Genomic DNA, 54,299 nt, shown 5'->3' on the forward strand with positions numbered 1-54,299 from the left:
GATCATCGTGTTCATCACCGCGCGCTACCTGGTGAGCGTGCTCGGCAAGGCGCAGCGTCGAGCTGCCGGAGCGGAGTCATAGGCCATGGCATTCACATTGCGCAGAAGCGAACTCCTCCCGGGACAGCGGCGGATCGGCATCGGGCCCATCGCCGCCGATATCGGGCTGATCGGCTGGTTCATCTTCTCCCTGTTCCCGATCGTGTGGATGGTGATCCTGGCGCTCAAGAACGCCCAAGAGCAGACCACCACGTACTTCCAGTTCAGTCCCACGTGGTCGAACTTCGCGACAGTGGTTTCCGACAAAGGCACCCAGATGACCAGCGTCGACTTCAAGACCTCGTTGCTGACGAGCCTGATCAACTGCGGCGGAGCAGTGATCGTCTCGCTGCTGATCGGCATCCCCGCCGCGTACGCCGCGGGCCGGTGGAAGTACAAGGGCAGCAACGACCTGATGTTCCAGATGCTGTCCTTCCGGTTCGCCCCGGAGCTGATGGTGATCGTGCCGCTGTTCGTGATCTACAACCAAATCGGACTGTTCGACACCAAAGTCGGAATGATATGGGTCCTGCAGCTGGTCACGATGCCGCTGGTGGTCTGGATCCTGCGCTCGTACTTCGAAGACCTGCCCGAAGACCTCGAGCAGGCCGCGCTGCTCGACGGCTACACCCGCAGAAAGGCTTTCGTCATGGTCGCGCTGCCCATCGTCCGACCCGGTATCGCCGCCGCGGCCCTGCTCGCGTTCATCTTCGCCTGGAACAACTACGTGTTCCCGCTGATCCTGGCCGACACCAACGCAGGCACGGTCACCGTCGCGATCACCAAGTTCCTCGGCGGTGGCGGCCAGGCGTACTACAACCTGACCGCCGCGGCGGCGATCATTGCCGCCTTGCCTCCGCTGATTCTGGCGCTGACCATTCAGCGGTATCTGGTGCGGGGCCTTTCCTTCGGGGCGGTGAAAGCCTGATGGCGACGGTATCCCTTGCCAACCTGCGCAAGACATTCGGCAAAGTGACGGCGGTCGACGATCTGTCCATCGACATCGCCGACGGTGAGTTCTTCGTCATCCTCGGTCCCAGCGGCGCGGGTAAGACCACCACCCTGAAGTCGGTGGCCGGGCTGGTGGACATCGACGCCGGATCGGTGCACATCGGCGGTGTCGACATGACACTCGTCGAGCCGTACCACCGCAACGTCGCGATGGCGTTCGAGAGTTACGCGCTGTATCCGCAGAAGACGGTCAGCGAGAACCTGGCGTCGCCGTTGAAGTCCGGAAGGACCGGTAAGTACACGGAGGTTCAGCGCACCGAACGCATCAAGCAGGTGACCACCACGTTGGGAATCAACCACCTGCTCAACCGTTTTCCCCGCGAGTTGTCGAACGGGCAGCGGCAGCGGGTGGCGCTGGGCAGGGTGCTGGTGCGCCCTGCTGACATCTACCTGCTCGACGAACCGCTGAGCCACCTGGACGCCAAGCTGCGTGCCGCGATGCGCGCCGAACTCAAACAGCTCAGCGCCATGTCGAACACCACGACCATCTATGTGACACACGACTACCAGGAGGCCTTGGCGCTCGGTGACCGCATCGCGGTGCTCCGCGAAGGACGGCTCGTCCAGCTGGGCACCCCGGACGAGATCTGGCGGCGCCCCGCTGACACATTCGTGGCGCGCTCGCTCGGCCAGCCCGAGATCAACATCCTCGACGGTGTGGTCGACGACGGCCGTATCCGCCTCGGGGACGGATCGCTCGACGTACCGATTCCCGCAGGTGCGCCGTGCGATCGCGGCGACCGCGTACGAGTCGGATTGCGGCCCTGCGACCTCCACGTGGGGTCCGGAGCGGGCTCGGCGCACCTTGCGGGAACAGTGATGCTCGCAGAGCGACTCGGTCGCAACGTCGAGCTGACCGTGAAAGCCGGCGACGAACAGGTCATCGTGCTGGCCTCCGGTCGCGAGGGCGTCGACGAAGGCAGTGACATCACCATGACCGTTGCCGATTCCGACGTACACGTCTTCACGGCGGGCGCCGGCGACACCGCGAGGCTCGGCGCGAGCGACAAGACCATGGAGGCGGCACAGTGAGTGTGACGACAGATGCTCCGCGCACACCCGCGTCGGCCGATGGGACGGCGCAGAGCCTGACCCTTGCCGACCTGGTCAAGATCTACGCGTCGAGCGGTCGTGAGCGGGTGACGGCCGTCAAGGGCATCGACCTTGCGATCGAACCCGGGGAGTTGGTCGCGCTGCTCGGCCCGTCCGGCTGCGGCAAAACCACCACATTGCGGATGATCGCCGGACTCGAGACGGTGACAAGCGGTTCCATCAAGATCGGGGACCGCGAGATCTCGCAGCTGCCTGCGTCCAAGCGCGGTATCGGCGTCGGCTTCGAGAGCTACGCGCTGTACCCGCCGATGTCCGTCCGCGACAACCTGCTGTACGGACTGAAGGCCCGCAAGGTCAAGGGTGCCGAGCAGATGGTCGCCTCGATCTGCGACCGCCTCGAGATGAACGACCTGCTCGAGCTGCGGCCCGCCGGGTTGTCCAGCGGACAGAAGCAACGCGTCGCGCTGGCCCGCGCGCTGGTCCGCAACCCACCGGTACTGCTGCTCGACGAGCCGCTGAGCCACCTCGACGCCTCCGCGCGCCAACGGGTGCGACGCGAACTGAAGGTGCTGCAACGCGAGTTCGGCTACACGACGATCGTCGTCACCCATGATCAGGTCGAAGCGCTGTCGCTGGCCGACCGACTCGCGGTGATGGATGCCGGAGTCGTGCAACAGTTCGGCACGCCCGACGAGGTGTTCGACGATCCGGCCAACCTCTTCGTCGCAGGATTCGTCGGCGAACCGCAGATCAACGTCCTGCGCGGTGTCGCCAGGGTTTCCGATGGCCGGACCCGCATCGAGATCGGCTCCAACGCAGGCCATCTGGACAGCACCGTGACGTCGCTGGCCGACGGCACCCGGGTCACCGTAGGGATCCGCCCGCAGGACTGCGGCCTGAGTACCGCCGCCGGTGACGGTATCTCCACAACAGTGGCGTACTTCGAGCATCTGCTCGAGTTCGGGCTCGCGACAACTACAGTCGCAGGCATGGAGGAGGGCATCGTCGTCCAGACTCCGGCCCAGGAGAGCTATGAGCCCGAACAGAAGGTCGTGGTGACGGCCCCGCCCGAGCGCGTCTACCTGTTCGACGCCGAAACAGGGGAGCGGTTGCGTTGACCAAACTCTTCAACGATCCGGCTCAGTTCACCGAGGACATGCTGGTCGGATTCCTCGATGCCAACTCTCGCTACGTCGCGGGCGTTCCCGGTGGTGTGGTGCGCGCGCACCAGACGGCGCCCGGCAAGGTCGCCGTCGTCATCGGGGGCGGCTCGGGGCACTACCCGGCATTCTGCGGAACCGTCGGCCCCGGGTTCGCGGATGGCGCCGTCGTCGGAAACATCTTCACATCGCCCTCCGCCGAAGAGGCGGCCTCGGTCGCCCGCGCGGCACACGGCGACGCCGGCGTCCTGCTGACGACGGGCAACTACGCAGGCGACGTGATGAACTTCGGTCTGGCCGTCACCCAGCTGCGCAGCGAGGGCATCGATGCGCAGTACTTCGCGGTGACCGACGACATCGCCAGCGCCCCGAAGGGCGAAGAGACGAAACGCCGTGGCATCGCAGGCGATTTCACCGTCTTCAAATGTGCCAGTGCCGCCGCAGAGGACGGCCTCGACCTGGCCGGCGTGGTCCGGGTCGCCGAAGCCGCCAATGCTGCCACCCGAACGCTGGGCGTCGCATTCGACGGGTGCACACTTCCCGGCGCCGACGAACCGCTCTTCACGGTGCCACACGGGAAGATGGGTGTCGGCCTCGGCATCCACGGGGAGCCTGGTGTGTCCGACGAGACGATGCCGACGGCAGCGAGTCTGGCGGCGACACTCGTCGACGGGGTCTCAGGCGACAAGCCGCAAACCGAGAGCACGCGCATTGCGGTGATACTCAACGGACTCGGGCGCACCAAGTACGAAGAGCTCTTCGTGGTCTGGGGGACGGCGGCAAGGCTGCTCCGTGAACGCGGATACGAAATCATCGAGCCCGAAGTAGGCGAGCTCGTGACGAGCCTCGACATGTCGGGCTGCTCGTTGACCGTGATGTGGCTCGATGACGAACTCGAAAAGTACTGGCGGGCACCTGCAGACACGCCGGCCTACCGCAAGGGCGCGACGGCCGCATCATCGGAAGGTACCCGTCGCACCGATGCCGCCGCGGAGGCCGCCGCGCCACGAATCGCCGTCGCCGAACTGGCCGACGAGGACGGTCGTCGGGGCGGAGCGCTGGTCGCACGCGCGCTCGAGGCGATGGCCGGGATGCTCGCGGAGGTCGAGGACGAGCTGGGCCGCATCGACGCCGTTGCGGGCGATGGCGACCACGGACGCGGCATGGTGAAGGGCTCCGCGGCCGCCCGCGACGCTGCAGCTGATGCAGTCACCGAGGGCGCCGGAACGGGATCGGTGCTCGCCGCCGCGGGCAAGGAGTGGGCCGCCAAGGCCGGCGGCACGTCCGGCGTGTTGTGGGGGGCGATGCTCGCGGCGATCGGCGCCAGGCTCGGCGACACCGGAAACCCCGACGCAGGCACCATCGCGGCGAGTATGCGCGATGGCTTCGACGCACTCATCCAGCTCGGCGGTGCGTCGCCGGGTGACAAGACGATGCTGGACGCGCTGTTGCCGTTCATCGACGAGCTGCAGAAGCGGATCGACGAGGGCGAGCAGTGGCAGCAGGCCTGGCGGGCCGCAGCCGACGTCGCCACCGATGCCGCGAAGGCGACCGCCGAGCTGCGACCCAAGGTGGGGCGGGCCCGTCCGCTGGCCGAGCGCAGCATCGGCACACCGGATGCCGGTGCCACCTCCCTTGCCATGTGCGCACACTCGGTTGCCGACCGTTTCACGTTGACGACGAAAGGCGAATGACTGATGGGCGAAGGACTGCGGGTTGTCGTCGGCTCCGATGACGCCGGCTACGAATACAAGGAAGCCTTGAAAGGGGACCTTCGCAGCGACTCCCGGGTGGCCGAGGTGACCGATATCGGCGTCGGAACCGACGAAAACACCGCCTACCCGCATGTGGCGGTCGCGGCGGCGAGGTTGGTCGCCGAGGGCAAGGCCGACCGTGCATTGTTGGTGTGTGGTACCGGACTTGGCGTCGCGATCAGCGCGAACAAAGTGCCCGGCATCCGGGCCGTCACGGCCCACGACAGCTTTTCCGTCGAACGGTCGGTGTTGTCGAACGACGCGCAGGTGCTGTGCTTCGGGCAACGGGTCATCGGGCTGGAACTGGCCCGCAGGCTCGCGAGGGAATGGTTGAGCTACGAATTCGACCCCGAGAGCAAGTCGGCTGACAAGGTCGAAGCCATCCGCAGCTACGAAGCCGCCACCGACTAGCGGCCAATCGTCACCTAACGTCCACGGACACGTCACGCCGCGGATGCCGTCTGGCTGAACGGCTCGGCGACGGTGCTGGCTATGAGCACCGCTTCAGTACTCATACCCGCCGAAGAGACCCAACGCGCGTCGACACCGCGCTACACCCTGCTGCTTTCCACCGACCCCACGCTGATCGACGCCGCTCAGCGCCTTCGCCACGACGTGTTCACCACCGAACCGGGTTTCGCGCTCGCTGGCGCGAGCGACGGCAGGGACGCCGACCGGTTCGACGAGTTCTGCGATCACCTACTGGTCCGCGAGGACAACACCGGCGAGCTGGTCGGCTGCTACCGGATGCTTCCGCCTCCGGGAGCCATCGCGGCAGGCGGGCTGTACACCGCGACCGAATTCGACGTCACAGGGCTGGACGCGCTGCGGCCGTCGCTGGTCGAGATGGGCCGCGCCGTGGTCCGCGACGACCACCGCAACGGCGGCGTGGTGCTGCTCATGTGGGCGGGCATCCTGGCCTACCTCGACCGGAGCGGCTACGACTACGTCACGGGTTGCGTCTCGGTACCCGTCGAGGACTCCGACATCGCGGGCCGCCAGATCCGCGGTGTCAGGGATTTCGTGCTTCGTAGGCACGCCGCCCCATCGGAGTACACCGTGCACCCCTACCGGCCGGTGACGATCGAGGGCGAGGGCCTGGACGCGATCGAACCGCCGGCACGGGTGACCGTCCCGCCGCTCATGCGCGGCTATCTGCGCCTGGGTGCCCAGGTGTGCGGTGAACCCGCCCACGACCTCGACTTCGGTGTCGGCGACTTTCCCGCGCTGCTCGACAAACGCAGGGCAGACACGAGATACCTGACGCGGTTGCGGTCGGTCGCCGCGGCGAGCGACATGGCCGACAGGATCGCATCGTGACCGCCGACGAGCGGGTCGGCAGCGCGAGGGAGACCAGCCCATGGGTGCCGCGCGCGACGTGCGACGCCAGCTGCGTGGCAGCGGGCGGCGCGCCTGGCGGCAGTCCGGTCGCGGTGGCGGCACGGGTCGCGGTTCGGGCCACCCTCGCGGTCATTCTGCTCTCGGCCGTGCCGCTGCTGGCGATTCCGATGCCTGGGCGGTCACACGTCCAGCGCGGCTACTGCCGCATGATGCTGCGCGCGCTCGGCGTGCGGATCACCGTGTCCGGCGGACCCATTCGCAACCTGCGCGGCGTGCTCGTCGTCAGCGGCCATGTGTCGTGGGTCGACATCTTCTCGATCGGCGCCGTGATGCCCGGTTCGTTCGTCGCCAAGGCCGAGATGATCAACTGGCCGGGCCTCGGTATCGCCGCCCGCTTGATGAAGGTCATCCCGATCGAACGGGCAAGCCTGCGGCGGTTACCCGACGTCGTGAAGACGGTGGCGGCCCGACTGAGCGCAGGCCAGACCGTGGTCGCGTTTCCCGAGGGCACCACCTGGTGCGGCCTGGCCTACGGGCCGTTCAGGCCCGCGATGTTCCAGGCCGCCGTCGACGCGGGCAGGCCGGTTCAGCCACTGCGCCTGGACTATCACCACCGTGACGGCACGCCGTCCACCGTCGCCGCCTACGTGGGCGACGACACCCTGATGGCGTCGATCCGTCGCCTTGTCACCGCCCGGCGCACCATCGTTGGTGTGCATGTCGAGTCTCTGCAGCTACCGGGAACCGACCGGCGTGACCTGGCCGCGCGCTGTGAAGCGGCAGTGCGCGGCGACACCGGGCGACGGGCGAACGGGCACGCGCTGGTCGCCTGACCAGGGGTTCAGGGCGGTCGTCGTGCGGCGGCTAGCATGGAACGGTTATGACCACCGAAGCTGTGGCCGATGCTCTTCGCGCAAGCGACTCATCGCCGGTCTACCTGGATCACGCCGCCACCACCCCGATGCATCCCGCCGCCATCGAGGCGATGACGGCCGTGCTGGCAACGGTCGGCAACGCCTCGTCGCTGCACGGCACCGGGCGCGCGGCGCGGCGCCGCATGGAGGAGTCGCGCGAGACCCTGGCCAACCTGCTCGGCGCGCGCCCGTCGGAGGTCGTGTTCACCGCGGGCGGCACCGAGAGCGACAACCTGGCGATCAAGGGAATCTACTGGGCGCGGCGCGACGCCGAACCGCGCCGTCGCCGGATCATCACCACCGCGGTCGAACACCATGCGGTGCTCGACTCGGTCGAATGGCTGGCCGAACACGAAGGTGCCGAGGTGACCTGGCTGACGACCGCGTCCGACGGATCGGTCACGCCCGGCGCACTCCGCGCTGCCCTCCAGGAGCACGACGATGTGGCTCTGGTGTCGGTCATGTGGGCCAACAACGAGGTCGGCACCATCATGCCGTTGCCGGAACTGGCCTCGGTGGCCGCAGAATTCGACGTCCCGATGCACAGCGACGCGGTGCAGGCGGTGGGCCAGATACCGGTCGACTTCACGGCGAGCGGGCTGTCGGCGATGAGCATCGCGGCACACAAATTCGGTGGCCCGACCGGTGTCGGCGCGCTGCTGCTGCGACGTGACACTGCATGCGTGCCACTTCTGCACGGTGGCGGGCAGGAACGCGACGTACGTTCGGGCACACCGGATGTCGCGGGCGCGGTGGCGATGGCGAAGGCCGCCGAGGTGGCGATCGATGGCATGGAGTCCACCAGTGCCAGGGTGCAGGCGCTGCGCGACCGCCTGGTCGACGGCGTGCTGTCGAGCATCGACGATGTTGTGCTCAACGGCGCGACTGGCGCCCGACGGCTGCCTGGCAACGCGCACTTCACATTCCGCGGCTGCGAGGGCGATTCACTACTGATGCTGATGGACGCCAAAGGGATCGAGTGCTCAACGGGTTCGGCGTGCACGGCCGGTGTCGCGCAGCCCTCGCATGTGCTCATCGCGATGGGGGCCGACCCGGCAAGCGCCCGCGGATCATTGCGGCTTTCGCTGGGCCACACCAGCGCCGAGGCCGACATCGAGGCCGCACTCGATGTGCTGCCCGGGGCGGTGGACCGTGCCCGGCAGGCTGCGCTGGCCAGTTCGGGAGTTGTCGAATAGTGCGGGTTCTTGTCGCGATGAGCGGGGGCGTGGACTCGTCTGTGGCCGCCGCCCGCATGGTCGACGCGGGCCACGACGTGGTCGGCGTGCACCTGGCGCTGTCGGCGGCACCGGGAACATTGCGGACGGGCTCGCGGGGATGCTGTTCGAAGGAAGACGCAGGCGATGCGCGCCGGGTCGCCGACATCCTCGACATTCCCTTCTATGTATGGGATTTCGCCGACAGATTCAAAGAGGACGTCATCGACGACTTCGTGTCGTCCTATGCGCGCGGCGAGACTCCGAACCCGTGCGTGCGGTGCAACGAGCGGATCAAGTTCTCCGCGCTGTCGGCCCGCGCGCTCGCGCTCGGGTTCGACGCCGTCGCGACCGGCCACTACGCGCGGTTGTCGGACGGCCGGCTGCGGCGCGCAGTCGACAGCGACAAGGACCAGTCGTATGTGCTCGGTGTGCTGACCGCGCAGCAGCTACGCCACGCATTGTTCCCCATCGGTGACACACCCAAGCCGCAGATTCGCGACGAGGCGGCACGTCGCGGTCTGGCCGTCGCCGAGAAGCCCGACAGCCACGACATCTGCTTCATCCCGTCCGGCGACACCAGGGCGTTTCTCGGAAGCCGAATCGGCGTGCGCCGCGGTGCCGTGGTGGACGCGGGCGGAACGGTGCTCGCCGAACACGACGGCGTGCACGGATTCACCATCGGCCAGCGCAAGGGTCTCGGTATCGCGGGGCCAGGCCCCGACGGTCGTCCCCGTTATGTGACGGCCATCGACGCCGACACCGCGACGGTGCACGTCGGCGCAGCCACCGACCTCGAGGTGTCGTCGCTGACCGGGAAGAACCCTGTGTTCACCTCCGGGTCCGCGCCGCGCGGTCCTGTGGAGTGTTCGGTGCAGGTGCGGGCGCACGGCGGTATCGCCGACGCCGTCGCCGAGGTGCGCGGCGGTGACCTGGTCGTCGATCTGCGTGCGCCGCTCGTCGGTGTCGCCGCCGGCCAGACGATGGTGCTCTACCGGCTCGATGCCGAGGGCGACGAAGTGATCGGCAGTGCCACGATCACGCGCAGCGCCTAGTTGGGCACCTTGCCCATGATGTTCGTCATGATGATGCCCGGTATCGACTCGGGAAACGAGCAGAAGGAAACCTCGGCCAGCACCACGTTCTTGATCCGGTAGTCGCGACCGCACGTACCCGTGGATCGCATCCTTAACGTGTCGGCGTCGGCTGTCCACTCACCGATGAATGTCGAGCCGAGTTCGGTTGAGCCGCAGTCGTATACCCGGCCGATCAGATCGGCGAACGCGTGCCGTGCGACCTCCGGATCGCGGTATGCCGCAGCGCCTTCGGAGATGAGCCCGCCGTCGGGCGGATTCTGGAAGGTCGTCTTGTGAAACTCCTCGACCTCCGGCCCGAACGTCTGCGTCTCGGCGAAGTACCACTGGCACTCCTTGGGCGTGCCGTTCATCAGGTCGCTGACGTCGACGGGGATCTTGCCGTCCATACTCGGCACGATTGTCAGGCTTTCGCCCGCACCCGTGATCGCCCGCATCTGAGACTGGTCGAGCATCACCGACTCGACGTCCACCGGTGAATGCGATTCGTCGTCGATGCCGGGAGCGGCCCGCGTCGCCGAGCCCTGAATGGTTTGCGCGCAGCCCACGGCGAGGATGGCGACGGCACCGAGCGCCGCAAGTCGGGCTGCCGCAGAGGACATGGAGTCGGCTCCTTCCTGTTTCGCAGACTAACGCGTGTGGCTCGTGTGGCGAATAGTGTTGGCTAAGTGACGGAAGATCGTGATCTCGCCCTCCCCGAATCCCCCTTCGCGGCGGGCACCGGTATCGGATCCTGGCCCGGGACGTCGGCCCGGGAGGCAGCCGAGATCGTGGTCGGTGAGTTGCATCGGCTTCCGCACCTGGTGGAATTGCCCGCCCGCGGCCTCGGCGCCGACCTGATCGGCCGGGCCGGTGCGCTACTCGTCGACATCACCATCGACACCGTGCCCCGCGGCTACCGCATCGCCGCGGGGCGCAGTGCCGTGTCCCGGCGCGCGGTCAGCCTGCTCGCCGAGGACATCGACGCGCTCGAGGAGGCATGGGAGAAGGCCGGCCTGCGTGGGGCCGAGCGAACCGTCAAGGTGGAGGCGCCGGGTCCGATCACCCTCGCCGCGCAGCTGGAACTCGGCGGGGGTCACCGGGCGATCACCGATCCTGGAGCCCTTCGCGACCTGGCGCGGTCGCTGGCCGAAGGCGTGGCAGCACACCGCGCGGAGGTCGCACGCCGACTGGAATGCCAGGTTGTCGTCCAGTTCGACGAGCCGTTGCTGCCCGCTGCGCTGGCGGGCAGGCTCACCGGTGTGTCCAGCCTGTCGCCGGTACACCCCGTCGATGAACCCGTGGCGGCAGCGCTGATCGACGAATGTGCGTCGGTGGTCGGCGGCGAGGTGGCGCTGCACTGCTGTGCCGGCGGGCTGCCGTGGCCGATGCTTCAACGCAGTGGTGTGCGGGCTGTGTCGTTCGACCTGTCGACCCTCACGGCTGGCGATCTCGACGGCGTCGGCGAGTTCGTCGAATCGGGCCGCACGGTTCTGCTCGGCCTGGTGCCCGCCATAGCGCCGGAGAGCCCACCGTCGGCCGAGGAGGTGGCCGGGTGGGTGGTGGACTTCACCGATCGACTCGGCTTCCCCCGTGCGGTGCTGCCGGAACGGATCGGGGTGACGCCGGTGTGCGGGGTGGCTGGTGCGACCCCGCAGTGGGCCCGTACCGCGATCGAACTCGCACAGAACGCGGCCGACGCCATCGCGGACGACCCCGGCGCGATCTTGAAATAATGTTTGCCCGGCAAAGGTTTATGTAACAATACAAGGGCGGACCCTGGGTTCGGCAAACCCAGTTGGTCAGGAAAGGGATCGTGGCGCACTCGACTGTTCGCTTCGCGGCGGGAGCCGGCGTGGTCGCGGCGTCTCTGTTGATCCTCGGTCCGAACCCGGCGCATGCCGTCGCCGACAAGCACGGTCCGGGCTCGCAGTTCGATAACGACTCCCGCAAGAACGTCTCGAGCGGCAAGGGCGGCAACGTAATCGGCGGCTTTGACATCGCCGGTCAGGACGCGAAGCCAGATCTCGATCCACCGCTGATGAATCTCGGCACCGGCGGAGGTGATCTTCAGGATGTAACGGTCGTGAACAGCTTCCCTGCGCAGGATCAGACCGCCATGCGATCGGCGGCCGTGGCCGAGGCGCCCGCAGGCGACAACATAACGGCCGCCGCGCCCCAGTCCGGCGGCGGCTATTCGGGCAGGCCGGCGACGTCGTTCCAGGCACCGCGGGTCACCATCGGCAACGGTCGGACGCCCGGAACGAATGTCCCGCATCCAACACCAGGACCCGAGGCGACCCTCCTGCGCGACACCCTGGTTTCGCCCGCGGCGGTGCCGCCCATGCCCGCCGTGCCCGCGGCGATCGAGATCAACATTCCGCCGTTGCCGCCACCGCTGCCTCCGGTGGAACGCATCCGGGCCGCCGACCTGGTCCCCGCGCAGTTCGGCACCTCGACAACCGACACCGTCACCGACCCGCTCGCCGGGCTTGCCGGTTTGATCTTGATCCCCGCCATCGGAGCCGTACTCGGCTACCGGCAGGCGAGGGCCGCCCAGTCGCTGCGGGACTCACTCCGTACGTGAGTCCCGGCGCAGATCCTTGCGCAAAATCTTGCCCGCAGTCGACTTCGGAATCGCGTCGATGAACGCCACCTGACGAACCTTCTTGTACGGCGCAACCTCGGCGGCCACGAACTCCATCACCTCGGCCTCGGTCAGCTCGGCTCCGGACTGCTTGACCACGAACGCCTTTGGCACCTCTTCACCCGATTCGGTGTCGCGCACTCCGATGACAGCGGCGTCGGCGATCCCGGGATGGGTCAGCAGCAGCGCCTCCAGTTCGGCGGGTGGCACCTGATAACCCTTGTACTTGATGAGTTCCTTGAGCCGGTCGACGATGTAGACGCAGCCGGAGGAATCGACGCGCGCCATGTCGCCGGTGCGCAGCCAACCGTCCTCGTCGATGGTTTCGGCGGTTGCCTCCTCGTTGCCGAGATAACCGGCCATCACGTTCGGACCCTTGAACCACAGTTCGCCGGTCTCACTGAGACCCTTTGCGGGGATGTCGATCTCGTCGCCCGAGTCGGGGTCGACCAGCTTGGAGAACGAGTTCGCCGCGGTCCAGCCGGCAGCGCCGATGGGTGCGACGGACCCGACGAGGCGCTTACCGCCGTCCAGCGGAGTGCAGTGGCTGACCGGGCTGAGCTCGGTCATGCCGTAGCCCTGCACCACGCGACAACCGATGCGGTCGGCGACGGCGTGGCCGAGATCCTCGTCCAGCGGCGCGGCTCCGGACAGCACCGCACGCAGCGACGACACGTCGTAGTTGTTCACCAGCGGATGCTTGGCAAGCGCAACCGCAACCGGCGGCGCGATGTAGGCGACCGTGACCTTGTGGTTCGCGATGTTGGCGAGGAACTCTTCGAGGTCGAAGCTCGGCATCATCACCAGGCGCGCCCGCGCGTGCAGAACGGCGTTGAGCAACACCGTCATTCCGTAGATGTGGAAGAACGGCATGATCGCGATCACGACGTCGTCGGCGGCGACGTCCTGCACCGGCCGGGTCTGTGCGACGTTGGCGACCAGGTTGCGGTGTGTGAGCATCACGCCCTTGGGATTGCCTGTCGTGCCCGAGCTGTAGGGCAGCACAGCCAGGTGGGTCGCGGGGTCGAAGCTGACCTCCGGCGCAGTGGCACCCGCGGCGAGAAGGTCGGCGGCGCTGGGGTGGCCGTCGGCGCCGTCGAGCACCACCAGCTGGTCGTCGGACATGCCCAACGCGGCGGCCGCCTGCTTGGCCTGGGGGAGCAGCGCGCTGACGGCGATGAGCATTTTGGCCTTCGAGTCCGTCAGCTGCTTGACGATGTCCTTGGCGGTGAACAACACGTTGATCGTGGTGGCCGTCGCACCGGCGCGCAGGATGCCGTGGAACGCGACCGCGAACGCTGTGCTGTTGGGTGCCAACAATCCGACGACGTCGCCGACACCGATGCCTCGATCGGCCAAAGCACCGGCGAAAGAATCTATTTTGCCGACCGCATCGCGATAACTGGTTTGCTCGCCCGTCTTCGCATCCACCAGCGCGATGCGGTCGGCGTCGGCGTCGTCGATGTTGCCGAACAGATACTCATAGACGCTGGCCGCCGGAATCTCGACGTCGGGAAATGGGCTCGCGAAGCTCATGGCCTCGATAAAACCATGTCGGCACGCGCGGGGTCAGGCTTCGTCGAGTCGGCGGACGACCTTCTTCGGCGCGACCATTCGGAACGACGCGTCGATCAGCTCGCGGACCTCGTCCCAGTCGACCTTCTCGGTCGCGCTGAAATCCAGCCCGAGCCAGCCAGCCGGGCCGAGGTAGGCGGGGTAGAAGAACCGGTTATCCGCCTCGAGTGCCTTGCGGTCGCTTTCGTCGACCTTGACCACGATGGAGCGCGCGTATTGGAGGTAGTCGCCGCCCTTCGTTTCGGGTTTGACGCTGCCGCCGTACATGGCGAACATCTTCGACACGAAGAACGCCGGTCTGCCGTGGGAGACCTTCTCGAACGCGTCGGGAAAGCCCAAGGCGATCGTGCGCACCTGCGCGAGCAGCGGGTCGTCATCTGCGAACATGATCGGGTGCGGCATGTGTTTCTCCTATGTCAAGCCGCTGCCGGTTGGCAAGGCTGAGTTCGGTTGTTGTGGTCGGTGTGTAGACGGTGGAAGACCACTCGGGCGAGGCGGCGTTTGAGGCAGCGTAGGGCCTCGGGTGTGTTATCGCCGGCGGTGATGCGGTGTCGGTAGTAGGCATGTCCCACACCGTGGAGGCGGATTTGAGTCACCGCAATACGGTGCAGGGCGGCGTTGAGTTGCCGGTTGCCCGAGCGGGTCATCCGAACACGCCCGTTGGTGTTGCCTGACCACACCGGTATCGGCGCCACACCGGCGTGACGGGCGAAGGCGGCCTCGCTTTTGAATCGGGTCACCCCCGCGGATTCTCCGATGAGCTTGGCCGCGGTCAATTCCCCGCACCCAGGCAGGGCCAACAACACCGGCGCGATGGGACGCACGCGTTCGCCGATGCGTTTGGTCAGCGTGGATGGCCTCACTGAGGCGGGTGACGTCAGCGAGCTCGTCGCGGGCCAGTTCAGCGACCAGGCCCGGTACTGTCACCAGCCAGTCTCCGAGCAGCCGACGGTGCTTGGCCAGATCCAACGAAGCGGGCTTGGGGGCGCGCTGGGGATCAAGCTCATGGACCCGCCAGCGTAACCGGTTGATCATCGCTGTGCGTTGTGCCACAAGGACTTCGCGACGATCAACCAACAACTTCAATTCACGCGACACCTCATCGTGAGACGCGATCGGCAAGTCAGGTTCGCGCAGAAAGCCCCGCGCCACCGCCAACGCATCGATGGGATCAGACTTTCCCCGGGTGCGGGCCGAGGCCCGGGTCTGGGCCATCAACTTCGGCGGCACCCGCACGACTTGTTGGCCTGCACTGAGCAGATCGCGTTCCAGCCGGGCCGACAGGTGCCGGCAATCCTCAACCGCCCATACCACTTCGGCTCCGAAGCGTTCCCGGGCCCACATCACCGCCTCGGCATGGCCTGCCGTGATGGCTTTGACGGTTTTCTCGCCGAGCTTGCGACCCACGTCGTCGACGGCGACGAAGGTATGGGTGTGCTTGTGTACATCGGCTCCAACAACAACCATGGTGGTTGCCTCCATTCACTGTGAGGTGACGGTTGGGCCGGTCGGCGGACAAACCTCAGTGGGGGCGGTGCCACGCTCCTATCAAGTCACGCCGGCCGGTCCTTCACACCTGATGCCGACAAAACGCATGCACGCCAACCCCGCGGGCGGCACCCAAGCTACGAGCCAGACACCAGGTGGTTAGGGACCAACCACCGCACCAAGCGGCACCTCACCCTCACACTGACGCCAAGCTACCCGTTGCGCGACATCTGTTCGTCCCGCAATTCGGTGTCCATCTCCCACGGGGACTGCGGCAACACCTTTCCGGTTTCCAGTAGCGACTTGAGATTGGAGAGCACGGCGGGCCAGCCTGTGGAAACGGCGCGGTAGTCCGAAGGATCGTCAAGCCCCTCGTGGGTCACGGTGACGCGGACGATGTCTCGATGCGGCTCGACGTCGAACGTCACGACGGTCGGCTGACCCGTCTGGTCGGTGCCGCCGAAGGTGATGACGAGGCGACGCGGCGGTGTCGCTTCAAGCACTTCGCCCGCGACGTCGACCACACCCGATCCGTCGGTGCGGACGTGCTCCCACCGTGACCCCTTCTGCCAGTCCGACACATTGCTGTGTCCCCAGTACGCGGCGGTCAGCTCGGCGCTGGTCAACGCTTCCCACACCTTCTCCGGGGTGCTGTGGATGTATGTGACGTATACGAACGTCGGCTTGTTGGTTGTCCCAGTCATGTGTGTCTCCTCTGCTTGGAGCTTCACTTCGTGCAAGGCGTGAAGCCGGTAACTTTCGAACGGTTGAATCCAACGGTCGGTAATCTCATGCAGCGGAACGGGATTCAGGTAGTGCAACTTGAGCCGTCCACGCCGCACGCTGCTGATCAGGTTGGCCGACTCGAGCACCGCGAGGTGTTGGCTCACCGACTGGCGTGCCATTTCGAGGTACTCGCACAGCTGGCCGAGCGTCTGGCCGTTGTCCTGGCGCAGCCGATCCAGCAGGAGCCGGCGGCCGGGATCCGCCAGTGCTCGAAAGACCTGATCCATCTGATCGTCCGACACAAGATCATTATGCAGGTATTTACCTGCCTATAGTCAAACGCCCAGGTTGAGCCTCTGGTCTGCGCGACTTTCGTGTCGCAGCCCTCCGATAGCCTGCGAGGGTGAGTCCGAAGGCAACCGATGCGCGCAAGGCACTGGCCGAGCAGTCCGAAGACGCCCCCGACGCCGATCTGCGCCGCCGATGGCAGGAACTCGCCGACGAGGTGCGCGACCACCAGTTCCGCTATTACGTCAGGGACTCGCCGATCGTCTCCGACGCTGAGTTCGACAAGCTGTTGCGCGAACTGCAGGCGCTCGAGGACGACCACCCCGAACTGCGCACACCCGATTCGCCGACGCAGCTGGTCGGCGGTGCGGGCTTCGCGACCGAATTCACCTCCGCCGACCACCTCGAGCGGATGCTGAGCCTGGACAACGTCTTCACCCCCGAGGAACTGGCGGCGTGGGCGGCGCGCACCAAGGGTGAGATCGGAGACGACGCCCATTACCTGTGCGAGCTGAAGATCGACGGTGTCGCGCTCGCGTTGGTGTACCGCAACGGAAAGCTCGAGCGCGCAGCGACCCGAGGCGACGGCCGTACCGGTGAGGACGTCACGCTCAACGCCCGCACGATCGAAGACATACCCGAGAAGCTTACCGCTGCAAAGAAATTCCCCGTGCCGCGAGTGCTCGAGGTGCGCGGCGAGGTGTTCTTCAGGGTCGCCGACTTCGAGGATCTCAATGCCGGTCTGGTTGCCGAGGGCAAGCCGCCGTTCGCCAACCCGCGCAACAGTGCCGCCGGGTCCCTGCGGCAGAAGAATCCGGCGGTCACCGCCCGCCGTAAGCTCCGGATGATCTGCCACGGCCTCGGTCGTACCGAGGGCTTCACCCCGAAGACGCTGCACGACGCGTATCTGGCACTCAAGGCGTGGGGCCTGCCCGTGTCGGATCACACCACCAGGGTCAAGGGCATCGACGCGGCCACCGAGCGAATCGCTTACTGGGGCGAACACCGCCATGACGTCGAACACGAAATCGACGGTCTGGTGGTCAAAGTCGACGAGGTGTCACTGCAACGACGGCTGGGCGCGACGTCGCGGGCGCCGCGATGGGCCATCGCCTACAAGTACCCGCCCGAGGAGGCGACCACCAAGCTGCTCGACATCAAGGTCAACGTGGGGCGCACCGGCAGGGTCACACCGTTCGCCTTCATGGAACCCGTCAAGGTCGCCGGGTCGACGGTCAGCCAGGCCACCTTGCACAACGCGTCAGAGGTGAGGCGCAAAGGGGTGCTCATCGGCGACACGGTGGTCATCCGCAAGGCGGGCGACGTGATTCCGGAAGTGCTGGGGCCCGTCGTCGACCTGCGGGACGGCTCTGAACGCGAATTCGTCATGCCCACAGCATGTCCCGAGTGTGGAACGACGCTTGCCCCGACCAAGGAGGGCGACGCCGACATCCGCTGCCCCAACACCCGGTCGTGCCCGGCACAGCTGCGAGAGCGGGTGTTCCACGTCGCCGGGCGCGGCGCGTTCGACATCGAGGGCCTGGGCTACGAAGCCGCCGTCGCGCTTCTCACGGCCGGTGTCATCACCGACGAAGGTGACCTGTTCACTCTCGGCAGCCCGGATCTGTTGCGCACGGAACTCTTCACGACCAAGGACGGCAGCCTGTCGGCCAACGGCAAGCGCCTGCTGGTGAACCTGCACGAAGCCAAGGCGCAGCCGTTGTGGCGGGTGCTCGTCGCGTTGTCGATCCGGCACGTCGGCCCGACGGCCGCCCGCGCACTGGCAACCGAGTACGGCAGCCTCGACGCCGTCATGGCGGCCTCCGAAGAGGAGTTGTCGGTGGTCGAGGGCGTCGGTCCGACCATCGCGGCCGCGGTCACCGAGTGGTTCAGCGTCGACTGGCACCGGGCCATCATCGACAAATGGAAGGCCGCAGGCGTGCGGATGGCCGACGAACGCGACGCGAGCATCGAACGCACGCTAGAGGGCATGTCGATCGTGGTGACCGGCTCGCTGACGGCGTTCTCCCGCGACGACGCCAAGGAGGCGATCGTCGCGCGCGGGGGAAAGGCGGCGGCTTCGGTGTCGAAGAAGACGGCGTACGTGGTGGCCGGTGACGCGCCCGGCTCGAAGTACGACAAGGCCGTCGAGCTCGGCGTGCCGATCCTCGACGAGGACGGCTTCGTCCGGCTACTGGACAGCGGGCCAGACTCGGTCTGAGCGGGTGCCGGAGTTTGCCGCCGTCGTCTGCTGGGAATGCGACCGCAGAGTCGAGACGAAGGAGTGGACACGATGGCCATCTGCGCGACGTGCGGCAACGACTACGACAAGGCCTTCACGGTGACCTGGCCGGACGGCCGCAGCGAGAACTTCGACAGCGTCGAGTGCGCGGCCGTACAGCTGGCGCCCGAATGCGCGCACTGCGGGTGTCGCATCCTCGGGCACGGCATCGAAACCGAGGAAGCCATCTTCTGTTGCGCACACTGCGCCAGGAAAGACAGCAACGCCGACGTGAACGACCGCTGGCCGGTGCCCGCGGGCGCTTAGCCTAGAGGCTCAGCGCAGGATCGTCGCGACGATCCCGGCGAGGTAGCCAAGGCGAGCGACCTCCGACGGTCGGAACTCCGGGCCGCCGGGCCTGCCGAGAACAACGGCGGTACGCGCATCGCCCAACGGCGCAGCGGCCAGCGTGGTGTTCATGTCCCGCCACACCTGCGGCATCCAATCAGCCTCGCCGTCAAGCGCTTTCGCGGTGTCCAGCGGCAGCCAGGGCACCTCCTTGATGTGAGTTTCCGGCGCGCCATGGCTGCCCACCATGCGGTCGATGCCCGATTCGGTCAGCTTCACCACGGTGCACCAACCGACACGCAGCACCCGCGGGGCTTCGTCGGCCAGCGCCTGGAGCTTGGCCGGCTTGCCCGGCGCGGCGGCGATGTGGTCGACCAACTCCAGTTCGCGATGCGCCTCCAACAGACCGGTGTGCGGCCGGATGCTGTCCACCCGCACCCCTCTGAGGTTCTCCGCAGCGGTGATCAACATGTCGGGCATCGCACCCGGCGGCAGATCGACGATCAGATCGTCGATCGCGTAGCCCGTGCCGCGCTCGACCACGTCGAGGGACAGGATGTCGGCGCCTACCGAGCCCAGCGCGACCGCCAAGGAGCCGAGGCTGCCCGGCCTGTCTTCCAGCTGGACCCGCAGCATGAACGAAGGCACGCGGAACACTGTTTCACAGGGCAGCGGGGTCGGCATGCCGGTGCGACGACCGCTTCCGGGAGGAGCCGACAGGCCGGGGTGACGCCTGACTAGGCTTGGGAGTCGTGCAGATCTCCCGAGACGAGGTAGCCCACCTCGCCCGCCTGGCTCGACTCGCCCTGACCGACGACGAGCTGGAAGGTTTCGCGGGCCAACTCGGCGCCATCCTCGAGCACGTCGGTCAGATCCAGGCCGTCGACGTGACCGACGTCGAGGCCACCGACAACCCGTTGACGTCGGTCAACGTCACCCGGCCCGACGTCGTCGAGCCGGGGTTGTCCCAGGAGCAGGCGCTGTCGCAGGCGCCGAAGTCGGCCGAAGGCCGCTTTGCGGTCCCGCGGATTCTGGGGGAGGCATGAGCACAGACGACGACGTAACCAGGCTGGACGCTGCGACGCTCGGCGCCAAGATCGTCGCCAAGGAGCTGTCGTCGGTCGAGGTCACCAGGGCATGCCTGGACCGGATCGCCGAAACCGACGGCCAATATCGAGCGTTCCTGCACGTCGCCGGGGAGAACGCGCTGGCCGCGGCCGCCGACGTCGACGCCGCCGTTGCGGCCGGCGATGCGCTGCCGTCACCGCTTGCCGGTGTCCCGCTGGCGCTCAAAGACGTCTTCACCGCCACGGACATGCCGACCACCTGCGGCTCGAAGATCCTCGAGGGGTGGACATCGCCCTACGACTCGACGGTCGTGACCAGGGTGCGCGCCGCGGGCATCCCGATCCTGGGCAAGACGAACATGGACGAGTTCGCGATGGGCTCGTCCACCGAGAACTCGGCGTTCGGGCCGACGCGCAACCCCTGGGACGTCGACCGGGTTCCCGGAGGGTCCGGCGGCGGCAGTGCCGCGGCGTTGGCCGCATTCCAGGCGCCACTGGCGATCGGGTCGGATACCGGCGGCTCGATCCGGCAACCCGCCGCGCTGACTGCAACGGTCGGCGTCAAACCCACCTACGGCACGGTGTCGCGCTACGGCCTGATCGCATGTGCGTCATCTCTGGATCAGGGCGGTCCGTGCGCCCGCACAGTGCTCGACACCGCACTGCTGCACCAGGTGATCGCCGGTCACGACGCGAGGGACTCGACCTCGATCGACGCCGAGGTGCCCGACATCGTCGCCGCGGCGAAGGCGGGCGCCGGCGGCGACCTGCGCGGCGTCAAGGTGGGCGTGGTTCGTCAGCTGCGCGGCGACGGCTACCAGGAGGGCGTGCTGGCGTCGTTCAACGCCGCGGTCGACACGCTCACCGAGTTGGGCGCCGAGGTCTCCGAGGTGGACTGTCCGCACTTCGACTTCTCGCTGCCCGCCTACTACCTGATCCTGCCGTCTGAGGTGTCGTCGAACCTGGCCCGGTTCGACGGGATGCGGTACGGCCTGCGGGTCGGCGACGACGGAACACACGGCGCCGAGGAGGTGATGGCGTTGACCCGCGCGGCCGGTTTCGGTCCGGAAGTCAAGCGCCGCATCATGATTGGCACCTACGCACTGTCGGCGGGCTATTACGACGCCTACTACAACCAGGCGCAGAAGGTGCGCACGCTGATCGCCCGCGATCTCGACGAGGCTTACCGCAAGGTCGACGTGCTGGTCTCGCCTGCGACCCCGACGACAGCCTTCCCGCTGGGGGAGAAGGTCGACGATCCGCTCGCGATGTACCTGTTCGACCTCTGCACGCTGCCGTTGAACCTGGCCGGGCACTGCGGGATGTCGGTGCCATCGGGCCTGTCGCCAGACGACAATCTGCCGGTCGGGCTGCAGATCATGGCTCCCGCGCTCGCCGACGACCGGCTCTACCGCGTCGGCGCCGCATACGAGGCCGCGCGCGGGCCACTGCCAACGGCCGTGTGAAGCGGCCGGTTACCGGGCAAGATAGGCACCATGCGTATCGGAATCCTGACCGGCGGCGGCGATTGTCCTGGCCTGAACGCGGTGATACGGGCGGTGGTCCGCACCTGCGACGTGCGGTACGGCTCCTCGGTGGTGGGCTTCCTCGACGGTTGGCGGGGCCTGCTCGAGGACCGTCGCATCCAGCTTCGCAACGACGACCGCAACGACCGGCTGCTCGCCAAGGGCGGCACGATGCTCGGCACGGCGCGGGTGCACCCCGACAAGCTGAGGGCGGGCCTCGAGCAGATCCAGCAGACGCTGGACGACAACGGGATCGACGTGCTGATCCCGATCGGCGGCGAGGGCACCCTGACGGCGGCACACTGGCTCTCCGAGGAAAACGTTCCCGTCGTCGGTGTGCCCAAGACCATCGACAACGACATCGACTGCACCGATGTCACGTTCGGCCACGACACCGCGTTGGGTGTCGCCAGTGAGGCCATCGATCGGCTGCACAGCACGGCCGAGTCACATCAGCGGGTGATGCTCGTCGAGGTGATGGGGCGGCACGCAGGCTGGATCGCGCTGAATGCGGGCCTGGCTTCCGGCGCCCACATGACGCTGATTCCCGAGCAGCCGTTCGACGTCGAGGAAGTGTGCAGGCTGATCAAGCAGCGCTTCGTGCGCGGCGACGCGCATTTCATCTGTGTGGTCGCCGAGGGTGCCAAACCGGCCGAGGGCTCGATGAAGTTGCGCGAAGGCGGTATTGACGAGTTCGGGCATGAGAAGTTCACCGGCGTCGCCCAGCAGCTGGCCTACGAGGTCGAGAAGCGGATCAACAAAGAGGTGCGTGTCACCGTTCTGGGGCACGTGCAGCGCGGCGGCACACCGACCCCGTATGACCGTGTGCTCGCCACCCGCTTCGGTGTCAACGCCGCCGACGCCGCCCACGCGGGCGAATACGGCACGATGGTGTCGCTGCGCGGACAGGAGATCGGCCGCGTCCCGCTCGCCGATGCCGTCCGCCAGCTGAAACTGGTGCCGCAGAGCCGGTACGACGACGCCGCGGAATTCTTCGGCTGACCTGTCCCTAGGATCGAATCCATGACCGCTACCTCAACGGCCGACCTGGTCGACTACGACGACGTCGTCGCACGTTTCGACCCGGTCCTCGGCCTCGAGGTGCACGTCGAGCTGTCGACGGCGACCAAGATGTTCTGCGGCTGCGCCAACCGTTTCGGTGCTGAGCCCAACACCCAGGTGTGTCCGGTGTGCCTGGGCCTGCCCGGCTCGCTGCCGGTGCTCAACCAGGTCGCCGTCGAGTCGGCGATGCGCATCGGGCTCGCGCTGAACTGCGAGATTGTGTCGTGGTGCCGGTTCGCCAGGAAAAACTACTTCTACCCCGACATGCCGAAGAACTACCAGATATCGCAGTATGACGAGCCGATCGCGATCAACGGTTATCTCGACGTTCCTCTCGATGACGGCACCACCTGGCGGGTTGCCATCGAGCGCGCGCACATGGAGGAGGACACCGGCAAGCTCACCCATCTCGGCAGTGATACCGGCCGGATCGAGGGTGCGACCACATCGCTCATCGACTACAACCGGGCCGGGGTGCCGCTGATCGAGATCGTCACCAAGCCCATCGAGGGCACCGGTGAACGCGCACCCGAGATCGCCCGCGCCTATGTCACCGCACTGCGGGACATGTTGCGCGCGTTGGGCGTTTCCGATGTACGGATGGACCAGGGTTCGATGCGGTGCGACTCGAACGTGTCTCTCAAGCCGAAAGGTGCCACCGAATTCGGCACCCGCACGGAGACCAAGAACGTGAACTCGCTGAAGAGCGTGGAGGTCGCCGTCCGCTACGAGATGCGCAGGCAGGCAGCCGTGCTGGACTCCGGCGCCAAGGTTCACCAGGAGACCAGGCACTTCCACGAGGACGGCTACACATCACCGGGCCGCAGCAAGGAGACCGCGGAGGACTATCGCTACTTTCCCGAACCGGACCTGGAGCCGATCGCACCCGATGCCGACTTCGTCGAGAAGTTGCGGGAGAGCATTCCGGAGTATCCCTGGTTGCAGCGCAATCGCATTCAGCAGGAATGGGGCATCTCCGACGAGGTGATGCGTGACTTGGTGAACGCGGGCGCCATCGACCTGGTGGCCGCGACCGTCGAACAGGGTGCATCCAGCGAGGCGGCCAGGGCCTGGTGGGGAAACTTCCTCGTGCAGAAGGCGAACGAGGCGGGCATCGAGCTCGACGGGCTGAACATCACGCCCGCGCAGGTGGCCGCGGTTGTCGTGCTCGTCGACAAGGGCAAGCTGTCCAACAAGCTGGCCCGCGGGGTCATCGAGGGCGTACTCGCAGGCGAGGGCGAGCCCGACGAGGTGATGAAGGCGCGCGGCCTGGAGCTGGTCCGTGACGACTCGCTGATCCAGTCGGCAGTAGACGACGCGTTGGCTGCCAATCCCGATGTGGCAGAGAAGATTCGCGGCGGCAAGATCCAGGCCGCGGGTGCCATCGTCGGTGCCGTGATGAAGGCGACGAAGGGTCAGGCCGACGCGGCGCGCGTGCGCGAGCTGGTGCTGGCAGCCTGCACCTAGTGGCAGCGGTCGACGCTGAACTCATTGCGGCGGTGGAGCGCTCGCCTGCGGCAACCGATGCACACGATCGCTTCGGCTGGGTGGCGATATTCACCGAAGATGCGCGCGTCGAGGACCCGTACGGATCGCAACCCCACGTAGGGCACGAGGAGATCGGCCGGTTCTACGACACGTTCATCGCTCCGCGCCAGGTCATCTTTCATCGTGATGTCGACGTGACGGTCGGCGCCGCGGTGGTGCGCGACCTGAAGCTGGAAATCGTGATGGCTCCCGACGTTGTGCTGCACGTGCCGATGCATCTGCGTTATGACCTCCGGGAGTCCGACGGGGATTGGGCCGTTGCGCGATTGCGCGCACACTGGGAGCTGCCGGCGATGATGATCCCATTGCTGGCGCACGGGGTGAAGTCGCTGCCGCCGTCCCTGCGGCTGGTCCGCGAACTGCTTCGCAACCAGGGGATCGATGGCAGCGTCGGGTATCTGAAGGGTTTTCGGCGGCCCGGCAGGCGTGCCAGGCAACAGGTCGCGACGCTTCTCGACGCTGCTGTCGCGGGTGACCAGCTCTCCGCGAGGCGGGCGCTGTCCGACGGTGCCCTCGTGAGCCTCGGTGAAGACGCGCCATTCGCGCTCGGCCAGTTCGTCGACAGCGTTCGAGGCGGGCGGTGGTCCAAGATGATCGCCACGGGCGACACTGTCAGCGCATCGGTCCACACTCCGTCCGGACGCGGTGTGGCCTTTTGTGAAATCGCCCGCGCGACAAAGAAAGTCATTCGTATCCGCTATTTCGGTGCCGCCTGACCCCCGTCGGCCCGCAGCGACAGGGCCACCCTGCGACGTGGATGCGCCGGCAGGTGCCAGGTGGCTAGGTGTTGTCGGCGTTGCTGCGCGGGAAGCCGCCGCCCGACGGGAACACCGGGAACACGACGTCGTCGAGTTTCTCCGGGTCGCCTGTCGTCTTGTTGACCGTCGCCCCCCACACGTTTCCGTCCGGTGAGGTCTGCAGGGCCCAGGCGTGGCCGTGCACGTCCTGGCGGACCACCTCCGGTTCGCCGGTCACCGAGCCGGTGTCGGGCGCCAGCCGCACCGCCACCGTCTGCTTGGTGTTGATGAGGTTGACCAGCACCGTGCCGTCCAGCGCTGCGCAGCCCGCCACGCCGGGCTTATCGGGCCAGGTCCATACGGTGGAGACCTTCGAGTCCTTGGTGATGCGCTGCAGCCGGTCGGCAGTCGGCGTGCGATCGGTGATGTAGAGCGAGCCGTCCGACGGATCGACGCACAGGCCCCCGCCCGACCCCAACCCGCTCAGCGCCGTGGTCTGTGGCGCCTGGTTGACCGTGGTGGGCTGCTCGATCCGGAGCACCTTTCCCGCCGGTGAGGCCGGGTCGGCCGCCAAAGCGGGGTCGCCGGCGTCGCCGGTGAGAACGGCCAGAGTGGTGGGGCTGGTGAACTGGAGAGCGCCCATATTGCCGGTCGCACCCTTGGGGATGCCGGTGAATATCGGCTTGGGGATGTCGTCGTCGGCGATGCGAACCACGCGGTTGTCGGTGGGCGTGCTGATGTAGGCGTACATCAGCCGGTCCTGCGAATACGTCGGCGACAGCACGATGTCCATCAGCCCGCCGTCACCGCTGCCGTCGACCGGAATCGTGGTCTTGAGCTTCGGTTCCGCCTTGACAGAGACCTCTTTGACGGCGCCGGTCACGCGCTCGGCGACCAGCGCCGACTGGCTGTCGGGCAGCATGATCAGCCCGCTGGTGCTTTCCAGGCAGCCCTGCATGACCCCGGGCGCCGGGCACTCCTTGGGGAACGGCTTCGGCGGCAGCGGAGGGGGTGGCGGCGGCGTCGAACTGGGCCCCGCCTGCGCCTCGGGCTTCGTGGTGAACGGCTGCGACTGGGCGCTGTCGAATCGCGCGCACCCCGACACCGCGAGCAACGTCGCACACGACAACGCGACGACGCATCGCAGCGGCCCGCGCAGTCTCATGCTCGTCAGGTTACGGATTGTTCCGCGGAACGCGCCACGCCGGTGCTGTCGTGCGGGCCCTGACGACCCGCGAACACGGGGCGCGAAGCGCCGCGCCAATCCGCGATTCACCGATCATCAGCACTTACCCTGAGCTGGTGACCAGTAATCCCAATTGGCAGCGGCCCGACGACCTGGGCCGACCCGCGTCGGCAAGCCTGGTCGACCCCGAGGACGACCTACCCTCCTCGAATTACGCCGGTGATTTCGAAACCACCGCCATTCCGAACTACAAGACCGGCTCCCAGCCCGGGTACGGCCTGATCGGCGAGCCGGAGCCGTTGCCGTACGCGCAGGCAGGCGACAGCCACCCCATGGGGACCTACGCCCAACCCGCCGACATCACCCCGGGCTACGACGACCCCCAGTCAGACGGCAGGCGCGGCACCCAGGATCTCGGTCTGATGCTGCTCCGCTGGGCCGTCGGCGCGTTGATGGTCGGCCATGGGCTGCAGAAGGCCTTCGGCTGGTGGGGCGGACCCGGGCTGAACGGCTTCGAGGACTCGCTGACCTCGATGGGCTTCAAGTACGCCGACATGCTGACCTATATCGCGACCGGCGCCCAGATTCTGGCTGGTGTGCTCCTGATCCTGGGTCTCTTCACGCCGCTGGCCGCCGCGGGCGCGCTGGCATACCTGCTCAACGGCCTGCTGGTGGAAGCGACCGCGGCCCACCAAGAGGCCCGGCTGTCGGATTTCCTGACCGACGGACACGAGTACAAGGTGATTCTGGTCGCCGCGGTCGTCGCGATCATCCTCGCCGGTCCGGGCCGGTACGGGCTCGACGCGGGCCGAGGCTGGGCTCGTCGACCGTTCGTCGGTTCCTTCGCCGCGCTGCTGATCGGTATCGGGGGCGGCATCGCGCTGTGGGTGTTCCTCAACGGAGCCAACCCGCTGGGCTGAGATGCTCAGTCGTACGGATTGGGCACTCGGCCCGCGCTGACCTCGGTCAGCTGCGGCAACGTCGCGAAGGTCACCGCGGGAAGTCGCAGCTCGCCGCCCTCCTTGAGTTGAGCCCGCGCCCAGGAACCCTTGTCGAAGCGAAGGCCCTCGATGTCCTGCCAGCGCACGGTTCGGTTGCCGAGCAGGCCGCGCGCGGTCACGGTGTCGCCGTCGGCGACGGTGCGCAGACGCACGATCATGGCCGACAGAAGCACGGGAATGATCAGCAGCGGAGCGGCCCATGTCGCGCCCATCACCACCGCCAGCATGCCCAGCAGCAGAAAACCGACCGCAACGTGCGCCATCGGGGAAATCCGGAGCACGACCGGCTCGACAGGTACCGACGGGGGTTGCGAAGTCACCCAGCCATCGTCCCATTGCGCCGCACGCAACAAGGAATTTGACGGCTGACCAGTGCGGAGACTACGGTCATCTGTTGTGCAGAAGCTTGGCTTGCTCGTAGTAATTGGGTTGCGCGTTGATACCGCGCTAGCCCCCACTCGGGCATAGTCACAAGTATCAACGCGCAACCCTCGTACAGCGGCCACGCTGACGGGGGTTTTTTGTTGCCCCAGCAGTGATCTGAGAGTCCACAACAAAATCGAAGACAAATGAGGACACCGTGAGCGCACCAACCACACGACCCCCGGACCGGTCGGCGAACCCGCCGTACGGGGATTTGGTCGAAGCCAACGCTGCGCAATCCGCGGCGAAGGTGGCCGGCCCCGGCCCGTCAAGCCAGCCCAAGAAGGTTGCCCCGCAACAACTCACCGGAGCACAGTCGGTGATCCGGTCGTTGGAGGAGCTCGACGTAGAAATCATCTTCGGCATCCCCGGCGGAGCCGTGTTGCCGGTCTATGACCCGCTTTTCGACTCGCAGAAGCTCCGTCACGTCCTCGTCCGCCACGAGCAGGGCGCGGGACATGCGGCCAGTGGATACGCTCACGCGACCGGCAAGGTCGGTGTGTGCATGGCGACGTCGGGCCCCGGGGCCACCAACCTGGTGACGCCGCTCGCCGACGCGCACATGGACTCGATTCCGGTGGTCGCGGTGACGGGCCAGGTCGGGCGCGCCCTGATCGGCACCGACGCCTTCCAGGAAGCCGACATCTCGGGCATCACGATGCCGATCACGAAGCACAACTTCCTGGTGCGCAGCGGTGACGACATCCCTCGGGTGATGGCCGAGGCGTTCCACATCGCCCGCTCGGGACGTCCCGGTCCCGTGCTGGTCGACATTCCCAAGGACGTGCTGCAGGGGCAGTGCACGTTCAGTTGGCCGCCGAAGTTCGAGCTGCCGGGCTACAAGCCGAACACCAAGCCGCACAACCGGCAGATCCGCGAGGCCGCCAAGCTCATTGCGGCGTCCCGCAAGCCGGTCCTCTATGTCGGCGGTGGCGTGATCCGTGGTGAAGCGACCGACCAGCTGATGGATCTGGCAGAGCTGACCGGCATCCCGGTGGTCACCACGCTGATGGCGCGTGGGGCATTCCCCGACAGCCACCCGCAGAACCTGGGCATGCCGGGCATGCACGGCACGGTCGCCGCGGTGGCCGCGCTGCAGCGCAGCGATCTCCTGGTCGCACTGGGCACCCGGTTCGACGACCGGGTGACGGGCAAGCTGGACTCGTTCGCGCCGGAGGCCAAGGTCATTCACGCCGATATCGACCCCGCCGAGATCGGCAAGAACCGCAACGCCGACGTCCCCATCGTCGGTGACGTCAAAGCCGTCATCACCGATCTGATCGAGGCGCTGCGCCGCGACGGGACGGCCGCCGGGAACATCACGATGGACAACTGGTGGGAGTACCTGCGCGGTGTGCAGTCGACGTTCCCGCTGAGCTACGGGCCGCAGAGTGACGGCAGCCTGTCGCCGGAGTACGTGATCGAACAGCTGGGCAAGATCGCCGGCCCCGACGCGGTGTACGTCGCAGGCGTTGGGCAGCACCAGATGTGGGCTGCGCAGTTCATCAAGTACGAGAACCCGCGCACGTGGCTGAACTCGGGTGGCCTGGGCACCATGGGCTACGCGGTTCCCGCCGCGATGGGCGCGAAGTTCGCGCGTCCGGATGCCGAGGTGTGGGCGATCGACGGCGACGGCTGCTTCCAGATGACCAACCAGGAGTTGGCCACCTGCGCAGTCGAGGGCGCCCCGATCAAGGTCGCCATCATCAACAACGGCAACCTGGGCATGGTGCGTCAATGGCAGACACTCTTCTACGGCGAGCGGTACAGCCAGACGGACCTGTCCACACACAGCCATCGCATTCCCGATTTCGTCAAGCTGGCGGAGGCTCTTGGCTGCGTCGGATTGCGTTGTGAGCGCGCCGAAGACGTCGTGGACGTGATCAACCAGGCGCGCGCCATCAACGACCGGCCGGTGGTGATCGACTTCGTCGTCGGCGCCGACGCACAGGTGTGGCCCATGGTGGCCGCGGGCACGAGCAACGACGAGATTCAGGCCGCGCGCGGAATCCGACCGTTGTTCGACGATCCCGAGGAGGGGCACGCATGAGTAACGCCGCCCCAACGCACACCCTGTCGGTGCTCGTCGAGGACAAGCCCGGTGTGCTCGCCCGCGTGGCGTCGCTGTTCTCGCGGCGCGGCTACAACATTCAGTCGCTCGCGGTCGGCGCCACCGAGCAGAAGGACATGTCACGGATGACCATCGTGGTCAGCGTCGACGAGTCGCCACTTGAACAGATCACCAAACAGCTCAACAAGCTGATCAACGTGATCAAGATCGTGGAGCAGGACGAGGACAACAATGTGTCGCGCGAACTAGCACTGGTCAAGGTTCGCGCCGACGCCTCCACTCGCGGCCAGGTGATCGAAGCGGTGAACCTGTTCCGCGCCAAGGTCGTCGACGTGTCGACGGAGTCGTTGACGATCGAGGCGACCGGTACGCCCGCAAAGCTGGAAGCATTTCTGCGAGTGCTGGAGCCGTACGGTATCCGCGAGCTCGCGCAGTCCGGAGTGGTGTCGCTGTCGCGCGGTCCGCGCGGCATCGGCACCGTCAAGTAGCCCGAATCAGTTCACAGAGAAGGAAATACAGTGGCAGTAGAGATGTTCTATGACGACGATGCGGACCTGTCGATCATCCAGGGGCGCAAGGTCGGCGTCATCGGCTATGGCAGCCAGGGCCACGCGCACTCGCTGAGCCTGCGCGATTCGGGCGTTGAGGTGAAGGTCGGGCTGAAGGAAGGCTCGAAATCCCGGGCGAAGGTCACCGACCAGGGCCTTGAGGTGGACACCCCCGCCGAGGTCGCCAAGTGGGCCGACGTCATCATGCTGCTGGCACCCGACACCGCGCAGGCCGACATCTTCAAAAACGACATCGAGCCGAACCTCGAGGACGGCAATGCGCTGTTCTTCGGTCACGGCCTCAACATCCATTTCGACCTGATCAAGCCGCCCGCCAACATCACCATCGGAATGGTCGCGCCGAAGGGCCCGGGCCACCTGGTGCGCAGGCAGTTCGTCGACGGCAAGGGTGTGCCGTGTCTCGTCGCCGTCGAGCAGGATCCCAAGGGCGAGGGCCAGGCGCTCACGCTGTCCTACGCCAAGGGCATCGGCGGCACCCGTGCCGGTGTCATCAAGACCACGTTCAAGGACGAGACCGAGACCGACCTGTTCGGCGAGCAGGCCGTTTTGTGCGGCGGCACCGAGGAACTGGTGAAGACCGGCTTCGACGTGATGGTGGAGGCCGGGTACGCGCCCGAGTTGGCGTACTTCGAGGTGCTGCACGAGCTGAAGCTGATCGTCGACCTGATGTACGAGGGCGGCATCGCCAGGATGAACTACTCGGTGTCCGACACCGCCGAGTTCGGCGGCTATCTGTCGGGTCCGCGGATCATCGACGCCGACACCAAGAAGCGGATGGAGCAGATCCTCTCCGAGATCCAGGACGGCACCTTCGTCAAGAAGCTGGTGGCCAACGTGGAGGGCGGCAACAAGCAGCTCGAGGATCTACGCAAGCAGAATGCCGAGCACCCGATCGAGGTGACCGGCAAGAAGCTGCGCGACCTGATGAGCTGGGTCGACCGCCCCATCACCGAAACCGCGTGATCGCGATTTCGGCGCGCTAACGTGCGCTGGGCGTCGATTAGCGCGCCGAAATCGCGGTCAGTCCGGGGCCGACCACGGGAAGTCGATCCAGCGGTCGGTGTGGCGCCAGACGTACTCGCAGTCCACGCTGGACTGCGGCTTCTGGTACAGCACCGCGCACCGGGCGTCGGCGACATGGTCGGCGCAGAAGTCGCGCACCAGACGCAACGTCTCGCCGGTGTCGGCGACGTCGTCGGCGATCAACACGCGTGCGCCGGCAAGGTCGACGGTGTTGGGTACGGGCGGAAGCACAACCGGCACATCCAGGCGCTGATCCACCCCGGTGTAGAACTCCACGTTCATCACGGCGACGTTCTTCACGCTCAACGCGTAGCCGAGCGCGCCCGCGACGAACAGTCCACCGCGTGCGACGGCGAGGATGAGATCGGGCGCGAAGCCGTCTGCTACCACGCTGGCCGCCAATTCGTCTGCGGCCGAACCGAACAGCGCCCACGGCAGCACTTCGCGGTCAGCGGTCATGGCGCCAGCTTCGGCAGTTGCCTGATACCGAACTCTTTGCGCAACACCGTGCGCGTGGCGTAGTAGCCGGCCATGCCGTGCACGCCGCCACCCGGCGGTGTGGCCGATGAGCACAGGTACACCTTGGGAAGCGGGGTGGCCCACGGGTCGAGCCGCGGTGTCGGACCCGCCATTGCGTGATAGAGCGTGTTGCCGCCGACGCCGATGTCGCCGCCGATGTAGTTGGCGTTGTGATCGGCAAGCCGAGCGGCAGGCACGCTGCGCGCAGCGACCACGATGTCGCGGAAACCCGGCGCGAAGCGCTCGAAAGCGGCTGTCACGGCCTCGGTTTGATCGATCGTTGAACCCGAAGGCACATGCGCGTAGGTCCACAGCGGCCGTCGGCCCGCCGCGTCGACGCGGCTGGGGTCAGCGAGGTGCGGCAGGGCGGCGAGGATCATCGGCCATTCTGGGTGCCTGCCCGCGGCCGCCTCGCGCTCGGCGTTGGCCATCTGTGCCCGCGTGCCGCCCATGTGCAACGTCGTCGCGCGAGCCAGTCTGTTGTCCTGCCAGGGGATCTCATCCGACAACACGAAATCGACCTTCGCCACGCCCGGGCCGAACCGGTAGCGTCGCAACGCTTTTGCATATCGGTCCGGAATGGCGTCGCGGTAAATCGACAGCAGCGCGGTTGGTGCCGTGTCGTACAGCACGACTCCGCTTGGTGGCTCGGTGATCTCGTGGCCTGCGGTGACTGTGCCGCCGTGGGCGCGCAGGTCGGCCAACAGGGCATCGGGGATCGCCTGGCTGCCGCCGACGGGAATCGGCCAGCCCACGGTGTGGGCCAGGGTGGCCAGCATCAGGCCCGCTCCCGCCGAGACGAACGACGGCATCGTCGAGATGGTGTGCGCGGCAACGCCAGTGAAGAGCGCACGGGCGTCCTCGCCACGAAGCAGACCCCAGGCCGGGCTGCCCTGGGCCAGCACACGCAGACCGGCTCGCAGTGTGGTCGCCAAGTCCGGCGGCAGGGACCGCTTGTCGCCGAGGAAGAATCCCAACGCGCCGTCGCTGTGGCGTGCCAGCGGGCCCAAGAGACGCCGCCACGATGAGCCGACCTCGAGCTCCGCGCAGGTGCGCTCCAGGTCGTGGTAGCCGATCGCGGCCGGCCGGCCCGGTAGCGGGTTTCCGTAGGAGATTTCGGGAACGGACAGTTGCACACCGCGGGCGGGCAGGTCGAACTCCGCCAGAAAGGGTGATGCCAGCGCCAGCGGGTGCACGGCTGAGCAGATGTCGTGAACCACGCCGGAGTATTCCGGGTCGGGCAGGGTGCGCGCGCCGCCGCCCAGCGTCGGCTGGCCCTCGAACACCTGCACCGACAAGCCGGCTCTTGCGCAGATGACAGCGGCAGCCAAGCCGTTGGGTCCACTACCGACGACGGTCACGTCCACCCCGCAATTGAAGCCCATTAGGCTGGCCGGGTGAGTCTCCCCGTCGTACTAATTGCCGACAAACTGGCCGAATCCACCGTGGCAGCGCTCGGTGACCAGGTAGAGGTCCGCTGGGTGGACGGTCCCGATCGCGAAAAGCTGCTGGCCGCCGTGCCTGAGGCCGACGCGCTGCTGGTCCGCTCCGCAACCAACGTCGACGCCGAGGTGCTGGCCGCCGCGCCCAAGCTCAAGATCGTCGCGCGGGCCGGGGTCGGCCTGGACAACGTGGATGTCGACGCCGCCACCGCGCGCGGCGTGCTGGTGGTCAACGCGCCGACGTCGAACATTCACAGCGCCGCTGAGCACGCGCTCGCGCTGATGCTGGCCGCCGCGCGCCAGATCGCGCCCGCCGACGCCTCGCTGCGCGAACACACCTGGAAGCGGTCGTCGTTCTCGGGCACCGAGATCTTCGGCAAGACGGTCGGCGTAGTGGGGCTCGGACGAATCGGGCAACTAGTCGCCCAGCGCATCGCCGCGTTCGGCACGCACATCCTGGCCTACGACCCGTATGTGTCGTCCGCCCGCGCCGCGCAGCTCGGCATCGAACTCGTGACCCTCGACGAGCTGCTGTCGCGGTCGGACTTCATCTCCGTGCACCTGCCGAAGACGCCGGAGACCGCGGGCCTCATCGGCAAGGAGGCGTTGGCCAAGACCAAGCCGGGGGTCATCATCGTCAACGCCGCGCGCGGCGGGCTCGTCGACGAAGAGGCGCTTGCCGAAGCGGTTTCCAGCGGCCATGTCCGCGGCGCGGGCCTCGATGTGTTCGCCAGCGAGCCGACGACCGACAGTCCGCTCTTCGACCTTCCGCAGGTTGTTGTCACCCCGCACCTCGGCGCATCGACCGCCGAGGCCCAGGACCGCGCCGGCACCGACGTCGCCAAAAGCGTGAAGCTCGCGCTGGCCGGTGAGTTCGTGCCCGACGCCGTGAACGTCGGCGGCGGCGTCGTCGGCGAAGAGGTGGCGCCGTGGCTGGACCTGGTGCGAAAGCTCGGCCTGCTGATCGGCGTGCTCTCGGCCGAGCTGCCGGTGTCGATCTCGGTTCAGGTGCGCGGCGAGCTCGCCGCGGAAGACGTTGAGGTGCTCCGGCTTTCGGCGTTGCGCGGGTTGTTCTCCTCGGTGATCGAGGATCCGGTGACCTTCGTCAACGCACCCGCGTTGGCCGCCGAGCGCGGCGTCGAGGCGAGCATCAGCACCGCCACCGAGAGCCCCAATCACCGCAGCGTCGTCGACGTGCGTGCCGTCTGCTCAGACGGACAGGTCGCCAATGTGGCAGGTACGTTGTCGGGTCCTCAGCAGGTCGAGAAGGTCGTCGCGATCAACGGCCGCAACTTCGATCTGCGCGCCGAGGGCATCAACCTCATCATCAACTACGACGATCAACCGGGAACGCTCGGCAAGATCGGCACGCTGCTCGGCTCGGCGGGGGTCAACATCCACGCGGCACAGCTCAGCGAGGACGCCGAGGGTGAGAGCGCGACCATTCTGATGCGGATCGACAGGGACGTCCCTGCGGATGTGCGTGCGGCGATCGCCGACGCCGTCGGCGCCAACCTGCTGGAAGTGGTGGACCTGTCGTGAAATTGGCGGTGATTGCCGGCGACGGTATCGGACCTGAGGTCGTCGGCGAGGCGCTCAAGGTGCTCGACGTGGTGCTGCCCGGCGTCGAGAAGACGGAGTACGACCTCGGCGCCCGGCGCTACCACGCGACGGGGGAGACGCTGCCCGATGGTGTCGTCGACGAACTGAAGGGCCATGACGCGATTCTGTTGGGCGCCATCGGTGATCCTTCCGTGCCCAGCGGTGTGCTCGAGCGCGGATTGCTGCTGACATTGCGCTTCCAACTCGACCACCACGTGAATCACCGTCCATCCCGGCTATATCCGGGTGTCGACAGCCCGCTATCCGGAAATCCGTCGATCGATTTCGTCGTTGTGCGGGAGGGAACCGAGGGTCCCTACACCGGCACCGGTGGCGTCATCCGCGTCGGCACACCACACGAGGTGGCTACCGAGGTCAGCCTGAACACGGCGTTCGGCGTCGAGCGCGTGGTCCGCTACGCGTTCGCGCTGGCCGGTACGCGACGCAAGCACCTGACGCTGGTGCACAAGACGAACGTGCTGACCTACGCGGGCAGGCTGTGGTCGCGGGTGGTCGACGAAGTGGGCTCGGACTATCCCGACATCGAAGTCGCCTATCAGCACATCGACGCGGCCACCATCCATATGGTGACCGATCCGGGCCGGTTCGACGTCATCGTCACCGACAACCTGTTCGGCGACATCATCACGGATCTCGCCGCTGCGGTGTCCGGCGGTATCGGGCTGGCGGCCAGCGGCAATATCGACGCCACCCGCGTGAATCCGTCGATGTTCGAGCCGGTGCACGGAAGCGCACCAGACATCGCGGGTCAAGGTATCGCAGACCCCACCGCCGCGATCACATCCGTGGCCTTGCTTCTGTCGCATGTCGGTGAGGCCGACGCCGCGGCACGTGTCGACAAGGCCGTCCAGCAACACCTGGCCACCCGTGGCGACGCGAAGTTGTCGACGACGGAGGTCAGCGAGCGGATCATCGCCGGGCTTTAGATACCGAAGCGCCGAGCGTGTGGGATACGGAAATCGGTCGGATCACCTAATAAGACCCACGCTCCACGCGCTGTCGATACGATCGCGGCCTCGTCATAGTCACCAGTCGGGAGGGCCGATGCCGAGCGACGCCGTGGACATGCTCGTCGTTCACCGTTGTCTTTCGCCGCGAGTTTCGCACCACCATCACGCGGCGGAGGACGACATGGTCTGGCCCAAGCTGAGATCGAGAGCGCCTGCCCACCAGGCGGATGTCGAGCGGATGGAAGAGGAGCACACTGAGGTCGCAGCCGTGACCGTCCATGTCAGGTCTCTTCTGCCGACGTGGACGAAATCAGCCGAAGCAGCACTGACCGAACAACTCTCGGCTGCCTCAGTGGAGCTGTCGGCACCTGACGCAGCAGGAGTGGGCAGCGGCCGTCAAGCAGGCCGCCTCTTTCATCTCCGTTCGCAACCTGCGGCTGGGAATCGTGCTCGGCGGCCTTGTTCTCGACGGTGCATCCGACGACGAGCGGCGAAAGATCCTGTCGGGCTAGCGCCGCACTACTGCGGCTTGTCGTCGACCTTGAGATCGAACTTCACATCGGTGCCGTCGACCTTCGTCACGTTGACACCCACGCCGTAGGTCTCGCCGCCGTCGTTGAGGGTGCAGCGCGTCGTGGCACCGACCTCCCCCTTGAGGTCATCGGGGCACTCGACGGATTCCGGCGCGCGCCCCACCTGCTTTGTGAGCTGGGCCGAGATCTCCTTCGCGAGATCCTTCTTGTCCACCGACACGCTGCTACCCGCGGAGAAGGAGCAGGCTGCAGCCGTTGCCACCGCCGCAGCGGCCCACACCACCGAACCGAAAAGTCGCCGCATCGCGGGTACCTCCTTGTTGCGAATGTTTGCGGAGCACTCTGCCACACCGTGTCCGGGGCTCGGGCGGCTTAGCCGTGATCGCCAACCAGTGGATCGGCATCGACTGGAACGAGCGGTATCGCGATCAGCGGGAAGAGCGCGCACACCGCGAAGGCCGCCGCATAACCTGCGACCCCGATCAACGCGCCGAACAACGGTGGTGCGACACCGGCGGTCAGCAGTTGGCTGGTGTTCTGGGTGCCCAGTGCGCGCCCGCTCCAGAACGGGCCCGCGATCTCGGCGATCGCGGTGAACGCTAATCCGTTGTCGGACACGGTGATCACCGATGCGACGATCACCATCGCGACGCTGATCGGCGAGCCCAGCCAGTCGGTCACCGCCAACAGGCCCATCGCGGCGGCGGCCGACAGCGCGATGACGCGGATCGGCTTCAGCCGCGAGCCCGCGACGTCCGACCACCGGCCTGCGGCGATCCGGCCCGCGGCGCCGAGTACCTGCGCAAGCGTCACCAGCAGGCCTGCCGAGCCCGCCGACCAGCCGCGCTCAGCCATCAACCAGACCAGCGTGAACGTCCACACCACCACCTGCGGCGCGACCAGAAGAACGGACACCGCATGGATGCGCCACAGTGTCGACGAGCCCCGGTACGGGTTGGAGAGTTCATGCTCGGTGGCTTCCGCACGCGCAGGCCGTGGCGGATCCTTCACGGCGAACGCGCACACCACGGCGGAAAGTGCGCACACCACGGCGGGAAACAACAGTGCGGCCGACACGCCGTAGTTCTCCGCCAGCCGCGGAATCACCAACGCGCCCAATCCCACTCCCAGCGGCTGGGCCGTCTGCCGGATTCCCATGACCAGGCCGCGCTGTTGCGGTGGGAACCAACCCACCACCAACCGGCCACTGGCACTGTTGCTGCTCGCCGCCGCCATTCCACCGAGAAGCAGAAACGCTCCCACTGCGACCAACGAGTGCACGGATGCCGCCGCGAACGCCGCGGCCGCAGTCAGCGCCGAGCCGACCGCCAGCACGATCCGTTCGCCTATCCGGTCGACGACATAGCCCCACGCGATCAGGGTGAACACCATGCCGAAACTCGGCATCGACGACAGCAGGCCTGCCTTGGCCAGGTCGAGTCCGCGTTCGATGTGCAGGGTCGGAATCAGGAATGCCGCGCCGTTGATGAACACATTCGCGAACAACGTCGTCGTTAACGCGATCGCGAGCATCGACCAGCGCCGCACGGTGCCGATGGTCTCCACCGTCATGCAAATTATCGTCGCACAATCGTCTCAGCATATTGAACTTCGGTCTCAAGATATGGGACAGCTCGCGAGAGGAGTGGCTGCCGACCGACGCAGAGCCGCCCACTAGGCTGGGCTGATGCGCCTAGGCCGAATCGCCAGCCCCGACGGGGTCGCCTTCGTCAGCGTCGAAGGATCGCCCGATGACCCCGCCGCTGTCGTCAAGGAGATAGCCGAGCATCCGTTCGGCAACCCCACCTTCACCGGGCGGCAGTGGCCGCTGGCCGACGTCCGCCTGCTCGCCCCGATCCTGGCCAGCAAGGTGGTCTGCATCGGCAAGAACTACGCGGCGCACATCGCCGAGATGGGCGGTGCGGACGCGAGGAGCAATGGCGGGCTCGGTGAGTTCGCCGATCCCATCATGTTCATGAAGCCGAACACCGCGATCGTCGGGCCGAATGTGCCGATCCAGCTGCCCGCCGACGCCGATCCAGTGCACTTCGAGGGAGAGTTGGCGGCCGTCGTCGGCAGGCCGTGCAAAGACGTGCCCGCGGCCCAAGTGGCCCAGAACATCCTCGGTTACACCATCGCCAACGATGTCTCGGCGCGCGATCAGCAGAAAAAGGATGGGCAGTGGACCCGCGCGAAGGGCCATGACACGTTCTGTCCCGTCGGGCCGTGGATTTCGACCGATGTCGATCCGACGGACCTCGCGATCCGCACCGAGGTCAATGGCGAAGTCAAGCAGGACAGCCGGACGTCGAACATGATCCACGACGTCGGCGCGATCGTGGAATGGATCTCGGCGGTGATGACGCTGCTGCCCGGTGACCTCATCCTGACGGGGACACCTGACGGCGTCGGACCGATCGAAAACGGCGACACCGTGAGCATCACGATCGAGGGCATCGGAACGCTGACCAATCCCGTTGTGCGCAAGGGAAAGTCATGACGCAACGGGTCCGGGTGAGGTTCTGCCCGTCACCGACCGGCACGCCGCACGTCGGCCTGATTCGCACCGCGTTGTTCAATTGGGCTTACGCGCGGCACACGGGTGGCGACTTCGTCTTCAGGCTCGAAGACACCGACGCCGAACGCGACAGCGAGGAAAGCTATCTCGCGCTTCTGGACGCGCTGAACTGGCTTGGCCTGAACTACGACGAGGGCCCCGAAGTCGGCGGACCGTACGGTCCCTACCGCCAGTCCGAACGCCGCGACATCTATCGCGACGTGGTGGAGCGACTGGTTGCCGCGGGGGAGGTGTACGAGGCGTTCTCGACCCCCGACGAGGTGGAGGCCCGCCATCTCGCTGCGGGGCGCAACCCGAAACTCGGCTACGACAACTTCGATCGCGACCTCACCGACGACCAGCGTGCCGCCCTCCGCAAAGAAGGACGCAGACCGGTACTGCGGCTGCGGATGCCTGAAGACGCAATCACCTGGAAAGACCTCGTCCGCGGCGAAACGACATTCGCGCCGGGCAGCGTGCCGGACTATGCGCTGACCCGTGGGAGCGGCGATCCGCTGTACACGTTGGTCAATCCGGTCGACGACGCGCTGATGAAGATCACCCATGTGTTGCGGGGCGACGACTTGTTGTCGTCCACGCCGCGTCAGATCGCGCTGTACCGGGCGCTGATGCGCATCGGTGTGGCCGAACGCGTTCCGGAGTTCGGGCATATGCCCGCCGTGCTCGGCGAGGGCACCAAGAAACTGTCCAAGCGCGATCCGCAATCGAATCTCTTTCTGCACCGCGACCGCGGCTTCATCCCCGAGGGGTTGCTCAATTACCTGGCGCTGCTTGGTTGGTCGATCGCCGACGACCGGGACGTGTTCAGCATCGAGGAGATGGTCGCGGCTTTCGATGTGACCGACGTCAACTCGAACCCCGCCCGCTTCGACCAGAAGAAGGCCGATGCGCTCAACGCCGACCATATTCGGCTGCTGACCGTTGACGACTTCACCGAACGGCTGCGCGCGTATTTCGAAGCGCATGCGTATGACACCGGGCTCGACGACGAGCAGTTCGCCGAGGCCGCGAGATTGGTACAGACCCGCATTGTCGTGCTCGCCGACGCGTGGGAGCTGTTGAAGTTCCTCAACGACGACGAGTTCGCGCTCGACGAGAAGGCGGCGGGCAAGGAACTGCGCCCAGAGGCCGGCCAGATACTCGACGCCGCGCTGAGCGCACTCGAAAACGTCGACGCATGGAAGACCGACACGATCGAAGAGGCCCTCAAGGTCGCGCTGCTGGAGAACCTGGCGGTCAAGCCGCGCAAAGCCTTCGGTCCGATCCGGGTCGCGGCGACCGGCGCGTCGATCAGCCCACCGCTGTTCGAGTCGCTGGAGTTGCTCGGCCGCGACCGCAGCCTGCAACGGCTCACCGCCGGCCGCGACCGTGCGGCAGCGGCAGTAGTCCCCGACGCGTGAAAAAGCGACGCGGAATCTTTGGTAATCTGCACGTCGGCCCGGCATCACAGCCATGTTGTCCGTCAACTGTCTGCGAAGTCGGAAAATAGCCTGTGACCAGCGGTTACAGGTGGCCGATGGGGTATGGTGTAATTGGCAACACAGCGGTTTCTGGTACCGCCATTCTAGGTTCGAGTCCTGGTACCCCAGCGCAGCGAACGAATTGGGTGGGCATTGGCTACTGAGCTATGCTGGCCCAACGAAATAGTTCTAGCCCCCGTCGTCTAGCGGCCTAGGACGCCGCCCTCTCACGGCGGTAGCGTGGGTTCGAATCCCATCGGGGGTACACAGAAATTTTCTACAGGCGGCGGGTCAGCGCATCAGCGGCGGCCACCAGGTCAGCTGCCCATCGCGCGCCTGGCCTGCGGCCGATCCGGTCGATCGGCCCCGACACCGATACCGCCGCGATCACCTGACCGCGCCCGTCGCGCACAGGCGCAGACACACTCGCCACACCCGGTTCGCGCTCGGCAACGCTTTGCGCCCAGCCGCGCTTGCGTACCTCCGCCAGAGCGCGGTCGGTGAACTTGGCCGTTGGCAATACCGCTTGCTGCGTTGCCGCATCGCTGTAGGCGAGCAGGATCTTGGCTCCCGATCCTGCCGTCATCGGAAGGCGCGTACCCACGGGCACCGTATCCCGCAGTCCCGCAGGTGGTTCCAAGGCCACGAGGCAAATTCGTGATGTGCCCTCGCGGCGGTAGAGCTGCACGCTCTCGCCGGTGATCTCGCGCAGCCTCGGTAGCACGACGGCACCGGCAGCCAACAGGGGGTCGTTGACCTGACCGGCCAACTCGACGAGTGCGGGCCCGAGCCGCCAGCGCCCCTCGTCGTCGCGGGCGAGCAGCCGGTGAACCTCCAGACCGGCGGCGAGTCGGTGCGCGGTCGCCCTCGGCAGGCCTGTCCGCTCGCACAAGTCCGCAAGTCCGCACGGCTTTTCGGCAATCGCGTGCAGCACACCCACCGCTTTGTCGAGCACGCCGATTCCGCTATCCTGTCTCACAAGGAGATACTACCGTCCCAGATTGTGAGATAGTCAAGTATGACGAGTGATGCGCGGCCCCGCACGATGGCAGAGAAGGTATGGGATGACCACGTCGTCGCCCTTGGCACAGGCATCGGTGACGCCCGCGAACCCGATCTGATCTACATCGACCTACACCTCGTGCATGAGGTGACCAGCCCGCAGGCGTTCGACGGGCTCCGGCTCGCCGGCCGCGGCGTTCGGCGACCGGATCTGACGATCGCCACCGAGGATCACAACGTTCCGACGATCGACATCGACAAGCCGATCGCCGATCCCGTGTCGCGCACTCAAGTGGAAACTCTGCGGCGCAACTGCGACGAGTTCGGCGTCCGGTTGTATCCGATGGGCGACGTCGAACAGGGCATCGTGCACATCATCGGACCACAACTCGGTCTCACCCAGCCCGGTATGACGATCGTCTGCGGTGACAGTCACACATCCACCCACGGCGCGTTCGGTTCCATTGCGATGGGCATCGGCACCTCAGAGGTCGAGCACGTTCTCGCCACGCAGACGCTGCCGCTGAGTCCGTTCAAGACGATGGCGGTCAACGTCGACGGCAAGCTGCCCACGGGAGTCAGCGCAAAAGACATCATTCTCGCCGTGATCGCGAAGATCGGTACCGGCGGCGGACAGGGTCACGTCATCGAATACCGGGGCAGTGCCATCGAGGCGCTGTCGATGGAAGGCCGGATGACGATCTGCAATATGAGCATCGAGGCCGGCGCGCGGGCAGGCATGGTCGCACCCGACGAGACGACGTATGAATTTCTGCGCGGACGTCCGCACGCGCCGACGGGTGCGGACTGGGATGCGGCGATCGCGGCGTGGGACCGGTTGCGAACCGACGACGGTGCCGAATTCGACACCGAGGTGTACATCGACGCCGCGACGTTGAGCCCGTTCGTCACGTGGGGCACCAACCCCGGGCAGGGCGTGCCGCTGTCCGAAGCGGTGCCCGACCCCGAGTTGATGCTCTCCGACGACGAACGCCAATCCGCCGAAAAGGCGTTGACGTACATGGATCTGCAACCCGGCACAGCCATGCGCGACATCCCGGTTGACGTGGTCTTCGTGGGTTCATGCACCAACGGCCGGATCGAAGATCTGCGCGTTGTGGCCGAGGTGCTGCGCGGACGCAAGGTCGCCGACGGCGTGCGGATGCTCGTGGTGCCCGGTTCCATGCGGGTGCGCGCACAGGCCGAATCGGAGGGTCTGGGCGAGGTATTCACCGCTGCCGGCGCGGAGTGGCGACAGGCGGGTTGCTCGATGTGTCTTGGCATGAACCCCGACCAGTTGTCGCCGGGACAGCGATGCGCCGCGACGTCCAACCGAAACTTCGAAGGCAGACAAGGTAAGGGTGGCCGAACACATCTGGTGTCGCCCGCCGTCGCCGCCGCGACCGCTGTGCGCGGCACTTTGTCTTCGCCCGAAGACCTGAACACATAAAAGGAGACCCACCCATGGAACCGTTCCGCACGCATACAGGCATCGGCGTTCCGTTGCGCCGGTCCAATGTCGACACTGATCAGATCATTCCAGCGGTCTACCTGAAGCGGGTGACCCGAACGGGTTTCGAGGATGGGCTGTTCGCGTCGTGGCGTAACGATCCGTCGTTTGTCTTGAATCTGAGCCCGTTCGACAAGGGTTCGGTGTTGGTCGCCGGACCCGATTTCGGCACCGGTTCATCGCGCGAACATGCGGTGTGGGCGCTCATGGACTACGGCTTCCGGGTCGTCATCTCATCTCGATTCGCTGACATTTTTCGCGGGAATGCGGGCAAGTCGGGGTTGTTGGCGGCAGAAGTTTCTCAAGATGATGTCGAACTGTTGTGGAAGCTGATCGAGCAGCAGCCAGGTTTGGAAATCACTGTGAACCTTCAAGATCGGAATGTGGCCGCAGGAACGGTCATGCTGCCGTTCAAGATTGACGACTACACAGCGTGGCGGTTGTTCGAAGGACTTGACGATATAGGTCTTAGCCTGCGGAAACTCGATGAAATCGAGTTGTATGAATCTAAGCGGCCGCAGTGGAAACCACATACCTTGCCCGCATCGGGATAGCGAGAAAGCAACCGGAATTAGGGGTCGCCAGACGGGTCCGCCGACCCCCTCGCCAGCAGTCAAGCGCGCCAAGCGGATTGCGGAAATTTGTGCCAGCAACGCCTGAAATTGCGCGTGGCTCTTGGAAATCAGTGGTAAGTCGTATTACCGTGTTCTTCTAGTTGGTCCAGGGTGGATCACTGGTGTGGAGGTTTTGCATGAATAAAGCAGAGCTGATCGACGTACTCACGAAGAAGCTCGACACGGATCGGAAGACGGCAACCGATGCCGTCGAAAACGTTGTCGACACAATCGTGCGTGCGGTGCATAAGGGTGACAGTGTCACCATTACCGGTTTCGGCGTCTTCGAACAGCGGCGCCGTGCAGCTCGGGTCGCGCGTAATCCGCGCACCGGCGAGACAGTGAAAGTGAAGCCAACGTCCGTGCCGGCATTCCGGCCCGGTGCTCAGTTCAAAGCGGTTGTCTCTGGCGCGCAGCGCCTCTCGGCGGAAGGACCTGCAGTGAAGCGTGGAAGTGGAAGCGGTACGGCCCGTAAGGCCGCCAAGAAGACGGCGGCGAAGAAGACGGCAAAGCGCACCGCCGCCAAGAAGACGGTGAAGCGCGCAGCCGCCAAGAAGACGGTGAAGCGTGCCGCCGCCAAGAAGACGGTGAAGCGCAGCCCCGCCAAGAAGGCGACCAAGGGCACCGCTGCAAAGAAGGCGACCAAGCGCACCGCCGCCAAGAAGACGGCGAAGCGCAGCCCGGCCAAGAAGGCGACCAAGCGCACTGCCGCCAAGAAGACGGCGAAGCGCAGCCCGGCCAAGAAGGCCGTGCGTCGTTCGCCGGCCAAGAAGGGCCGTCGCTAGTTTTCAATCAGATGCGCCGTGGGTCGTCGCGACCCACGGCGTATCTGCGCGTCACACCGATCGGCTAGACCGCGACGGCCTCGACGATCGATGCCGGCCCGACAGTGCCGACCGTTCGGGTGTGTCGGAACCCGGCCTGGCTCAACAACTTGGCGTACTCGGCCTCCGTGCGCTCCCTGCCGGTAGCGGCAACGAGCATCTCCAGGTCGAGGAGTTTCGACAGGTGCTCACGATCGTCGTCGGGCACCACGGCTTCGACGATCAACACTTTCGCGTCGGGTTTCATCGCGGCGCGCACGTTGCGCAGGATCGGCAACGACTTCTCGTGGTCCCAGTCGTGAACGATGTGCTTGAGCACATAGGCGTCGCCGCCTGCAGGCACCGAATCGAAAAAGGATCCTCCTACGGTGGCGCATCGATCCGACACATCTGCCGCCTCGAAAACCGCGGGCGCGCCCGCCACGACCGATTCGGCATCGAACAGAATTCCGCGGCTCTTCGGTGATCGACGCAGGATCGCGGAAAGCGACAGCCCGTGGCCGCCGCCTACGTCGACGATCGTGCCGAACCCCGAGAAGTCGTAGGCGGTCACCACTACCGGCGTTTCCATCCTCGAGATGCTCGTCACGCCGTCGTCGAACACCGCCGCCAGCTCGGGGACGTCCTCGAGCCATGCGAATGTCGGCTTGCCCCTCAGTTCTTCGATTGCGCATCGCCCCGTGCGCACCGAGTGCGACAGCCGGCCCCAGTGTTCCCAGTGCAATGGGTCACCGACGAACAAACACGTATCCCCGCATCGAATCGGGTGCGTCGGCGCGCAGGGCCTCACCCATCGGCGCGAGTGCGAACCGCCGGTCGCGATTTTGAATGAAGATGCCGCGGCTAGCGAGTAGTCGCATGAGTCGATACACCGCGTCTGGATTCGCGTCGACCGCCGCCGCGACCGCATCGGCCGACTGCGGACCGTCGCGGAGCGCTTCGATGATGCGAGCTTGGTCGCGGTATAAACGCCCTGCACAACCCAGGCCGTCGAAATCAGGTCGAGGACTGAGGCACCCGGCGGCTGGAGCCTGCGCTCGAACCGACGCAGTCGGCGCCGCAACGAGTCGACTGCACGGGCAACGGGAAGCGGCGGAAGTTTGGGCTGCGGGTCCGCGGACACATGTCGCTCCTCGGGCTCGGCCGGTGCGTGAGCCGACTACTTCTTGATAGCGAGCGGACTACCGATGTGGTCGGCCGCCACCAAATGGCCCTGCCATGATGACAGCACCCAGGTGCTGCCCTTGCGGTTACGTGACTTGTCGGGTCGCACGCCTTCGCGGTCGCACCACCACGCGATCAGATCCGGTATGACCTTGCCCTGCGTGCAGATGACGGGCGTGCCGGCAGCGGCCGCGATCTCGAGGATGCGGCGGCGGGCCGGTTTGCGGTCGTCTGCGTAGGCCTCCTCGGTCAGCAGCGGTTCGTTGTGAATCGCGACGCCGAGTTCTTCAGCCAACGGACCAAGGGTCTGCTCGCATCGGACGCGATCGGCCGCGTAGAGCGTGTCGGCGCCGAACGCCAACAACTGACCGACCAACGATTCGGCCTGGGCGCGGCCGCGCTTGTCCAGCGGGCGTAACCGGTCGTCGCCCTTGTAACGGGACTTGCTGCCCGCGGTGCCGTGCCGAACGATCAAGATGTTCTTGGTATCGGCGGGCAGCTTGGCGAACCGGCGCAACACCTTCCGGTCGTGCGGGTATTGGACCTGTTTGATGGCCGCCGAAACGGGCAGCCACTTCAACTCGTCGACTTCGTCGTTCGGTGTGAATTCACCGTCGACCGTGCGGGCCGCCCAGTACCGCACCTTCTTGATGCCTTGTGTTTCGACGCGATAGCTCACCGATGTCAGCCGCCTACCGAGGTGCGCGGTGTAACCCGTCTCCTCGGCCACTTCGCGTACCGCGGTGATCGGCTCGCTCTCGCCCGCATCGACCTTGCCCTTGGGCAGTGACCAGTCGTCGTAACGCGGCCGGTGGATGACCGCGACTTCTGGCTCCGCGCCGTCGTCACTGGCACGCCACAGAACCGCGCCCGCCGCGAGCACGGTCTTGTTCGCCGGCGCAGCGTCCTTGGCGGAGGAATCCTTTGGCATCTCAACTCCTGCAGGTCATTGAAACCGCGGGAATCCTCAATGATGCCGGTGGCGTTCCATCAGCCACACCTGGTGATCGCGCACGGTCTGGCCCTCCTGTGGTGAAGCGGTCCAATTTCCGTCGGCTCCCAGTTCCCAACACCGGGTGGCCGGATTCATCGTCGAGTCGAACACCTCGTCCAATTGCGTCTTCAGCCTCGGGTCCTTCACTTGCGCCATCACTTCGACTCGGCGGTCCAGATTACGATGCATCATGTCGGCACTTCCGATCCAGAACTCGTCGATGGCGCGGAAGTGAATAACGCGTGAGTGTTCGAGGAACCGGCCCAGAATCGAGCGCACGACGATGTTCTCGGAGAAGCCGGTGACCCCCGGCCGCAGTGCGCAGATGCCGCGTACCACCACCTCGACCCGCACACCGAACTGCGAGGCCCGATAGAGCGCGTCGATGACTTGTTCGTCGACCAACGCGTTCGCTTTGACGCGAATTCTGCCCTCGGCACCGTCGCGGGTGGCTGCGACTTCGCGTTCGATGCGTTCGATGATGCCTCTGCGGACTCCGTTGGGGGCGACGAGAAGATTGCGGTAGGAGTCCTTGCGCGAATAGCCGGTCAGCGAATTGAAGAGGTCGGTGAGGTCGGCGCCGATGTCGGGGGCGGCGGTCAGCAGGCCGACATCCTCATACAGCCGAGCGGTTTTCGGATTGTAATTTCCCGTGCCCACATGGCAGTAACGCCGGATCGCCGAGCCTTCCCGGCGCACCACGAGCGCCGTCTTGCAATGTGTCTTCAACCCGATCAATCCGTACACCACGTGCACGCCCGCCTGCTCGAGTGCGCGTGCCCACTTGATGTTGGCCTGCTCGTCGAACCGCGCCTTGATCTCCACCAGTGCGACGACCTGCTTACCGGCCTCGGCGGCATCGATCAACGCGTTGACGATCGGGGAGTCGCCCGAGGTGCGATACAGCGTCTGCTTGATCGCCAACACGTTCGGGTCGGCGGCCGCCTGTTCGATGAACCGCTGCACGGTGGTGGAGAACGAGTCGTACGGGTGGTGCACGAGGACATCGCCGTCGCGCAGCGTGGCGAAGATGCTCTTCGGTGTCTCCCGTTCGCCGAACGCGGGCGGGGTGGCCGGCACGAACGGCGGGTCCTTCAACTGCGGCCGGTCGACGCCGTAGATCTGCCACAGCGACGACAGGTCCAACAGCCCGGGCACCTCGATGACGTCGCCGGGGTTCACGTCGAGCTCGCGCAGCAGCAGCTCCAACATGTTCTCGGTCATGTCGTCGGCGACCTCGAGCCGCACCGGCGAGCCGAATCGGCGGCGGGCCAGTTCGCGCTCGAGTGCCTGCAACAGATCCTCGTCCCGGTCTTCTTCGACTTCGAAATCCGCGTTGCGGGTGATGCGGAACGCATGGTGCTCGACGATGTCCATGCCGGGGAACAGCACCGGCAGAAACGCCGCGATCAGTTCCTCCATCGGCAGGAATCGCAGGGCGCCGTCGCGGCTGTCGAGTTCGACGAACCGGTCGACGTTGTCCGGCACCTTGATTCGGGCGAAGTGCTGGCCGCCGTCGTCGGGAACCTTGACGGTGATGGCCAGGTTGAGGCTCAGCCCGCTCACGAACGGGAACGGATGCGCGGGATCGACGGCCAGCGGCGTGAGTACGGGGAACACCTGCTCGTGGAAGTAGGTCGAGAGCCTGCCCCGCTCGTCGTCGTCAAGCTGTAGCCACGTGACGATGAGAATGCCCTCGTCGGCGAGCGCCGGGCGCACCGAGTCGAGGAACACGTGCGCGCATCGGTTGGCGATCTGCTGAGTGCGTTCACTGATTCGTCGCAGTTGTTCGCGGGGGGACAGGCCATCCGCCGAGCGCACGGACAAACCCATCTCGTCGCGACGTTTCAGGCCCGCGACGCGGACCATGTAGAACTCGTCGAGGTTCGACGAGAAGATCGCAAGGAATTTCGCCCGCTCGAGTAGCGGAAGTGAAGTGTCGGCGGCCAGCGCCAGCACGCGGGCGTTGAAGTCCAGCCAGCTCAGCTCGCGGTTGAGGTACCGCTCCTCGGGCAGCGGGTTATCCACGGTCGGTGCCGTCGCCGCAGGTGGGGCTTCAGGCGCCGAATCACCCGGCACCACATCGGCGTCGCTGGGTCGAACTTGGGCCTCGGCTTCGGTCATTGCATCGATCATTCCTCATCGGCTGGCGGAACTGCTACCGACGGCCAAATCCTCAAGCGCCGTTTACCTTGGTCAACCGATGGCCTGCACCGTCGCCGAACCCACGCCCAGTCGGCGGGCCATCATCAAGTCGTCGGGCGTATCGATATCGCAGCGCAAACCCGGCCATGCCCCTGTCAGCTCGATGGCTCCGGAGTGCTGGTGCCTTCGAGCCGAGTCGGGCCCGAACCGAGGTTCCAACGGAACGTCGAAAGCAAACAGCGCCGACGTGCCGGTGCCGTGCCGGTCACCGACGAAACTGCGGGGGTAGCTGCGGGCAGCGGCGATTGCCTCTGCGAGCTCCTGCGGTTGAAGTGCGGGTAAATCACCTTGCAGCGCAACGATATTCGGTGTTGACTCGCGAACAACCGCCTCCGCAGCAGCGATCGCGTTGTTCAACGGATCGCGGTGACCGTCTGGTGTCGGGTCGGTGAGTGCCAGTGCCCCCAACTGCCGTGCGGTGTCGGCAGCAACCTGGTCTGGGGTGACGACGGTGACCGACCGCAGCGCGGGCACCGCGAGCGCGGCCCTGATGGTGTCGACCATCATCGCCAGCACCACGGCTTCCCTGGTCGCTGCCGAGAACACCGGAGCCAGTCTCGTCTTGGCGGCGGCGAGCCGCTTGACCGCTATGACCAGTCCGATGTCGGCCGGCGCGGCTGTCTGCGTGCCGCTCATAACAACTCATCCTGCCAGCCCCGGTCTTCCGCGCAGCCGGGGCGTGGTGGCGGCACGCCAGGCTAGGGTGAAACCGTGGTGAAGGCGGCGGTGATGGGTGCCGGTGCGTGGGGGACGGCGCTGGCGAAGGTGTTGGCGGACGCGGGCAATGACGTCACGCTGTGGGCCCGCCGCCAGGAACTGGCCGACGAAATCAACGACATCCATCGCAACCCCGAATATCTCGGCGACGTCGCACTGCCGGAGTCGATCCGCGCCACCGGTGACCCGGCTGTGGCACTGGACGGCGCGTGCACCGTGCTGCTTGCGGTGCCGTCGCAGACGCTTCGGCCCAATCTGACCGGCTGGGCCGCGCTTCTCGGCGATGACGTGACGTTGGTCAGCCTGGCCAAGGGCATCGAGCTGGACACGCTGATGCGGATGAGCCAGGTCGTGCTCCAGGTGACCGGCGCCGACCCGTCGCGGGTCGCTGTGGTCACCGGACCGAACCTGGCCAGCGAGATCGCCGAAGAGCAGCCGGCGGCGACCGTCGTCGCCTGCGCGGACTCCGGGCGTGCGGTAACCCTGCAGCGAGCGCTTGCCACCAAGTACTTCCGCCCGTACACCAATGCCGACGTCATCGGAGCCGAGGTCGGCGGCGCGTGCAAGAACGTCATCGCACTGGCCTGCGGCATGGCGGCAGGCGTTGGGATGGGCGAGAACTCGGTCGCGGCGATCATCACCCGTGGGCTCGCCGAAATCATGCGGCTGGGAATCGCGCTCGGCGCAAAACCCGCCACGTTGGCCGGCCTGGCCGGCGTTGGTGATCTGGTTGCGACGTGCACGTCACCGCATTCGCGCAATCGCACGTTCGGTTCCCGGCTCGGCACGGGAGATTCGGTGGAAGAGGCCAAGCTGGCGGGCGGCGGGCACGTCGCAGAGGGTGTCACCTCGTGCGACTCGGTGTTGGCGCTTGCGGCGAGCTATGACGTCGAGATGCCGTTGACCGACGCGGTTCATCGGGTGTGCCACAGAGGATTGTCCGTGCCCGAGGCGGTCGCGCTGTTACTCGGCCGCAGCACCAAGCCGGAGTAGGACGTGACCGGCCCGTACGGAGACTCCACCAGAAGCGTCAAAGCCGTTGGGGCCGAAGCGGTCCCGGGAGCACCGGTGACACCGCCTCCTGTTCCTGCGGCCGCCTACCACATCCCGCCGAGCGAAGACGATTCACTCGACAGCTACGGGCGATATCACAATCCGACCTGGCGTCAACTGGAATCGGCCCTGGCCGAGCTGGAAGGTGCCAGGGCGGCACTGACATTCGGTTCCGGGATGGCGGCGATAACGTCGGTGCTGCGAGCGCTCACCAAGCCGGGCGCCACGCTGGTAGTGCCCGCCGACGGCTACTACCAGGTGCGCCGCTATGCGGTTGAATACCTTGCTCCGCAAGGCATCACCGTGATCCAGGCGAAGTGCGCAGACATCATCGATGCCGCGTCGGGTGCCGACGTGGTGCTCGCCGAGACGCCGTCGAACCCCGGCCTGGACGTGGTCGACCTGCACGCCTTGGCGATGACGTGCCGGAACCGCGGGGCAACCCTCATCGTCGACAACACCACCGCGACACCTCTTGGGCAGCAACCGTTGTCGCTCGGCGCCGACCTCATCGTCGCCAGCGCCACCAAGGCGCTGTCGGGTCACCACGACCTGCTCGCGGGGTACGTGGCCGGATCTCACATCGACCAGATGGCGGCGATCGAGCAGGAGCGTCGAATCGCGGGCCCGATCCTCGGTGTATTCGAGGCCTGGCTGATCTTGCGCAGCATCGCCACCGTGGGTCTTCGGTACGAGCGCCAGTGCCAGAACGCGCTCGCGTTGGCGCTGACGCTGCGCGCGCATCCGGCCGTGCGATCCGTGCGGTATCCGGGCCTGACCGACGACCCTTCGCACGAGGTCGCCAAAAGGCAGATGAAGCGCTTCGGCGGTATTGTGTCGATCGAACTGGAAAACGCAGAAGCAGTCCATCGTCTGGTGCGCAACAGCGACCTGCTCGTCTCCTCGACCAGTTTCGGCGGCATCCACAGCTCGGTGGATCGCAGGGCGCGTTGGGGCGACCCGGTCGGCGAGGGCTTCGCCCGCATCTCCGCGGGCATCGAGGACACCGACGACCTGATCGCCGACATCGACCGCGCGTTGGGGTGAAAGTGCAGGTCGCAACGGTAGATCGTGCGACTTCCGAACGGGGCGGTAGCCTCTCTAGGTTGTGACTGCCCGCCACCGAGCCGGCTCCGCCGGTCGCGTCCGTGTTGCCGTTGTCTACGGCGGACGCAGCTCCGAGCACGCGATCTCCTGTGTTTCCGCAGGAAGCATCCTGCGCCACCTCGATCCAGAGCGCTTCGAGGTGGTGGCGGTCGGCATTACGCCCGGCGGCTCGTGGGTGATGACGAACGCCGACCCGGACACCCTGGCCATCGCCGATGGACGGCTACCGGAAGTCAGCGGAGCGTCGGGAACCGCACTGGCTCTGCCTGCTGACCCCGGTCGCGGCGGTCAGCTGCTGTCGCTCGGTCAGGGCGCCGCCGGGGAGCTACTTGCCTCGGTCGACGTGGTGTTTCCGGTGTTGCACGGACCCTACGGCGAGGACGGCACCATCCAGGGCCTGCTCGAACTGGCAGGTGTGCCGTACGTCGGGGCGGGCGTACTGGCCAGTGCGGCGGGTATGGACAAGGAGTTCACCAAGAAGCTGCTCGTCGCCGACGGCCTGCCCATCGGCGACCATGTGGTGCTTCGACCTCACCAGGCGACACTCGAGCGCTCGGAGCGCAACCGGCTCGGCCTTCCCGTGTTCGTCAAACCCGCGCGCGGCGGCTCGTCGATCGGCGTCAGCCGGGTCACGGCGTGGGATCAGCTGAGCGCCGCCATCGAAGACGCGCGTAAACACGACCCCAAGGTGATCGTCGAGGCGGCGGTGCCGGGGCGCGAACTCGAATGCGGCGTCCTGGAATTCCCCGACGGCAGGGTCGCGGCGAGCACCGTCGGTGAGATCCGGGTGGCAGGCGTTCGCGGCCGGGAGGACGCGTTCTACGACTTCGCCACCAAGTACCTCGAGGACGCCGCCGAATTGGACGTGCCCGCCAAGGTCGACGACGAGGTCGCCGACGAGGTCCGCAGGCTGGCCATCCGGGCGTTCCGTGCGATCGACTGCCAGGGTCTGGCGCGTGTCGACTTCTTCCTGACCGACGACGGCCCGGTGGTCAACGAGATCAACACCATGCCCGGGTTCACCACGATCTCGATGTACCCGAGGATGTGGGCGGCCAGCGGCGTGGATTACCCGACCCTGCTTGCCGCGATGGTGGACACCGCGCTGGCCAGGGGAACCGGGCTGCGCTAGCGAGGGGCCCCGGGGTCGAGCGGCTTGGCGGGCATCGCCTTCGCTATCGCCTCCGAGATCTCCTGGATCGGTGTCGGGCCCGACCCGCTGGGCAGCGTAAGTGCTATATATACCGGGCGATCCACGGCGAACCAGGTGCTCCTGTCCGCCTCGGTCAGCTCGAACCATTGCACGGCGTCGACGACTTGGAGCGGCGCGCCGACGACGAATTCGGCGGGCCGGTCCAGCCCGCAGCGCAGGATGACTGGGTCGGCATCGGGTGAGTTCTGCCACGCCGCGACGCCCGTGTTCGTGGTGTCCACCACGGCGCGCCGGTAGTCACCCAGCTGATCGGGCAGCGCGGCCAACAACGCGGTGCATTCGGGGCTTGCCGATTTCGGCGCGGGCACCGTCGCGACGGGGACCGGCTGCAACTGCTCAGGCAGTTGCCGGACTGCCGCTATCGCCAGCACCGTGACGATCGCGGCGACGGCAAGCCCGACCGCGGCGATGAGCAAGGAGCGCGGCGGACCGTCGCCGTCGTCGTCGTCGGTCGTGGATGCCACGAGGCCAACTTTAGGGGCGAGGTCCGTCGGCGATGGGGCAGGTCAGCGTGCGGGTGATGCCCGCGACCTGCTGGACGTTCGGCACGACCGTGTCCTGCAGGTCGCTCATCGTGTCGGCTCCGATGCGCGCCACGACGTCGTACGGTCCGGTGACGTACTCGGCGGAGCGCACACCGGCGAGCTCGGCCAGCTGTTTGGCGACGACCTCGGCGCGGCCGACATCGGTCTGGATCAGCATGAAAGCCTCAACCACCCGGTGTGTCCTCCGTTCCGCTGCATAGACTCCACGCCGCAGGGTCCAAAAGTACCGCAGGATTGCCCGGGGTTCAGCGCACGAATGAGGGGCAGGAGGGTGCCATGGCCAGCGACGAGCCCGCAGACAGCCTGGCTGGGCTGGGGGAGTTCGCCGTCATCGACCGGCTGATCGCCGACCGGGATCAGCCCGCCGTCGTCGCCGTGGGTCCGGGCGACGACGCCGCCGTGGTGACCGCGAGCGACGGCAGGACGGTGGTGTCCACCGACATGCTGGTGGAGGGCAGGCACTTCCGGCTGGACTGGTCGACGCCTCGCGAGGTCGGCCGCAAGGCGATCGCCCAGAATGCCGCCGACATCGAGGCGATGGGGGCCGCGGCAACCGCATTCGTCGTGGCGTTCGGTGCACCGGGGGGCACGTCGGCCGCCCAGGTGCTGGAACTCGCCGACGGTATGTGGCAGGAGGCGCGCAGGTTCGGCGCCGGGGTCGTCGGCGGAGATCTGGTCAGCGCTCCGCAGTGGGTGATCTCGGTAACGGTCCTCGGTGACCTGGCCGGACGCGCACCGGTGCTGCGCTCTGGAGCGCGGGTGGGTGACACACTGGCACTCGCGGGCAGTCTCGGTCGGTCAGCTGCCGGATATCACTTGTGGCACAACAACTTCGAGGGCTTCGCCGCCCTGCGGGCCGCGCATCTCGTTCCGGAACCGCCGTACGGTGCGGGTCGCGTCGCCGCCGACGGTGGCGCGACGGCGATGACCGATGTCTCCGATGGGCTGTTGGCCGACCTTGGCCACATCGCGGATGCGTCCGGAGTCGCAATCAACGTGTCGACCGCCGACCTGGCGGTCGATCGTGATGCCCTGGCCGAAACCGCCGTGGTCGCAGACGTCGACGCGTGGACCTGGGTGCTCGGCGGCGGGGAAGACCACGCGCTGGTCGCGACGTTTTCCGGCACACCGCCGCGGGGATGGCGAGTGATCGGAACGGTGCTCGACGGGCCGCCGCGAGT

General features: G+C 66.5%; 53 protein-coding genes, 2 tRNA genes and 1 pseudogene. 36 read left to right on the forward strand and 20 right to left on the reverse strand.

What is annotated here, in order from left to right:
* Nucleotides 1–85: 85 nt before the first annotated feature.
* The 9 genes from QOJ24_RS23145 to mnmA all read left to right on the forward strand — a co-directional run bounded on the left by QOJ24_RS23145 (nt 86) and on the right by mnmA (nt 9,541).
* A complete protein-coding gene (locus tag QOJ24_RS23145) occupies nt 86–967 on the forward strand; it encodes a carbohydrate ABC transporter permease (RefSeq protein WP_526265540.1) in 882 nt (293 codons plus the stop codon).
* Nucleotides 967–2,082 (forward strand): ABC transporter ATP-binding protein, encoded by a 1,116-nt coding sequence (locus tag QOJ24_RS23150; RefSeq protein WP_526265542.1) that lies wholly within the window; start codon nt 967–969, stop codon nt 2,080–2,082. The genes QOJ24_RS23145 and QOJ24_RS23150 overlap by 1 nt, the downstream gene beginning before the upstream one ends.
* Nucleotides 2,079–3,221: an ABC transporter ATP-binding protein gene (locus QOJ24_RS23155; RefSeq protein ID WP_526265544.1), complete on the forward strand. Its 1,143-nt coding sequence runs from the start codon at nt 2,079–2,081 to the stop codon at nt 3,219–3,221. The genes QOJ24_RS23150 and QOJ24_RS23155 overlap by 4 nt, the downstream gene beginning before the upstream one ends.
* Nucleotides 3,218–4,957: a D-erythrulose 4-kinase gene (derK, locus tag QOJ24_RS23160; RefSeq protein WP_526265546.1), complete on the forward strand. Its 1,740-nt coding sequence runs from the start codon at nt 3,218–3,220 to the stop codon at nt 4,955–4,957. Before QOJ24_RS23155 ends, derK begins: the two co-directional genes overlap by 4 nt.
* Before the next feature lie 3 nt (nt 4,958–4,960).
* Nucleotides 4,961–5,428: a ribose-5-phosphate isomerase gene (locus tag QOJ24_RS23165; protein WP_526265548.1), complete on the forward strand. Its 468-nt coding sequence runs from the start codon at nt 4,961–4,963 to the stop codon at nt 5,426–5,428.
* An 81-nt stretch (nt 5,429–5,509) separates the two neighbouring features.
* The gene (locus tag QOJ24_RS23170) at nt 5,510–6,337 is read left to right on the forward strand and encodes a GNAT family N-acyltransferase (protein WP_526265550.1); all 828 of its coding nucleotides are present in this window, start codon (nt 5,510–5,512) and stop codon (nt 6,335–6,337) included.
* Nucleotides 6,334–7,191: a lysophospholipid acyltransferase family protein gene (locus QOJ24_RS23175; RefSeq protein ID WP_526265552.1), complete on the forward strand. Its 858-nt coding sequence runs from the start codon at nt 6,334–6,336 to the stop codon at nt 7,189–7,191. The genes QOJ24_RS23170 and QOJ24_RS23175 overlap by 4 nt, the downstream gene beginning before the upstream one ends.
* A 47-nt stretch (nt 7,192–7,238) precedes the next feature.
* A complete protein-coding gene (locus QOJ24_RS23180) occupies nt 7,239–8,468 on the forward strand; it encodes a cysteine desulfurase family protein (protein ID WP_526265554.1) in 1,230 nt (409 codons plus the stop codon).
* Nucleotides 8,468–9,541 carry a tRNA 2-thiouridine(34) synthase MnmA gene (gene mnmA, locus QOJ24_RS23185; RefSeq protein ID WP_526265556.1) on the forward strand — a complete coding sequence of 358 codons (1,074 nt, stop codon included), beginning with the start codon at nt 8,468–8,470 and terminating at the stop codon, nt 9,539–9,541. Before QOJ24_RS23180 ends, mnmA begins: the two co-directional genes overlap by 1 nt.
* Here mnmA and QOJ24_RS23190 read toward each other — a convergent pair.
* On the reverse strand, nt 9,538–10,182 hold the full coding sequence (locus QOJ24_RS23190; RefSeq protein WP_526265558.1) for a sensor domain-containing protein: 645 nt from the start codon (nt 10,180–10,182) through the stop codon (nt 9,538–9,540). The genes mnmA and QOJ24_RS23190 overlap by 4 nt on opposite strands.
* A gap of 66 nt (nt 10,183–10,248) precedes the next feature.
* On the opposite strand from QOJ24_RS23190, the gene QOJ24_RS23195 reads away from it, so the two are divergent.
* Both QOJ24_RS23195 and QOJ24_RS23200 read left to right on the forward strand, forming a co-directional pair.
* Entirely contained in the window at nt 10,249–11,295 is a 1,047-nt protein-coding gene (locus tag QOJ24_RS23195; RefSeq protein ID WP_526265559.1) for a uroporphyrinogen decarboxylase/cobalamine-independent methonine synthase family protein, read from the forward strand.
* An 80-nt stretch (nt 11,296–11,375) separates the two neighbouring features.
* The gene (locus QOJ24_RS23200; protein ID WP_526265561.1) at nt 11,376–12,146 is read left to right on the forward strand and encodes a hypothetical protein; all 771 of its coding nucleotides are present in this window, start codon (nt 11,376–11,378) and stop codon (nt 12,144–12,146) included.
* Here the strand turns inward: QOJ24_RS23200 and QOJ24_RS23205 are convergent.
* The 4 genes and pseudogenes from QOJ24_RS23205 to QOJ24_RS23220 form a co-directional block, all read right to left on the reverse strand.
* The gene (locus QOJ24_RS23205) at nt 12,132–13,742 is read right to left on the reverse strand and encodes a 4-coumarate--CoA ligase family protein (protein WP_526265563.1); all 1,611 of its coding nucleotides are present in this window, start codon (nt 13,740–13,742) and stop codon (nt 12,132–12,134) included. The genes QOJ24_RS23200 and QOJ24_RS23205 overlap by 15 nt on opposite strands.
* Nucleotides 13,743–13,775: 33 nt before the next feature.
* Nucleotides 13,776–14,183, reverse strand: coding sequence for an MmcQ/YjbR family DNA-binding protein (locus QOJ24_RS23210; RefSeq protein ID WP_526265565.1), 408 nt, complete (start codon nt 14,181–14,183; stop codon nt 13,776–13,778).
* Between the two features lie 14 nt (nt 14,184–14,197).
* A pseudogene (locus QOJ24_RS23215) lies at nt 14,198–15,263 on the reverse strand (IS110 family RNA-guided transposase).
* Nucleotides 15,264–15,481: 218 nt separating this feature from the next.
* Nucleotides 15,482–16,282, reverse strand: coding sequence for an ArsR/SmtB family transcription factor (locus tag QOJ24_RS23220; protein WP_526265632.1), 801 nt, complete (start codon nt 16,280–16,282; stop codon nt 15,482–15,484).
* Nucleotides 16,283–16,431: 149 nt separating this feature from the next.
* Here QOJ24_RS23220 and ligA point away from each other — a divergent pair, with 149 nt between their 5' ends.
* Entirely contained in the window at nt 16,432–18,504 is a 2,073-nt protein-coding gene (gene ligA, locus QOJ24_RS23225; protein WP_526265634.1) for an NAD-dependent DNA ligase LigA, read from the forward strand.
* 72 nt (nt 18,505–18,576) lie between these two features.
* The gene (locus QOJ24_RS23230) at nt 18,577–18,831 is read left to right on the forward strand and encodes a metallothionein (RefSeq protein WP_526265567.1); all 255 of its coding nucleotides are present in this window, start codon (nt 18,577–18,579) and stop codon (nt 18,829–18,831) included.
* Between the two features lie 9 nt (nt 18,832–18,840).
* Here QOJ24_RS23230 and QOJ24_RS23235 read toward each other — a convergent pair whose 3' ends face one another.
* The gene (locus QOJ24_RS23235; RefSeq protein WP_526265569.1) at nt 18,841–19,500 is read right to left on the reverse strand and encodes an ACT domain-containing protein; all 660 of its coding nucleotides are present in this window, start codon (nt 19,498–19,500) and stop codon (nt 18,841–18,843) included.
* A gap of 104 nt (nt 19,501–19,604) precedes the next feature.
* Here QOJ24_RS23235 and gatC point away from each other — a divergent pair, with 104 nt between their 5' ends.
* Genes gatC through QOJ24_RS23260 form a run of 5 tightly spaced genes read left to right on the forward strand, consistent with a single transcriptional unit; the run spans nt 19,605 to nt 24,771 of the window.
* Nucleotides 19,605–19,898, forward strand: a complete 294-nt coding sequence (gatC, locus tag QOJ24_RS23240; RefSeq protein ID WP_526265571.1) for an Asp-tRNA(Asn)/Glu-tRNA(Gln) amidotransferase subunit GatC — start codon at nt 19,605–19,607, stop codon at nt 19,896–19,898.
* On the forward strand, nt 19,895–21,385 hold the full coding sequence (gatA, locus tag QOJ24_RS23245) for an Asp-tRNA(Asn)/Glu-tRNA(Gln) amidotransferase subunit GatA (protein ID WP_526265573.1): 1,491 nt from the start codon (nt 19,895–19,897) through the stop codon (nt 21,383–21,385). Before gatC ends, gatA begins: the two co-directional genes overlap by 4 nt.
* Nucleotides 21,386–21,415: 30 nt before the next feature.
* On the forward strand, nt 21,416–22,447 hold the full coding sequence (locus QOJ24_RS23250; RefSeq protein WP_526265575.1) for a 6-phosphofructokinase: 1,032 nt from the start codon (nt 21,416–21,418) through the stop codon (nt 22,445–22,447).
* Between the two features lie 21 nt (nt 22,448–22,468).
* A complete protein-coding gene (gene gatB / locus QOJ24_RS23255) occupies nt 22,469–23,974 on the forward strand; it encodes an Asp-tRNA(Asn)/Glu-tRNA(Gln) amidotransferase subunit GatB (RefSeq protein ID WP_526265577.1) in 1,506 nt (501 codons plus the stop codon).
* Nucleotides 23,974–24,771 (forward strand): ketosteroid isomerase family protein, encoded by a 798-nt coding sequence (locus QOJ24_RS23260; RefSeq protein WP_526265579.1) that lies wholly within the window; start codon nt 23,974–23,976, stop codon nt 24,769–24,771. The genes gatB and QOJ24_RS23260 overlap by 1 nt, the downstream gene beginning before the upstream one ends.
* 64 nt (nt 24,772–24,835) lie before the next feature.
* Here QOJ24_RS23260 and QOJ24_RS23265 read toward each other — a convergent pair whose 3' ends face one another.
* Entirely contained in the window at nt 24,836–25,957 is a 1,122-nt protein-coding gene (locus QOJ24_RS23265; protein ID WP_526265581.1) for a PQQ-dependent sugar dehydrogenase, read from the reverse strand.
* Between the two features lie 137 nt (nt 25,958–26,094).
* On the opposite strand from QOJ24_RS23265, the gene QOJ24_RS23270 reads away from it, so the two are divergent.
* Complete coding sequence (locus QOJ24_RS23270) at nt 26,095–26,898, forward strand: DoxX family protein (RefSeq protein ID WP_526265583.1); 804 nt, start codon at nt 26,095–26,097, stop codon at nt 26,896–26,898.
* Nucleotides 26,899–26,903: 5 nt separating this feature from the next.
* Here QOJ24_RS23270 and QOJ24_RS23275 read toward each other — a convergent pair whose 3' ends face one another.
* Nucleotides 26,904–27,242, reverse strand: coding sequence for a PH domain-containing protein (locus QOJ24_RS23275; protein ID WP_526265636.1), 339 nt, complete (start codon nt 27,240–27,242; stop codon nt 26,904–26,906).
* A gap of 374 nt (nt 27,243–27,616) precedes the next feature.
* On the opposite strand from QOJ24_RS23275, the gene QOJ24_RS23280 reads away from it, so the two are divergent.
* The 3 genes from QOJ24_RS23280 to ilvC are packed head-to-tail and all read left to right on the forward strand — an operon-like array spanning nt 27,617 to nt 31,005.
* Nucleotides 27,617–29,452 carry an acetolactate synthase large subunit gene (locus QOJ24_RS23280; RefSeq protein WP_526265638.1) on the forward strand — a complete coding sequence of 612 codons (1,836 nt, stop codon included), beginning with the start codon at nt 27,617–27,619 and terminating at the stop codon, nt 29,450–29,452.
* On the forward strand, nt 29,449–29,961 hold the full coding sequence (gene ilvN / locus QOJ24_RS23285; protein WP_526265585.1) for an acetolactate synthase small subunit: 513 nt from the start codon (nt 29,449–29,451) through the stop codon (nt 29,959–29,961). The genes QOJ24_RS23280 and ilvN overlap by 4 nt, the downstream gene beginning before the upstream one ends.
* A gap of 30 nt (nt 29,962–29,991) precedes the next feature.
* Complete coding sequence (gene ilvC, locus QOJ24_RS23290) at nt 29,992–31,005, forward strand: ketol-acid reductoisomerase (RefSeq protein WP_526265587.1); 1,014 nt, start codon at nt 29,992–29,994, stop codon at nt 31,003–31,005.
* Between the two features lie 57 nt (nt 31,006–31,062).
* Here the strand turns inward: ilvC and QOJ24_RS23295 are convergent, their stop codons facing one another.
* Both QOJ24_RS23295 and QOJ24_RS23300 read right to left on the reverse strand, forming a co-directional pair.
* The gene (locus tag QOJ24_RS23295) at nt 31,063–31,524 is read right to left on the reverse strand and encodes a phosphoribosyltransferase (RefSeq protein WP_526265589.1); all 462 of its coding nucleotides are present in this window, start codon (nt 31,522–31,524) and stop codon (nt 31,063–31,065) included.
* Nucleotides 31,521–32,951 (reverse strand): phytoene desaturase family protein, encoded by a 1,431-nt coding sequence (locus QOJ24_RS23300; protein WP_526265591.1) that lies wholly within the window; start codon nt 32,949–32,951, stop codon nt 31,521–31,523. The genes QOJ24_RS23295 and QOJ24_RS23300 overlap by 4 nt, the downstream gene beginning before the upstream one ends.
* 30 nt (nt 32,952–32,981) lie before the next feature.
* Between QOJ24_RS23300 and serA the strand changes: the two genes are divergently transcribed.
* From serA to QOJ24_RS23315, 3 genes are all read left to right on the forward strand, one after another.
* On the forward strand, nt 32,982–34,568 hold the full coding sequence (gene serA / locus QOJ24_RS23305; RefSeq protein WP_526265593.1) for a phosphoglycerate dehydrogenase: 1,587 nt from the start codon (nt 32,982–32,984) through the stop codon (nt 34,566–34,568).
* Nucleotides 34,565–35,575 carry a 3-isopropylmalate dehydrogenase gene (locus QOJ24_RS23310; RefSeq protein WP_526265595.1) on the forward strand — a complete coding sequence of 337 codons (1,011 nt, stop codon included), beginning with the start codon at nt 34,565–34,567 and terminating at the stop codon, nt 35,573–35,575. The genes serA and QOJ24_RS23310 overlap by 4 nt, the downstream gene beginning before the upstream one ends.
* 205 nt (nt 35,576–35,780) lie before the next feature.
* The gene (locus tag QOJ24_RS23315) at nt 35,781–36,200 is read left to right on the forward strand and encodes a hemerythrin domain-containing protein (RefSeq protein ID WP_526265597.1); all 420 of its coding nucleotides are present in this window, start codon (nt 35,781–35,783) and stop codon (nt 36,198–36,200) included.
* Here QOJ24_RS23315 and QOJ24_RS23320 read toward each other — a convergent pair.
* Together QOJ24_RS23320 and QOJ24_RS23325 are read right to left on the reverse strand one after the other, a co-directional pair.
* A complete protein-coding gene (locus tag QOJ24_RS23320) occupies nt 36,119–36,436 on the reverse strand; it encodes a DUF4333 domain-containing protein (protein ID WP_526265599.1) in 318 nt (105 codons plus the stop codon). The two genes, QOJ24_RS23315 and QOJ24_RS23320, sit on opposite strands and share 82 nt — an antisense overlap.
* A gap of 68 nt (nt 36,437–36,504) precedes the next feature.
* On the reverse strand, nt 36,505–37,704 hold the full coding sequence (locus QOJ24_RS23325; protein WP_526265601.1) for an MFS transporter: 1,200 nt from the start codon (nt 37,702–37,704) through the stop codon (nt 36,505–36,507).
* Between the two features lie 115 nt (nt 37,705–37,819).
* Here QOJ24_RS23325 and QOJ24_RS23330 point away from each other — a divergent pair, with 115 nt between their 5' ends.
* The 4 genes from QOJ24_RS23330 (at nt 37,820) to QOJ24_RS23345 (ending at nt 40,435) form a co-directional block, all read left to right on the forward strand.
* Nucleotides 37,820–38,632, forward strand: a complete 813-nt coding sequence (locus QOJ24_RS23330) for a fumarylacetoacetate hydrolase family protein (RefSeq protein ID WP_526265603.1) — start codon at nt 37,820–37,822, stop codon at nt 38,630–38,632.
* On the forward strand, nt 38,629–40,110 hold the full coding sequence (gene gltX / locus QOJ24_RS23335) for a glutamate--tRNA ligase (RefSeq protein WP_526265605.1): 1,482 nt from the start codon (nt 38,629–38,631) through the stop codon (nt 40,108–40,110). Before QOJ24_RS23330 ends, gltX begins: the two co-directional genes overlap by 4 nt.
* Nucleotides 40,111–40,227: 117 nt before the next feature.
* A tRNA-Gln gene (locus tag QOJ24_RS23340) sits at nt 40,228–40,299 on the forward strand.
* Between the two features lie 63 nt (nt 40,300–40,362).
* A tRNA-Glu gene (locus QOJ24_RS23345) sits at nt 40,363–40,435 on the forward strand.
* A 12-nt stretch (nt 40,436–40,447) separates the two neighbouring features.
* On the opposite strand, the gene QOJ24_RS23350 is transcribed toward QOJ24_RS23345, so the two are convergent.
* Nucleotides 40,448–41,149, reverse strand: coding sequence for an IclR family transcriptional regulator (locus tag QOJ24_RS23350; protein WP_526265607.1), 702 nt, complete (start codon nt 41,147–41,149; stop codon nt 40,448–40,450).
* Between the two features lie 39 nt (nt 41,150–41,188).
* Between QOJ24_RS23350 and leuC the strand changes: the two genes are divergently transcribed.
* The 3 genes from leuC (at nt 41,189) to QOJ24_RS23365 (ending at nt 44,081) form a co-directional block, all read left to right on the forward strand.
* Nucleotides 41,189–42,622: a 3-isopropylmalate dehydratase large subunit gene (gene leuC / locus QOJ24_RS23355; RefSeq protein WP_526265609.1), complete on the forward strand. Its 1,434-nt coding sequence runs from the start codon at nt 41,189–41,191 to the stop codon at nt 42,620–42,622.
* A 14-nt stretch (nt 42,623–42,636) separates the two neighbouring features.
* Nucleotides 42,637–43,236, forward strand: coding sequence for a 3-isopropylmalate dehydratase small subunit (gene leuD / locus QOJ24_RS23360; RefSeq protein ID WP_526265611.1), 600 nt, complete (start codon nt 42,637–42,639; stop codon nt 43,234–43,236).
* 197 nt (nt 43,237–43,433) lie between these two features.
* Complete coding sequence (locus tag QOJ24_RS23365) at nt 43,434–44,081, forward strand: HU family DNA-binding protein (RefSeq protein WP_526265613.1); 648 nt, start codon at nt 43,434–43,436, stop codon at nt 44,079–44,081.
* Nucleotides 44,082–44,145: 64 nt separating this feature from the next.
* Here QOJ24_RS23365 and QOJ24_RS23370 read toward each other — a convergent pair whose 3' ends face one another.
* The 5 genes from QOJ24_RS23370 to cofC form a co-directional block, all read right to left on the reverse strand.
* Nucleotides 44,146–44,862 carry a methyltransferase gene (locus tag QOJ24_RS23370; RefSeq protein WP_526265615.1) on the reverse strand — a complete coding sequence of 239 codons (717 nt, stop codon included), beginning with the start codon at nt 44,860–44,862 and terminating at the stop codon, nt 44,146–44,148.
* Nucleotides 44,849–45,106: a methyltransferase family protein gene (locus tag QOJ24_RS23375; RefSeq protein WP_526265640.1), complete on the reverse strand. Its 258-nt coding sequence runs from the start codon at nt 45,104–45,106 to the stop codon at nt 44,849–44,851. The genes QOJ24_RS23370 and QOJ24_RS23375 overlap by 14 nt, the downstream gene beginning before the upstream one ends.
* A gap of 173 nt (nt 45,107–45,279) precedes the next feature.
* Nucleotides 45,280–46,215 carry an 8-oxo-(d)GTP phosphatase MutT1 gene (mutT1, locus tag QOJ24_RS23380; RefSeq protein WP_526265617.1) on the reverse strand — a complete coding sequence of 312 codons (936 nt, stop codon included), beginning with the start codon at nt 46,213–46,215 and terminating at the stop codon, nt 45,280–45,282.
* Between the two features lie 36 nt (nt 46,216–46,251).
* The gene (locus QOJ24_RS23385; protein ID WP_526265619.1) at nt 46,252–48,402 is read right to left on the reverse strand and encodes an RNA degradosome polyphosphate kinase; all 2,151 of its coding nucleotides are present in this window, start codon (nt 48,400–48,402) and stop codon (nt 46,252–46,254) included.
* Nucleotides 48,403–48,474: 72 nt separating this feature from the next.
* The gene (cofC, locus tag QOJ24_RS23390; RefSeq protein WP_526265621.1) at nt 48,475–49,119 is read right to left on the reverse strand and encodes a 2-phospho-L-lactate guanylyltransferase; all 645 of its coding nucleotides are present in this window, start codon (nt 49,117–49,119) and stop codon (nt 48,475–48,477) included.
* 93 nt (nt 49,120–49,212) lie between these two features.
* On the opposite strand from cofC, the gene QOJ24_RS23395 reads away from it, so the two are divergent.
* From QOJ24_RS23395 to QOJ24_RS23405, 3 genes are all read left to right on the forward strand, one after another.
* A complete protein-coding gene (locus tag QOJ24_RS23395; protein ID WP_526265642.1) occupies nt 49,213–50,193 on the forward strand; it encodes an NAD(P)H-dependent glycerol-3-phosphate dehydrogenase in 981 nt (326 codons plus the stop codon).
* Nucleotides 50,194–50,196: 3 nt separating this feature from the next.
* On the forward strand, nt 50,197–51,300 hold the full coding sequence (locus QOJ24_RS23400) for a cystathionine gamma-lyase (RefSeq protein WP_526265623.1): 1,104 nt from the start codon (nt 50,197–50,199) through the stop codon (nt 51,298–51,300).
* A 61-nt stretch (nt 51,301–51,361) separates the two neighbouring features.
* A complete protein-coding gene (locus tag QOJ24_RS23405) occupies nt 51,362–52,492 on the forward strand; it encodes a D-alanine--D-alanine ligase family protein (RefSeq protein WP_526265625.1) in 1,131 nt (376 codons plus the stop codon).
* On the opposite strand, the gene QOJ24_RS23410 is transcribed toward QOJ24_RS23405, so the two are convergent.
* Together QOJ24_RS23410 and QOJ24_RS23415 are read right to left on the reverse strand one after the other, a co-directional pair.
* A complete protein-coding gene (locus QOJ24_RS23410; RefSeq protein WP_526265626.1) occupies nt 52,489–53,037 on the reverse strand; it encodes a DUF3515 family protein in 549 nt (182 codons plus the stop codon). The genes QOJ24_RS23405 and QOJ24_RS23410 overlap by 4 nt on opposite strands.
* Before the next feature lie 10 nt (nt 53,038–53,047).
* Nucleotides 53,048–53,290: an Lrp/AsnC ligand binding domain-containing protein gene (locus tag QOJ24_RS23415; RefSeq protein WP_526265628.1), complete on the reverse strand. Its 243-nt coding sequence runs from the start codon at nt 53,288–53,290 to the stop codon at nt 53,048–53,050.
* A 104-nt stretch (nt 53,291–53,394) separates the two neighbouring features.
* On the opposite strand from QOJ24_RS23415, the gene QOJ24_RS23420 reads away from it, so the two are divergent.
* Nucleotides 53,395–54,299, forward strand: a 905-nt coding sequence (locus QOJ24_RS23420; protein WP_526265630.1) for a thiamine-phosphate kinase, incomplete at its 3' end; no start/stop codon positions are given.

Origin of the sequence: Mycobacterium sp., assembly GCF_032159775.1 — a bacterium.
Lineage (GTDB): Bacteria > Actinomycetota > Actinomycetes > Mycobacteriales > Mycobacteriaceae > Mycobacterium.

What these genes read in the sequence shown, in the direction of transcription:
- QOJ24_RS23145 (WP_526265540.1), top strand. Translation starts at nt 86, where the DNA reads ATGGCATTCACATTGCGCAGAAGCGAACTCCTCCCGGGACAGCGGCGG.
- QOJ24_RS23150 (WP_526265542.1), top strand. Translation starts at nt 967, where the DNA reads ATGGCGACGGTATCCCTTGCCAACCTGCGCAAGACATTCGGCAAAGTG.
- QOJ24_RS23165 (WP_526265548.1), top strand. Translation starts at nt 4,961, where the DNA reads ATGGGCGAAGGACTGCGGGTTGTCGTCGGCTCCGATGACGCCGGCTAC.
- QOJ24_RS23170 (WP_526265550.1), top strand. Translation starts at nt 5,510, where the DNA reads ATGAGCACCGCTTCAGTACTCATACCCGCCGAAGAGACCCAACGCGCG.
- QOJ24_RS23180 (WP_526265554.1), top strand. Translation starts at nt 7,239, where the DNA reads ATGACCACCGAAGCTGTGGCCGATGCTCTTCGCGCAAGCGACTCATCG.
- QOJ24_RS23190 (WP_526265558.1), bottom strand. Translation starts at nt 10,182, where the DNA reads ATGTCCTCTGCGGCAGCCCGACTTGCGGCGCTCGGTGCCGTCGCCATC.
- QOJ24_RS23205 (WP_526265563.1), bottom strand. Translation starts at nt 13,742, where the DNA reads ATGAGCTTCGCGAGCCCATTTCCCGACGTCGAGATTCCGGCGGCCAGC.
- QOJ24_RS23210 (WP_526265565.1), bottom strand. Translation starts at nt 14,183, where the DNA reads ATGCCGCACCCGATCATGTTCGCAGATGACGACCCGCTGCTCGCGCAG.
- QOJ24_RS23220 (WP_526265632.1), bottom strand. Translation starts at nt 16,282, where the DNA reads ATGGATCAGGTCTTTCGAGCACTGGCGGATCCCGGCCGCCGGCTCCTG.
- QOJ24_RS23230 (WP_526265567.1), top strand. Translation starts at nt 18,577, where the DNA reads ATGGCCATCTGCGCGACGTGCGGCAACGACTACGACAAGGCCTTCACG.
- gatA (WP_526265573.1), top strand. Translation starts at nt 19,895, where the DNA reads ATGAGCACAGACGACGACGTAACCAGGCTGGACGCTGCGACGCTCGGC.
- QOJ24_RS23250 (WP_526265575.1), top strand. Translation starts at nt 21,416, where the DNA reads ATGCGTATCGGAATCCTGACCGGCGGCGGCGATTGTCCTGGCCTGAAC.
- gatB (WP_526265577.1), top strand. Translation starts at nt 22,469, where the DNA reads ATGACCGCTACCTCAACGGCCGACCTGGTCGACTACGACGACGTCGTC.
- QOJ24_RS23265 (WP_526265581.1), bottom strand. Translation starts at nt 25,957, where the DNA reads ATGAGACTGCGCGGGCCGCTGCGATGCGTCGTCGCGTTGTCGTGTGCG.
- QOJ24_RS23275 (WP_526265636.1), bottom strand. Translation starts at nt 27,242, where the DNA reads ATGGCGCACGTTGCGGTCGGTTTTCTGCTGCTGGGCATGCTGGCGGTG.
- ilvN (WP_526265585.1), top strand. Translation starts at nt 29,449, where the DNA reads ATGAGTAACGCCGCCCCAACGCACACCCTGTCGGTGCTCGTCGAGGAC.
- QOJ24_RS23295 (WP_526265589.1), bottom strand. Translation starts at nt 31,524, where the DNA reads ATGACCGCTGACCGCGAAGTGCTGCCGTGGGCGCTGTTCGGTTCGGCC.
- QOJ24_RS23315 (WP_526265597.1), top strand. Translation starts at nt 35,781, where the DNA reads ATGGTCTGGCCCAAGCTGAGATCGAGAGCGCCTGCCCACCAGGCGGAT.
- QOJ24_RS23320 (WP_526265599.1), bottom strand. Translation starts at nt 36,436, where the DNA reads ATGCGGCGACTTTTCGGTTCGGTGGTGTGGGCCGCTGCGGCGGTGGCA.
- QOJ24_RS23325 (WP_526265601.1), bottom strand. Translation starts at nt 37,704, where the DNA reads ATGACGGTGGAGACCATCGGCACCGTGCGGCGCTGGTCGATGCTCGCG.
- QOJ24_RS23330 (WP_526265603.1), top strand. Translation starts at nt 37,820, where the DNA reads ATGCGCCTAGGCCGAATCGCCAGCCCCGACGGGGTCGCCTTCGTCAGC.
- gltX (WP_526265605.1), top strand. Translation starts at nt 38,629, where the DNA reads ATGACGCAACGGGTCCGGGTGAGGTTCTGCCCGTCACCGACCGGCACG.
- leuC (WP_526265609.1), top strand. Translation starts at nt 41,189, where the DNA reads ATGACGAGTGATGCGCGGCCCCGCACGATGGCAGAGAAGGTATGGGAT.
- leuD (WP_526265611.1), top strand. Translation starts at nt 42,637, where the DNA reads ATGGAACCGTTCCGCACGCATACAGGCATCGGCGTTCCGTTGCGCCGG.
- QOJ24_RS23365 (WP_526265613.1), top strand. Translation starts at nt 43,434, where the DNA reads ATGAATAAAGCAGAGCTGATCGACGTACTCACGAAGAAGCTCGACACG.
- mutT1 (WP_526265617.1), bottom strand. Translation starts at nt 46,215, where the DNA reads ATGCCAAAGGATTCCTCCGCCAAGGACGCTGCGCCGGCGAACAAGACC.
- QOJ24_RS23385 (WP_526265619.1), bottom strand. Translation starts at nt 48,402, where the DNA reads ATGACCGAAGCCGAGGCCCAAGTTCGACCCAGCGACGCCGATGTGGTG.
- cofC (WP_526265621.1), bottom strand. Translation starts at nt 49,119, where the DNA reads ATGAGCGGCACGCAGACAGCCGCGCCGGCCGACATCGGACTGGTCATA.
- QOJ24_RS23395 (WP_526265642.1), top strand. Translation starts at nt 49,213, where the DNA reads ATGGGTGCCGGTGCGTGGGGGACGGCGCTGGCGAAGGTGTTGGCGGAC.